This window comes from Nocardia jiangsuensis, assembly GCF_042650385.1.
Classification (GTDB): domain Bacteria; phylum Actinomycetota; class Actinomycetes; order Mycobacteriales; family Mycobacteriaceae; genus Nocardia; species Nocardia jiangsuensis.
On sequence record NZ_JBHSAX010000005.1, the window covers coordinates 163,307 to 218,288 of the forward strand.

Below are 54,982 nucleotides of genomic sequence, written 5' to 3' on the forward strand. Positions count from 1 at the left end.
GATTCTGAATCCGAAGGGCACGATCTACTCGGCGAAGCGCTTCATCGGGCGGCACTTCGACGAGATCTCGGCGGAGGCGAGGGCGGTGAGCTTCGACGTCGTCGAGGGCGAGGGCGGGGTAGCCCGATTCGACGTGCGGGGCAAACTGTATGCGCCCGAGGAGATCAGCGCGCTGGTGCTGCGCAAGCTGGTCGACGACGCGAGCAAGTATCTGGGGGAGCGGGTCAGGGAAGCGGTGATCACCGTGCCCGCCTACTTCAACGACGCGCAGCGCAACGCCACCAAGGACGCGGGCCGGATCGCGGGACTCGAGGTCCTGCGCATCATCAACGAGCCGACCGCAGCCGCGCTGGCGTACGGCTTGGACAAGCAGACCCAGGAGACGGTGCTCGTCTTCGATCTCGGTGGCGGCACCTTCGACGTGAGCCTGCTCGATGTCGGTGACGGCGTGGTCGAGGTCCGTTCCACCGCGGGCGATTCGCACCTGGGCGGCGACGACTTCGACCGGCGCATCGTCGACTATCTGGCCGACGAATTCCAGCGCGCGGAGCACATCGACCTGCGCGCGGATCCGCAAGCGCTGCAACGACTCTTCGAGGCGGCGGAGAAGGCCAAGGTCGAGCTGTCCTCGGTGACACAGACACAGGTGAGCCTCCCCTTCGTCACCGCCGACGCGAACGGGCCCAAGCACCTCACCACCACGCTCATGCGCGCGAAGTTCGAGGACCTGACCGCGGATCTGGTGCAGCGCTGCCTCGGCCCGGTCGAGCAGGCCATGGCCGATGCCACGGTCACCGCCAACGACATCGACGAGGTGATCCTGGTCGGCGGTTCCACCCGCATCCCGGCGATCCAGGCGTTGGTACGCAGGCTGACCGGCGGCAAGGACCCGAATATGAGCGTGAACCCGGACGAGGTGGTCGCGCTCGGCGCGGCGGTTCAGGCGGGCGTGCTCAAGGGCGAGGTCACCGACGTGCTGCTGCTGGATGTCACGCCGCTGTCGCTGGGCGTGGAGACCCAGGGCGGGGTGATGACGAAGATCATCGAACGCAACACCACCATCCCGGCCCGGCGCAGCGAGGTCTTCTCCACCGCCGAGGACAACCAGCCCGCGGTCGACGTGGTCGTGCTCCAGGGAGAACGCGAGCGCGCCGGCGACAACCGGGCGCTCGGCCGATTCCGGCTCGAAGACATCCGGCCCGCGCCACGCGGCCAGGCGCAGGTCGAGGTCACCTTCGACGTCGACGCCAACGGCATCCTCAACGTCACCGCGCGCGACAAGGACACCGGTGGCGAGCAGAGCATCACGATCAGCGAGCAGTCCAATCTCGACCAGTCCGAGGTCGATCGGATGCTCGCCGAGGCCGAGCGGCACCGCCGCGAAGACGAGCAGCTGCGCAAGGCCGTCGACGCCCGCAACGCGCTGGATTCGGCCGCGTACCAGGTGGAACGGCGGCTGGCCGAGCTCGGGGAGAGCGCGCCGCCGCACGAGCGGGCACGCGCCGAGATGCTGATCGCCGACGCCAGACAGGCCGTCAAGGAGGAAGCGCCGCCGGAGCGGGTGCAGTCGCTCACCTCGGAGCTCCAGCAGCTGCTGTACGGGTTGCAGTCGACCGAATCCGGCGGCGGACCGTCCGGCTACGCGGGTGCGGCGGCAGGCGGTGTACACCCTCGCCCAGTATCTCGAATGCGGCGGCAGCTACGACGAATCCGCCGCTGCCCTCCACATCCATCGCAGCACCCTGCGCTATCGCCTCGGCCGCATCCGTGAGCTCACCGGGTTCGACCTCCGCGATATGAACATCCGGTTCAATCTGCAAGCGGCAACGCGCGCCTGGCAATTCCTCTTCGTCGCCCCTGAGCTGTGACCGGGCAACCATCGGTCCGCCGGGCGCGTAGCGGACGCGCGGTGCGGCCCGCGTGCCGGGGCGGCCGGGGGTGACCATGGCGCCCTGCCGCAACATTCTGCGCTCGGCCCGCCCGGCTCGCCGGTGTCGGCCGCGCGGGCCGAGCAACTGGCGGCCGCTGCGGTGCGCGGCCCCGCCGGTTTCCGGATGTAGAGGCCCCGATGGCCGACGGGCCGGGCCCGCCGCGACACCGGAGACGCGCTGCGAGAGTTACGACCGCGGTCGGAGCCCGTCGAGGATGATCGCGGTGACCCGGTCCGCGACGTCGGGGGTGTGGCTCTGCGCCGCCTGGCAAGCGACGATGATCGCCTTGACCTCCCGCGGAGTGAGATCCGCGCGCACCGTCCCGGCCTGCCGCGCGGCGGCCAGCAGTTCGGCGAGCAACTCCATGAACTGTTCCTCGGCCTGCGGCACGACATCGTCCGGAGTGCCGGCACCGGCGATGGCCTGGGCCAGCCCCTGATCGGCCGCGCCCCAGTCCAGGGCCATGGCGTGGATGAAACCGGCCAGGGCGGCGCCCGGTGGTCCGGTGTCGAGCAGGGCCTGCCCGGCGGCGACGACCTGGCCGAGGCGATGGTCGATCACGGCCGCGAAGAGGGCGCTCTTGGTGGGGAAGTGCCGGTAGACGGTGCCGGCTCCCACGCCGGCGCGGCGGGCGATCTCGTCGATCGGCACCGTCAGCCCCTCCTCGGCGAAGGCCCGATAGGCGTTCTCCAGCACGGTCTCCCGGTTCCGGGCGGCATCGGCACGCAGTGGTCTGGCAGTGTCGGCCACTCCGGTCTCACCTCCTGGCGCCTTGAAACGGGGCGCACGTTCCGTATAGTCGTCGGTAAGCGGAGTCAACGCTCCGGTTACCGATTCTACGGAGGAGATCGCATGGCGAAGTGGACCACCGCCGACATTCCCGACCAGACCGGCCGCACCGCGATCGTCACCGGCGCGAACTCCGGGCTCGGCTTCGAGACCGCCGCCGCGCTCGCCACCGAGGGTGCCCGCGTGGTGCTGGCCGTGCGTGACCTCGACCGGGGCAAGGCCGCCGCCGAGCGCATCGTCGCCGCCACCCCGGCCGCGCGGGTCGAGCTGCGGCGATTGGATCTGGGCGCGCTGGCCGACGTCCGGACCGCCGCCGAGGAGATCAAGGCCGCGCACCCGCGCATCGACCTGCTGATCAACAACGCCGGGGTGATGTATCCGCCCAAGCAGCGCACCGCCGACGGCTTCGAGTTGCAGTTCGGCACGAACCACCTGGGCCACTTCGCGCTGACCGGGCTGCTGCTCGAGCACCTGCTGCCGGTCCCGGGCTCGCGCGTGGTCACCGTCAGCAGCGTCGGACACCGGCTCCGCGCCGCCATCCACTTCGACGACCTGAACTTCGATCGGAAGTACACCCGGATGGAAGCCTACGGGCAGTCCAAGCTGGCCAACCTGCTGTTCACCTACGAACTGCAGCGCCGCCTGACCGCCGCGGGGCAGGGCACGGCCGCGCTCGCCGCCCACCCCGGCGGCTCCAATACCGAGCTGGGCAGGCATCTGCCCGCGGTGATCCGGGTGCCGGCGATGCGGTTGCTGTCCCAGTCCGCCGCGATGGGTGCGCTGCCGACGCTGCGCGCCGCCACCGACCCGGCCGCCCGCGGCGGTCAGTACTACGGCCCTGGCGGCCCCGGTGGCCTGCGCGGCTACCCGGTGCTCGCCGAATCGAGCAAGCAGTCCCACGACACCGAGATCGCCCGGCGGCTGTGGGCGGTTTCCGAGGAGCTCACCGGCGTCTCCTACGGCCTGAGCTGACGAGAGACGGGAGCGCGATGCGCATCGTCGTCTTCGGCGCCACCGGGGTGTAGGGCTCGAATTGCCCCGCGCCGAGCACCGATCCGGCTCTAGGCTCGGGTACGTCTCCCGCGCCGCTGCGGCGTGGGGCGCTGAAAAAGGAGTGCTCATGGCCGATTCCGAACCCGTCGTGGTCGTCGCCGATCTCGTCCCGCTGCCCGGAAAGGAGGACGCGGTGGAGGCCGCGCTGCGCCGGGCCGTCGCGGCCACGCACGAGCAGGACGCGGGGTGCGAGCTCTATGCCGCGCACCGCAGCCGGACGGGTTTCGTGGTCATCGAGAAGTGGAGCTCGGCGGAGGACCTGCAGAAACACGGCGGCGGAGCGGCGTTCGCCGCCCTGAGTGCGGAGCTCGACGGTCTGCTGGCGGAGTCCATCGAGGTGAGCCTGCTGCAGCCGCTGCCTGCGGGCGACGGCGAGCTCGGCGCCCTGTAGACCCGCTCGATCGTCGTCACTCCCACTTTTGAATCGCGGGCAACTAGATTGTTCTCAATTGAAATGTGCGCTACGTTGTGGGAGTGGATGTCCTCGCGCTCGACCAGCAGCTCTGCTTCGCGCTGTACAAGGCGTCGCGTGCGCTGACATCCGTCTACCGCCCCGCGCTCGCCGAGCTCGACCTCACCTACCCGCAGTACCTGGTGATGCTGGCGCTGTGGGAGCGGGACGGGCGCGAGGTGCGCGACCTCGGTCGCGAGCTGGAGCTCGACACGGGCACGCTCTCGCCGCTGCTGCGCCGCCTGGAGCGCGGGCGGCTGGTGCGCCGCGAACGGCAGGCCGCCGACGAGCGGCGGGTCGCGGTACACCTCACCGCGGCCGGTGCGGCGCTGCGGGAGCGCGCGATCGCGGTGCCGCTACTGCCGGCCTCGCGCTCCGGGCTCACCGCAGGGGAAACGGCCGAGCTCCGCTCGACCCTCGACCGGCTGACCCGCACCGTGCACCGGGCGGCGTGACACCGCCCCTCGACACATCCGACGACAGGAGAACACATGGAAGCCATCTACACCGCCGAGGCCATCGTGAGTGGCGACGGCCGCAACGGCGCCGGACGCACGTCGGACGGCAAGCTCGATGTGACGCTGGCGATCCCCACCGAGATGGGGGGCTCGGGCCAGGGGACCAACCCCGAGCAGCTCTTCGCCGTCGGCTACGCGGCGTGCTACCACTCCGCGCTGCGGATGGTGGCCAAGCAGGCGGGCGCGAACGTCGACGATTCTTCGGTCGGCGCGCAGGTCGGCATCGGCGCGCTCGACGGCGGCGCCTTCGGGCTCGAGGTCACCCTGGAGGTGACGCTGCCGCATCTGGACCACGCCACGGCGCAGAGCCTGGCCGACAAGGCTCACCAGGTGTGCCCGTACTCGAACGCCACCCGCGGCAATATCGACGTCACGATCACCGTCTCCGACGACTGATCGCCCCCGCCTGTGAGGTCTCCGGCACTTCGGCCCACTCCGGTCGGTGCCGTGGACATGTACCGCGGAGAGGTCATCGGGGAATCGGTGGCATTCCCCGATCACCCGTCGGTTCCGGCGATGCGCGGGTCGAGCCCGTACCGGTGCGGAATGCCGAGGTTCGCGCGCAGGGTCCGGCCCGGGTATTCGGTGGGGTAGATGCCGCGTTCCTGGAGGATGGGCACCACCTCGTCGACGAAGGCGTCGACGCCGTCCTCGTAGATGTCGGGTGTGACCCAGAAGCCGTCGGCGGCGCCCGCTTCGAACCATTCCTGTAGGTGGTCGGCGTGGAGCCGGCCCGGACCCACGACGGTGGGGTGGTAGTCGATCACGCCGTGGGCGAGGATGTCGCGCGGGGACCACCCCTGGCGTGCCACCGCGAGGGCGTTCGACGAGCGCGGGTCCGCCGGTGCGGCGTGCGCGGAGGCCAGTTGGTCCTGCGTGAGTGGTTCGTCGTATCGGTCGGGCTGGATCCGGATTCCGAGCATCGCGCCGAGGTGGGGCAGGCGGGCCTCGATGACGTCGGCCGAGTACGTCAGGCGACGGTCGAGGCCCGCGCGCACGGTCGGCGCGACGGTGGTCATGAGGCCGGCGATGTACTTGATCTCGTCGGGGTCGCGGCCTGCTTCGCGTGCGGCGTTCCGCACGAGCTCGCGCTGGGCGCGCGCCTGTTCGATCGTCCACACCTCGGCGATGAATCCGCTCGCGTAGCGGCCGGCGATCGACAGCAGGTGCGGGCTGGGGCCGCCGGAGGTGAAGACGACGGGCTGACCCTGTTCCGACGGCGGGATCGCCAGGGGGCCTCGCGAAGCGACGTACCGGCCCCGCAGGTTGACGGGCTGCAATTTCGCCGGGTCGATGAAGCGGTTCGCTGCCTGGTCCTTGATCCACGCGTCTTCTCCCCAGCTGCCCCAGAGTGCCTGGACGATCTGAATCGTCTCGTGCGCCCGCTGGTAGCGCTCGGCCCGATCGGCGACGGGCCGTCCGTAGTTCGCGGCGACGGCGGGGTCGCTGGTCGTCACCGCGTTCCAGCCCGCGCGCCCGTGGCTGACGACGTCCAGGGCCTTGAATTGGCGTGCGGTGTTGAACGGTTCCTGGAACGTCGTCGACCCGGTCGCGACGAAGCCGATGTTCGTCGTCTCGCGCGCGACGGCGGTGAGCTGGATGAGCGGGTCCATGAGGTTGCTGATCGTGGAGTGTTCGACGTCGCCGCGTACGGCGGGGAAGTCGGGGGTGAAGAGGAAGGCGAACTTGCCCCGTTCGGCGGCTCGCGCGTGCCGCACGGTGGCGTCGACATCGGCGTAGGTCCCGGGGTCCACGTGCGGGGCACGCCAGGCGCCGTGCAGGCCGCCGTATCCATCGATCAGCCCCATCCCGAGGATCAGCTTCTTCTCCGCGGTCACCGGACCCCCGCTTCGCGAGGCGTTTCGGATTCGACCGTCTCGAGGGCGGTCGTCCCCTCGGTGGCCGCACTCGACGTCCGCCCGACGAGAACGGCGCCCGCCAGCACGAGCAGGCCGATCACCCAGGCGGTGATGAAGGCGGCCTGTCCGGCGGACTCGGCCTGGGCGGTGCTCAGCACGCCGGCGTTCCCGGCACCGGAACCGATGGTGTAGGCCGAGATGAACACCGCACCGAACGCCGCACCGGCGAGCTGCTGGGCGGTGGCGAAGGCCGAGGCGCCGTGCGAGTAGAGCTCTGCCTTCAACGCGCCCATCGCACTCGTCGTGAGCGTCGCCCACATCGCGGCCTGCGCACTGGTGAACACCAGCCACGCGAGGATCAGCGTGACCACGCTCGTGCTCTCGTCGACCCCGCTGAAGAACCACAGGACGGCCAGCCAGACGAGGGCGGCGGGGATCATCAGGGGGCGCGGGCCGAAGCGGTCGTACACCCGGCCGCTCAGGGCCGCCACGATGGAGATCGCCGCGCCCCCGGGGATCAGGAAGAGGCCGAGCTGCAGGGTGCTCAGGCCGGTGACGTTGGTCAGCACCAGCGGAATCACGATCAGCAGGCCGATCCCGGTGCCCGCGACGAAGACCATGGTCACAAGTGCCACGCGGAACGACTTCCGGAGGAAGATCCGCATGTCCAGGAACGCACTGTCACGGCGCTGCAGGGGGATCTGCCGCAGGACGAACGCCACCAGGCCCGCCAGCCCCACCGCGATCGGCAGGTACGGCGAGATCGGGGAGTGCCCGGCCGACGCCTCGCCGATCAGCGAGAGCCCGTAGACCAGGCTGCCGAATCCGACCGCGGAGAGCAACAGCGACGGCACGTCCATGGCCACCGGCTCCGGGGTGGTGGTGTTGCGCAGCTCCCACGCGCCCAGCACCAGGGCGCCGACCGCGATCGGCAGCATCAGGATGAACAGCCAGCGCCAGCTCAGCGCGGCCAGTACGACACCCGACAGCGCCGGGCCGAGAGCGGGCGCCACGGCAGGCACGGCCGTCGTGATCGCCATCATCCGGCCCCGGCGGGCGACCGGGACCAAACGCATCGTCGTGGTCATCAACAGGGGCAGGAAGACGGCGGTGCCGGAGGCCTGAGTGATCCGGCCTGCCACCAGGACGCCGAACGTGGGCGCGACCGCGGCGAGCGTCGTCCCGACGATGAACAGCGACATCGCGGTCAGGAAGATCGTGCGCATGTGGTATCGCCGCATCACGAAACTGCTGGCGGGGATCAGCACGGCCATGGTCAGCAGGAAGCCGGTCGTGACCCACTGGCCGGTGCCCGGGCTGACCCCGAAGTCGGCGATCAGCGTGGGCAGGGCGACGCCGAGGAGCATCTCGTTGAGGAAGACGATGAACGTCGAGGCCATCAGGACCCCGATGACCAGGGCGACACCGGGCGGGAGCCGGTCGCCGGAGGGGGTCGACGGCGCCGCGGCCGCGACGTCGGATGCCGAGGAGGTGGTCATGTGCGTGCTCGCCATCTCGTGAGGTGTGGAAGTCGGTTGCTGCGATGTACCCCGGCCCGTCGGCGCGCAGCATCGAGTCCGGGCCGATGGGTGGGTCGGCACTCGACGGGGCTGCAGTGGGCGTGGCCGATACCACGCGCTACCAGGGCGTCACCCGGTGCTTCGATGCAAGGGGTGATAAACGGAGGTGGTCTCCGTATATGTAGGAACGATACGGAGAAGGTCTCCGCTTGTCAACGGCGCGCCGGCTATGACCCGGGCCACGAAATCCGGGCGGCCGATGCGAATCGTCCGGTCACGGCGTCGAGGAAGAACTTCCGAGTGTGGATGGCACGTGCCATCCCTCCCGTGCGATGGCGCGCAGCGAGTCCGCCGAGCCTTCGTCCGCCAGTTGTGCACCGGCGATCCACGCGGAGGCCAGCACGGTGAGGACGAGGTCCCGATCGCGCACCCACGGACGGGCGACCCCGGCCGCCTGAGCGGCGGCGAGGAACTGCCCCGTGATCTCGACGAGCCATTCGCAGGTGATCGCCAGCGGCGACGTGGTCTCGCTGAGCGCCTCTCGGAGAGGGCCGGGGAGGCCGTCGAAGACCGTCACATAGTCACCCAGCGCGGTCAGCCACAGCTCCAGCGCGGCTCGGGGGTCGTCCTCCTCGGCTTCGATCTCGGCCCGCCGGGCGTCCAGCTCCTCCCAGCGGGCCTGCAGCAGTGCCGCGAGGAGGGACTCGCGGGTCGGGAAGTGGCGGTAGAGGGTGCCCGGCCCGATCGCGGCTCGCTTGGCGATGTCCTGCATGGCGCCGCTGACGCCGTGCTCGGCGAAGAACTCCTCCGCGACGTCGAGGATGTGCAGCCGGTTGCGCTCCGCATCGGCGCGTGACTTCCGCGGCGTCGCCTCCTGGTGGACTGCCATCCGACCTCCTCGGTGAAAACGGAGAATACCTCCACATTACCGCGAGGGGCGAGCGCCGCAGCGAAACGGAATTAATCTAGCGTGCTACTGTCTAGTGCGCTATGGAGTTGCTGGACGGCACTCCGCAGACCGAGGGTGCCCTCGGCGCGCGTCTGGACATGGACACGGGCATCATCACGCCCCTGGTCCAACGCCCCGAGGCCGCTGGAGGCCGCGATCCGTGGTGTCGGCGACCGGGTCACCTCGGCCTGTCGGCTGACCAGTCGTGGCATGGATGACCTCGGCGCACGCTCGAGGGCCTCGCGCATCACCCGAGCTAATCAACGACACGAAGGAGCACTTCTGCGATGAAGATCGGAATCGTCGGCGCCGGGAACATCGGCAAGACGCTGAGCCGGGAACTGAGTGCGGCCGGCCACGAGGTGAAGATCGCCAACTCGCGCGGCCCGGAAACGATCGATCCCGAGGCGTTGGTCGCCGGTGCGCGCGCCGTCGCGGCGGCCGAGGCGGTCGAGGACGTCGAGGTGGTCATCCTGTCGATGCCGCTGCATCGGATGCCCGGGTTCGCCTCGACGCTGGCCGCGGCACCGGCCGCCGCCGTCGTCATCGATACGTCGAACTACTACCCGCTGCGCGACGACAGGATCGCGGCCATCGAAGACGGTCAGGTCGAGAGTGTGTGGGTTGCCGAGCAGATCGGGCGGCCCATCGTCAAGGCGTGGAACGCGATCGGGGCGGCGTCGCTGGCCGAGAAGGGTGTGCCTACCGGGACCCCGGGCCGCATCGCCATCCCGGTTGCCGCCGATGACGTCGAGGCACGGAGGCTGGGGATGACCCTGGTCGAGGAGACCGGCTTCGACGGTTTCGATGCCGGTCCGCTGGCCGAGTCGTGGCGTCAGCAACCTGGTGCGCCGTGCTACTGCACGGATCTCACCCGCGAGGAGATGGCGCCCGCGCTGGCCTCGGCGGAGAAGGACCGGCTGCCGAAGCGCCGCGACATCTCCATCGCCGCGATCGCGGAGCGGGTCGGCGACGGGACGGTCGATCCCGATCCGGAGTACGCGGTCCGGCTGACACGCGCGATCTTCCTGTGAACCCGGCGGGATCGCCGGGCTGCCCGAGTACCACGACGACCGGAGGTAGCGAATAAGGGGAAACAGGTGTGACAGAGCCGTCGGGGTTGGCTTCGCCGTAGGGCAGACGCACCAGCAACACGGGCGCCGGGCCGCCATCGGGAATCCATACGTCCGTCGCGAGTGCGACGCCGTCGCGCGCACGGTTCGGGAGATCCGGGCAATAGTGCCAGGACCGTTCAGTTCATGGTCGGGATCACGAATTCGGCGCCGTTCTTGACGCCCGACGGCCAGCGCTGGGTGACGGTCTTGACCTTGGTGTAGAACTGGATCGCCGCGGTGCCGTGCTGGTTGAGGTCGCCGAAGCCGGAGCGCTTCCAGCCGCCGAAACTGTGGTAGTCCACCGGAACCGGGATGGGCACGTTGACCCCGACCATGCCGAGGGGGACCTTGGACACGAAGTCGCGGGCGGCGTCGCCGTCGCGGGTGAAGATGGCCACGCCGTTGCCGTACTCGTGCTCGGAGGGCAGCGTCAGGGCCTGCTCGTAGTCGGCGGCGCGCACGATGCACAGGACCGGGCCGAAGATCTCGTCGGTGTAGATCGACATGTCGGTGGTGACGTGGTCGAACAGGGTGGGGCCGATGAAGAAGCCGTTCTCGAGGTCGTTGTCGCCGAAAGTCGTCTCGGTAGCGGCCTGTTCGCGTCCGTCGACGACGAGTTCGGCTCCGGCTTCGACGCCCTGGCCGATGTAGCTCCTGACCCGCTCCAGAGCGGCGCCGGTGACCAGCGGCCCGTAATCGGCCTCGGGGTCGAGGCTGTGCCCGACGCGCAGCCGCGCGATGCGCTCGACGAGTGCGGCGCGCAGCCGGTTCGCGGTCTCCTCGCCGGCCGGGACGGCGACGCTGATCGCCATGCAGCGTTCCCCGGCGCTGCCGTAGCCGGCTCCGATGAGCGCGTCGACGGTCTGGTCGAGGTCGGCGTCGGGCATCACGATCATGTGGTTCTTGGCGCCGCCGAAGCACTGCGCGCGCTTGCCGTTGGCGGCGGCGGTCGAGTAGATGTACTGCGCGATGTCGGACGAACCGACGAAGCCGAGCGCTCGGACCTCTGGGGTGGGCGAGCAGGGCGTCGACGGCCTCCTTGTCGCCGTTGACCACCTGGAAGACCCCGGGCGGCAGCCCGGCCTCGAGGAACAGCTCGGCCAGCCGCAGCGGCACCGACGGGTCGCGCTCGGAGGGCTCGAGGATGAAGGCGTTGCCGCAGGCGAGGGCGGCCCGGCCTTCCACAGCGGGATCATCGCCGGGAAGTTGAACGGGGTGATGCCGGCGACGACGCCGAGCGGCTGGCGCATCGAGTAGACGTCGATGCCGGTACCGGCGCCCTCGGTGAACTCGCCCTTGAGCAGGTGCGGGATGCCGACGGCGAATTCGATGACCTCGATGCCGCGCTGGATATCGCCCCTGGAGTCGGCGACGGTCTTGCCGTGCTCGATCGAGAGGAGCTCGGCCAGTTCGTCGATGTCGCGGTTCACCAGCTCGACGAATTTCATCATCACCCGGCCACGGCGCTGCGGGTTGTAGGCCGCCCACACCTTCTGCGCCTGCGCCGCCGAGGCCACGGCCGTGTCGACGTCGGACGTCGAGGCGAGCAGCACCTGCGCCTGGTCGATGCCGGATCATCGACAGGACGGCCCGGCCTCGAGCCGGTTCTGGCGCGCCTGTCGCTTCCGCGTTCTTCGCCTGAATCGTGGCAGCGCCCCTTGCCGCCGCCGCGTCAAACGCCGTAAACTATGATCTCCATCACAATCTATTGCTCGAGGGTGGGCCGGTAGCGGCACGGGTGGAGGTGGACCGCACCGACGCAACTCGGCGCGACGCCACGAGTACCGAGGAGAACGGTGATGTCCCGTCTGGTACGGAGGAATTTCGATTCACCCGAGGAGACCCGCCCCTTCGAAGCGGGCAAGGGTCGACTCGATCTGGTCAATCTCGACGCCGGCCCGGTGGGCCGGGCCATCTTCCAGCCCGGCTGGCAGTGGTCGGAACACGTCGCGCCGATCGCGGGCACCGACAGTTGCCAGGCGCCCCATATGGGCTACTGCGTCTCGGGGCACCTGGCGGTGGTCATGGACGACGGCGAGAAGCAGGAGTACGGGCCCGGCGATTTCATGGTCGTCCCGCCCGGGCACGATGCCTGGACCGTCGGGGACGAACCCTGCGTCATGATCGACTGGCAAGGTGTCGCCGACTACGCCAAGCGGTGATCCCGGCCGGGTATTCCCGTCACCCCCGACCCGCGTCGACGGTGAGCCGGTCGCGATGTGCGCAAACGGTTTCCGATCGAACGGCTGCCCGTCGCGCACGGTGAGGACATCGATGCGGCGGGTGGGGGAGTCGACGTAGTAGGCGCGTGCCGTCGGGGCCGATGCCGTCGCGCGGGTTCAGCACGTAGCCGCACGGACCGGGTCATCGGCGCGCGTCGTCCTGCGCGCCGACTGGCTCGCGGGGTACCCGGCCGGTGCGGAACAGCGCGGCGATGGCGAGCAGCGCGGTGACCCCGAACGCGACCCGCAGCGCCTCCAGCCGCGCCTCCGCGTTGAGCGCGAGAACGTCATCGGCGACCGTCTCCGGAACCGTCGCGTCGGCCAGCGCCGACGCCAGCTGCGTATCGGAGAGAAACGGGACACCGGCCGCCAGTTCGGTGGTGGCGCGCTCCTGCACCGACGCGGGTACCGCGGGATCGTCGCGCAACCCCGCCATGACCCAGGTGCTCAAGGTGGCGATGAGCACCGACCCGACCAGCGCCGTACCGAGCGAGGCGCCGAGGTTGGTCGCCGTGTTCTGCAGGCCGCCGACCTCGGCGCTGCGCGAATCGGGGACCGCCGAGACCGTGACGGCGCCGAGCTGGGAGGCCAGCGCGCCCAGCCCGAAGCCCATCAGCACCATCGGCACCGCCACCACACCGGCCGCGGCGCCCGGGTCCATCCCGGCCGCGAGCAACAGAATGCCGATGATCATGGAGGTCAGCCCGAATCGCACGACCCGCCGCGGGCTCGCCCGCGGCCGGAGCGCGGGGATCCCGGCCGCGGCCAGCAGCAGCGCCACCGACAGCGGAACGAGCCGGAGCCCGGTCTGCAGCGCGTTCAGCTCGAGCACGACGGACAGGAACAGCGGCACGGTGAAGAAGACCGCCGCCTGCACGGTGAACTGGGCGAAGAACATACTCAGCCCGCCGGTGAGCCGGCGATTGTCCAGAATCCCGGGATCGAGCAGCGGTTCACCGCCCGTCGCGGCCAGGTGGGTTTCCCAGCGCAGGAACCCGAAGAGCGTCAGCAGCCCGCCCACCAGCAGCCACAGCACCGGCGAGAGCCCGAGCAACTCCGGGCCACCGGCCTCGGGTCTGATCCAGCCCCATTCGCCCGAGCGCAGCACGCCGAACACCAGCATGCCCAGGCTCACCACCGACAGCGCCGACCCGACCAGGTCGAGCCGGGTCTTCGCGGCCGGGACATCGCGGATCCGGCCGAGCGCGAGCAGGATCGGGACGACGAGCACCACTTCGCCGACGAAGACGTAGCGCCAGGAGGCGAAGGTGGTCACCGCGCCGCCGATCAGCGGTCCGGCCGCCACCGCCATCGCCCCGGACGCCGCCACCAGACCGTAGGCGGCGGGCCGCCGCTCCGGCGGGAAGTTCGCGGCGACCAGGGCGACGATCGCGGGCATGATCAGCGCGGCGCCCATGCCCTCCAGCAGCGACCAGCCGATCAGCAGCACCGGCAGATTCGGCGCGGTGGCGGTGACGAGCGAGCCCGCGCCGTAGACGACCAGGCCGAGCGCGAACGCCCGCCGCCTGCCCATGATCGTCCCCAGCTTGCCACCGGTGATCATGAGCGTCGCCATGACCAGGGTGTAGAGCGTGATGGCCGTCTGGATGCCGGTGATCGGCGTTCCCAGATCCTCGGCCACCGTCGCCATGGACACGTTCATCACCGAGCTGTCCAGCGTCATCAGGAACTGACTCGCCGCGAGCACGGTCAAGACCAGCCCCGACCCCGCGACCACCGCGGGTTTGCCGTTCGCGTCCATCACACCGCTCCTCCGAGTTCTTCCGCGTCGGACCCCCGGGTGTGCGATCCGGCCGTCGTCGATCGCCCGGCACAGCTCGGCGTGATCGCGTTCGTTCCGGTCGGCGTAGGACTCGCCGAATCGGTGAGCGCCTCGTCGAATCCGGCCTGGAGGAGCAGCGGAAATGGCCTGGTCCTCCGGTCAGGTCACCACCTCGGGTGGGTCCGGCTCCCAGCCTTTGCGGCGGCGTCCGGGCCCACCTCCCCCGAAACGGGTGAGATCGGCTGAATGGTGGCGGAGCGGGACTGCTCGCCGGCCCGGAGCGACCGCATCCGGCGATATCGCCGGGTCGGTGCGGGCCGGCAGTCCGGTCACCGTGGCCGGCGATCCGGGCGAGAGCGCGCGTGCCAGGTCATGGGTTGTGCTCGATGCGGCGCAGGGCGAGTAGTTCGTCGCCGGCCCGGATGCGGGTGCCGGGGTCGCCGACCCGGTGCAGGTGCTGGTCGCGCACGATGCCGAGGACCAGCTCGGGCAGTTCGCGGGCGTCGCGGCCGATGTCATCGGGGCGGGCGGGGCGCTGGGCGAGGGCGAACCCGGATTCGGGGGTGAGCATGTCCTCGATGAGGTCGACCACCCGCGGGGTGGTGCGCGCGACGCCGAGCAGCCGCCCGGTGGTCTGGGAGGTGACCACGACGGTGTCGGCGCCGCAGCGGCGCAGCAGTCCAGCGTTCCCGGCTTCGCGAACGGCTGCGGTGATCCGGGCCCGCGGGGCGTGGTGGCGGGCGGTGAGGGTGGCCAGCACGGCGGTGTCGTCGCGGCCGGTGGCGACAACGACCGCACCCGCGCGGTGGACCGCGGCCAGGCGCAGCACCTGGGACTCGGTGGCCGAGCCGTGCAGGGTGATCAGCCCGCGGGCGGCGGCGGCATCGCATGCGCCGAGGTCGGTGTCGACCACGACGATCCGATCCGGCGGGTAGCCCTCGCCGGCCAGCGCATCGACGGCGGCGCGGCCTTTGGTTCCGTACCCGATGACGACGACATGGTCGCCGGCTCGGCGTCGCCAGCGCTGAATCCGCATGGCTTGCCGGGAGTCCTCGGTGAGCGCGGCCAGGGTCGTGCCGACCAGCACGATCAGGAAGAACACCCGCAGCGGGGTGATCACCGCGATGTTGACCAGGCGCGCTTGCGCGGTGATCGGGGCGATGTCGCCGTAGCCGGTCGTCGACAGCGAGACCGTGGCGTAGTAGACGGCATCGAGCAGCGAAACCGTGCCGTCGTGGGAATCGGTGTAGCCGTCGCGGTCGAGGTAGACCACCAGCACGGCTGTCGCCAGCGCGGCGATCGCGTACCCGATACGGGTGATGATGGCCCGCACCGGGTGCACCGGCAGTTGCGGGATGCGCAGGATTCCGACCTGTCCGAAACCGCGGCGGAGGGCCGGGGAATCGGCGCGCGGCGCCCGCTTCACCCGCGTGGCCGCGAGTGGGCGGTCGTGCGGGGATCACGACGCGCGGTGGCCTGCTCGGTGAGCAGTTCGTGCCCGTAGCCGGGGCAATCGCTGAAAAGCGCTGCCACCACCGTGTCGTTGCCGACCGGCGGCTCGGGGATACGGGCGAGGGCCCAGGCGAGCCAGATACTGTGCGCGCGGAGTGTCCAGAGCGCGCAGTCGCTGTGGTCGAACCGGGCCAGGGCGCAGCGCCGCAGCGGGCGTTCGCCGGTGACCGGTTGCTGGGCCAGGGGAAGCACCGCGTTGTCGCCGCTGATCAGAGCGTTGGTGAGCCCGCTGCACAGCACGCGGCCGGGGATCGGGCTCGCGTGGTCGGCGGTGAGCGCGGTGGCGATGGAGCCGACGTCGCTGAGCCGGCCGGTGCGCCAGGCGTCGTGCACGCGGCCGAGCAGGTGGTCGCGGGTCTCGGGTGCGGCGGGGATCTCGATCCTGTGGCGGCGCAGGGATCGCAGCAGGGTGCGGGCCGGGGCGGGGTCAGTGATCACGGCCGTTGGTGGACATCGGGGATCCCGTCGTGGTCGTCGTCGCGTTCGTGTGCGTCGCGGATGGCGCGGTGGGCGCGGTTGCGGATCGTGAGCAGGATCGCGGCCAGGAGTACGGCGATGGCGGTGGCGAGGAAGACGCCGACCCGCGCGTGGTCGGCGACGAGGGGGTCGTCGTAGGCCAGGCCGGCGATGAGCAGCGAGACGGTGAAACCGATTCCGGCCAGCAAGCCGATGGCGAGGACGTCGATCCAGGCCAGGTCGTCGTCGAGCCGGGAGCGGGTGAACCGGGCCACGAGGTAGGTCGTGAGCGTGATGCCGGCCGCCTTGCCCAGGACCAGGCCGGCGATGATGCCGAGTACGACCGGGTCGGTGAGCGCGGCGGTGAAGGCGGTGACCCCGCCCAGGTGCACGCCGGCGGCGAAGAACGCGAACACCGGTACCGCGATGCCCGCGGAGAGCGGGCGGATGCGGTGTTCGAACCGCTGCGCCGGCCCGTGCTCGCCCCCGGCGCCGGTGGCGTGGCCGGCCAGGACCGGGACCGACAGGCCGAGCAGTACGCCGGCCACCGTGGCGTGGACTCCGGAGGCGTGCACCAGCCCCCAGGTGAGCAGCGCGGCGGGCAGCAACAGCCACACCGTCGGCGCGCGGCGCGCGGCCAGGGTGAACACCGCCAGCGGGATGGCGGCCGCGGCCAGGTAGCCGAGGTGCAGGTCGTCGGTGTAGAAGACGGCGATCACGGTGACGGCGAGCAGGTCGTCGACCACGGCGAGCGTGAGCAGGAAGGTGCGTAGCGCGGCCGGGAGCTGAGATCCGAGTACGGCCAGCACGGCCAGGGCGAAGGCGATATCGGTGGCGGTGGGAATCGCCCACCCGGACAACGCGTCGCTGTTTCGGGCGTTGATCGCGACGAAGATGAGCGCCGGTGCCACCATGCCGCCGACGGCGGCGGCGATGGGCAGCGCCGCACGGGCGGGATCGCGCAGATCGCCCGCGACGAATTCCCGTTTGAGTTCCAGGCCGACGACGAAGAAGAAGATCGCCAGCAGTCCGTCGGCGGCCCACGTACCCAGGCTGAGGTCCAGGTGCAGCGACGCGGGGCCGATCTGCAACTCCCGTAGCCGGTCGTACCCCGCCGACCAGGGCGAGTTCGCCCACAGCAAGCCGATGATCGCGGCGCCGATCAGCAGCAGCCCACCGGCGGTCTCGGTTCGCAGCACCGTCGCCAGGCGCTGGGTCTCGGTCCACGATCCGGGCCGTAGCAGTCGCGGCGGCGCGCTCATCGGCGTCTCGCGCAGCTGGGTAGCCGGGCGGTGCCCGGCGGGGAGGGAGTGGGTGACATGAGCGGTCCTGTCGTCGGCGAACCTGCCCGGTTCCCGGGCCAGGTGCCGACCAGACTTCCCGGCTCTCCGCCGCTTACTCTGCCCGAGTCCCCCGGCACCCGCAAATCGTCGTGCTCACCGGTGCGGGCCGCCGGCACCCGGACCGGGGTCGTCGGAGCGGAAACGGCTGCCGCGATAGCGGGCGACCGCGGCCGTGCCGAGGAATCCGGCCAGCGACAGCGCCACGAGGGCCGGAATGAGCGAGGTGTCGCCGGTGGCGACCACCCGGACCGCGAGCCCGGCCACCACCGTGGCGACCAGGCAGTCCACGGCTACGACCCGATCGAGCACATCGGGCCCGGCCAGCAGCCGGTAGCAGGTCAGCACCGCTGCCGCGCTGAGCAGTACCGCGGCGATCACGACGACGACGGTCATCGGCTGATCCCGGCGGCGCTGGTCTGGATCCCGGTCCCAGCGCGTACGGAACTGCCCGTCGCTACGGGGGTCGCACAGGCCGCGCCGAACGGCCGCGACCGGCTCGGGGAGTCCGGGCTGCGTTCGAACGCCGACCACGCCCCGTTCGGCGGGCGGTGGTGGATCAACCACCGGAACGACGCACGGTCGAGCGGACACGATCGACACACCACAGGACTCCCTGGCTCAGCACGACTACCACTTCGCCGACCAGGCTTCCCGGCACACCGCCGCACACTTTAGCGACCCGGTTCGGGATTCGCGCGGCCGGTGGCTGGTCCGGGGTGTCGATCAGCTCAGGTGGGCGGTGATCGCCGGGACGGCCTCCACCGGGTGCCTGGCCGCGAGCGGCAGTTCGCGCCGGTGGTATTCCCAGGCGGGGTGGCGCCGGTGCAGTATCCCCATCAGCAGGCCGGAGACCGGGCCGGCGGTTGCCAGGTCATAGCGGTTCAGCTCACGATCGGTGGTGCCGTCGAGCAGTCGGCAGAAGGCGTTGTCGATCTCGGGGAAGGTCTGGCCGGTGTAGCAGGTGACCAGCAGGGCGATCGCGTCGACGTGCGCGCCGAGGCGGGTCAGGTCGATGGTGATGACCTCGTTGTCGCCCTTGCCCTCACCGGTGGTGCTGTCGCCGTGGTGGCGCACGGCGCCGTCGCTGGAGGTGAGCTGCTCGTGGTAGACCGCGTCCACCAGTGTCCGATCGGCGTAGAGCAGGGCCGAGGCGTTGAGGTCGACGTCGCGGCTGCGGGATCCGAACCTGGTGCGCCGCACCGGATCCCAGCCCACCGCCAGCTTGACGTACTGCACCGCGCCGGACTGATCCATCAATCGCATCGTCGTCTCCCCTCCAGCAAGCGACCGGTCCGCGAACCGGTCGGCGCCACCGTGCTCCCCGGCCCAGCCTAGCCCGCGACACCCGCCGACCGGAGCACCGCGGCCGGCCCTTCCGCCGGGGCGGTGCGAGGAGTACCTTTCATTGCAGGTGCGCCGGGAAGTCTGGTCGGCAATGTCGTATTCGCCGTCCCGGAAAGGGTTTTCCGATGGTCACCGCCGCCGCGCCGCCCCCGCGCGCCCTCGACACCGATCCCGCTGTCGCGATCCAGAACCTGTCCAAACGCTTCGGTGCCACCCTGGCCGTCGACGACCTCACCCTCGAGGTGCGCCCCGGGGAGGTGTTCGGGTTTCTCGGGCCCAACGGTGCCGGGAAGTCCACCACGATCCGGTGCCTGCTCGGGATGATCCGCCCCGGTATCGGCAGCGTCCGGGTCTTCGGCGACGATGCCGCCGATGTGCGCCGCGCGCACCGCCACCTGGCCTACGTCCCCGCCGACGTGGCGCTGTGGCCGGCGCTGACCGGCGCGGAGATCCTGCACCTGATCGCCGCCACCGGCCCCGGCGCCGACCCGGGCTACCGAGCCGAGCTGATCGAGCGCTTCGCCCTCGACACCGGCAAACCGGCCAAGACCTACTCCACCGGCAACCGGCAGAAGGTCGCGCTGATCGCCGCTTTCGCCTCCCGCGCCCCGCTGCTGGTACTCGACGAACCGACCAGCGGCCTGGACCCACTGATGGAGCACCAATTCCGCGCATGTGTCGAACAGGCCCGCGAACGCGGGCAGACCGTGTTCCTGAGCTCGCACCAGCTCGGTGAGGTCGAAGCCCTCTGCGATCGGGTGGCGATCCTGCGCGCCGGACGGCTCGTGCAGATCGCCACCCTGGCCGAACTGCGCCGGCTGCATCGCAGCGTTGTCGAGATCATCTACGACGACCGGCCACCCGCACTCGCCGGTGTCGAGGGCGTGGAATCGGTCGAGACCCTCGATACACACCGGCTGCGGTTCACCCTGACCGGAACCGCGGCCCCGGCCCTGCGCGTCCTGGCCGACGCCGGCGTCACGAGCCTGTCCTCGCGCGAGCCCAGCCTGGAAGAGATCTTCCTCGGCTACTACGGGCAGGCCGCGCGGTGACCACCACGGCCACCGCACCGCTCGTCCCCTCGATGCCGGGGCGAGCGGTGAGCAGGCTGACCCTGCGCCAGACCCGGCGCGGCGCGCTGATCGTGGCCGCGGCGGCGACCGGGCTCTCGACGATGGTCGCGGTGCAGTACCGCACCACCTTCGCCGACCAGCTCAGCGGCGACAGCATCCGGGCCCTGGCCGAGAATCCCGCCGTGCGCGTGTTGTTCGGGCCCGCGCTGGCGCTCGACGACCCCGGCGGATTCACCGTCTGGCGCACCGGAACCCCGGTGCTGGTGCTGTGCGGGGTGTGGGCCCTGCTGACCGCCACCCGCCTGACCCGCGGCCAGGAAGAGACCGGCCAGGCGGAGCTGCTGCTCGCCGGACGGCTGCGCGCGCTCGATCTGCCCGCCCGCGCCTCGACCGTGCTCGCGGCGATCGCGGCCGGAATCGCCGCTTGCGTCGGTGCCGGGCTGATCGCGGCCGGTACCGACCCCCACGGTGCGGTGCTGTACGCATTGTGTGTGCTGGGCACCACCGTCACCTTCGCCGGGGTGGGGATGCTGGCTGGGCAGCTGGCACCCACGCGGGCCGCGGCGAGCGGGCTGGCGAGCGCGGTGCTCGCGGCGAGCCTGCTGGCCCGGATGATCGCCGACGGAGTGCCGGCCCTGGCCTCGGCGGGGTGGCTGACCCCGTTCGGGCTGGCCGGGCACGTCGCCCCCTACGCCGAGAACCGCCCGGCCCCGCTGCTCGTGCTCGCCGTGCTCGCGGTCGCGCCCGCCGCGGCAGCCCTGGCGGTGGCCGCGCACCGCGACCTCGGCGCCGCACCGATCGCGCGCACCCGCAGCCGCGCACCCCGCACCCGGCTGCTCGGCTCCCCGGCCGGATTCGCGCTGCGCCGCGCGATCGCCCCGACGCTGGGCTGGGCCGCGGGGATCGGCGCCTACTTCCTGCTCGTCGGCGCGATGACCGCCTCGATCCTGGAATTCTTCGACACCGACTCCGCCTTCACCGACCTGGCCGCCACCGCCGGATTCGGCGGGCTGTCCACCGCGACCGGCTTCGCCGCCGCCCTGCTGACCATCCTGGCCATCCCCGCCGGGCTCTACACCGCCGGGCGCGTCGCGGCGATGGCCGCGGAGGAGAAGGCACGCCGCTTCACCGCCCTGCACGCCGGGCCCACCACCCGCCTGCGGCTCGCCGGCGCCGAGATCGCCGTCACCACGGCAGGTCTGGCGGTCGTGCTGCTCGCGGCCGCGGTGAGTATGTGGGTCGGTGCCCGGCTCACCGGCGCACCGCTGACCCTGACCGACACCCTCACCGGCGCCGCGAACATCGCACCCGTGGCCCTGCTCGGCCTCGGCGCGGCCACCCTGGCCCTGGGCTGGTACCCCGACACTGTCGCCGCCATCGGCGCCCTCCCGGTCGCGGGCGGCTTCCTGCTCGACGTCATCGCCCACAGCACCGGCGCCCCCACCTGGATCGCCGAGCTGTCGCCCTTCGCCCACCTCGCCGCCGTCCCCGACACCCCACCCGACTGGATTGCCACCCTCGCCCTCACCGCGATCGCCGCCCTGCTGACCCTGCTCGGGCTGGCGGGCTACCAGCGCCGCGACCTCACCGGATGAAGGTAGCCGGCCGCGCCGAGCGCCGGCGGCAGGATTCCACACCGCGAACCGGGAGGACCCCGGGTTCGGCGGGATGCGGAGCATGCCGAGCATCGATGATGCTCACCCGGAACTGCCCATCGGGGCCCTCCCGCTCAACTCGCGTGCGAGTTCGGCGCGGATCTCGGTGATGTAGGCCTCGGGATCGGAGCGGATACGGGTGATGACTCGCTCCAGTGGCCGGGCCCGCGGCTCGTGCTCCATGCTCCACAACGCCATCTCGAACAGCACCGGCAGCGCGTCCACAGCTCGCTCGGTCGGGACGTAGTGAACCTGGTTGCGTTCGCCGTTGCCTACTCGCGCCACCAGGTCCGAGGCTTCGAGGCGCTTGAGCCGGTCCAGGAGCACGCTGGTGGAGATCCGTTCGGCGGAGTCGAGGAACTCGGCCGGGCGCCGCTTGCCGACCAGCAGCATGTCGCGCAGCACCAGCAATGTCCACGGATCGCCGAACACCTCGAGGAACATGTTCATCGGGCAGGTCGATTTTCCTACCGAGCGCTTCATGCCTCCAGCATAGCGGCAACATTTGCATTATCGAAATGTTAGCGTTAGGGTCGGTCGGCCCGGTCTTCGAACGAGTTTTCGAGCCAGGCGAAGCGACGCTCTCCCCCTAGCACTCGAACCGAGGAATCCGCATGCGCCAGAACGTGATCGACACCGTCTCCGCGATGACCGCCGCGCTCGAACGCGGTGATATCGACACCGTCATGTCCTTCTACGCCGACGACGCGGTCGTGGCGTTCGAACCCGGCGAACCCGTCGGTGGCGAGCAGCAGTTGCGGACCGGGTTCGCGGCCTTCGCCGCGGTGCACCCCGATTTCCGCTACGACCACGGACACGAGGTCATGATCACCGGCGATATCGCCGTGCACATCGCACCGTGGACGATGAACGGCACCGCTCCCGACGGCACCCCGGTCGCCCAGAGCGGATTGTCGGTGGCGACTCTGCGTCGCCAGGTCGACGGCGGCTGGAAGATCGTGCTCGACAACCCCTTCGGCGCTCGCCTCGTACCCTGATCAACCCGGGCGGTCGGCAACGCCGCGCATCGGTGCGGGGAGGATCGAAGCCGAGGTATCGGAGGTCGTCCATCGCCTCCGGGGCCTGGTGTGCGCCCCGGCAGCCGGTGCGAACCTGCGCGTCGCGTACCCGTCAGGTGCGGGTGGCCTGCAACTCGGCCACCAGTTCCCGCACCCGATGCTGGATCTGGTCGCGGATGGGGCGTACGGCGTCGATGCCCTTGCCCGCGGGGTCGTCGAGTTTCCAGTCGCGGTAGGTGGTGCCGGGCAGCACCGGGCAGGCGTCACCGCAGCCCATGGTGATGACGACGTCGGCGGCCTCGACCGCGGCGTAGGTGAGCTTGGCCGGGGTCCGGCCGGTGAGGTCGATGCCGAGTTCGGCCATGGCGTCGACCGCCGCGGGGTTGACCCGGTCGGCGGGGTCGCTTCCGGCGGAGGCGGCGTCGATGGCGTCACCGGCGAGGTGGGTGAGGAAGGCGGCGGCCATCTGGGAGCGTCCGGCATTGTGGATACAGACGAACAGGACGGTGGGCTTGCCGGAAGTCATTGCGGTGAGGTGCCTTTCAGGTGGGCGAATTCGGCGAGCAGTGTCCGGACGCGGGTTGCGATGTCGTCGCGGATCAGGCGCATGCGTTCGATGCCGTCGATGCCGCGGTGGGAGGGTTCGTCGGTGTCCCATACCTCGACGGTGACTCCGGGTGGTGGGTCGAGGTGGGCTTCGCGGCCCAGGACGACGATCCGATCGGCGGTCGCGGCGATGGCGGGGTCGACAGGTTTGGGGTGCTCGCCCTCGACGTCGGCGCCGACCTCTTCGAGGACCTGGACCGAGAGGGGGTTGAGCACCGTGCCGGGGTCGGTGCCCGCGGAGTGCACGCGGACCGGTCCGGGTCCGGCTCGGCGGAGCAAGGCGGCGGCCATCTGGGATTTGCCGCTGTTGCGCACGCAGATGAACAGCACCGTCGGCGTGGTCACGGCCGGGTGGCTCCGGTCGCGGCGCTCTCGCTGCGGAAGCGTTTGCGCAGGGCGAGGGAGACATAGACCAGACCGACCAGGACGGGAACCTCGATGAGTGGCCCGACGACTCCGGCCAGGGCTTGGCCGGAGGCGGCGCCGTAGGTGGCGATGGCGACGGCGATGGCGAGTTCGAAGTTGTTGCCCGCCGCGGTGAAGGCCAGCGTGGTGGTCCGGGCGTAGCCGAGACCCATGGCCGCGCCGAGGGCGTAGCCGCCACCCCACATGAGCGCGAAGTAGACCAGCAGCGGGAGCGCGATCCGCACGACGTCGAGGGGCTGGTCGATGATCCGCTCGCCTTGCAGGGCGAACAGGATGACGATCGTGAACAGCAGCCCGTACAGCGCCCACGGGCCGAGCTTCGGCAGCAGCCGGGTCTCGTACCAGTCGCGGCCCTTGGCGCGTTCACCGAGGCGCCGGGTGAGGTAGCCCGCGGCCAGGGGGATGCCGAGGAAGATCAGTACCGACTTCGCGATCTGCCACGGCGAGGCGTCGATGCCTGCCTGCTCGAGGCCGAGCCAGCCGGGCAGGACCGCGAGGTAGAACCAGCCGAGCACGGCGAACATGATCACCTGGAACACCGAGTTCAAGGCGACCAGCACGGCGGCGGCTTCGCGGTCACCGCAGGCGAGGTCGTTCCAGATGATGACCATGGCGATGCAGCGGGCGAGCCCGACGATGATCAGCCCGGTCCGGTATTCGGGCAGGTCGGGCAGGAAGATCCAGGCCAGGGCGAACATCAGCGCGGGGCCGAGCAGCCAGTTCAGTACCAGTGAGCCGGCCAGCAGGCGGCGGTCGCCGGTGACGGTGTCGAGCCGGTCGTAGCGGACCTTGGCCAGTACCGGGTACATCATGATCAGCAGCCCGATCGCGATGGGCAGGGAGATGCCGTCGATCTCGATCGCGCTCAGAGCGTCGCCGAGGCCGGGGATCAGGCGGCCGAGTAGCAGCCCGGCGGCCATGGCCACACCGATCCAGACCGGCAGGAAGCGGTCCAGGGTCGAGAGTTTGCCGACGACCGCGGTCTCCCCGGCCGGTGTCGTGGTGGTCATGCCGGTACCGCCGCATCCGTGCCGGTGGTGTGGGCGTCGAGGATGCGCGAGATCCTGGCCATGGCCTCGGGCACGATCCGGTAGTACACCCAGGAGGCGCGGCGTTCGGATTCGAGCAGTCCGGCCTCGCGCAGCACCCTGAGGTGGTGGGAGATGGTCGGCTGGGAGACCTCGACCCCGGCGGAGATGTCGCACACGCACGCCTCCTGCCCGGCGCGCGAGGCGATCGAGCTGAGCAGTTGCAGCCGCACCGGGTCCGACAGGGCCCGGAACACGCTCGCCAGCTCGACCGCGGCGGCCGGGGTGAGGGGCTCGCGCACCAGCGGGGCGGCGGTGCACGCCTGGATCGGCGTGATCGGCAACGACTGTTTCGACATGTATCGATATTGACTACCATCGATGTCGAGGGCAAGCGAACACCCGGTGAACATCGGCCGGGCGGGGTCGGGTCCTGCCCACCCCGCGCCCGCGCCGATCGTCGGCGACGCACGTGCTGGAACTCCGAGGTCGGTGCCGCCGAGATGCTGCTCGGCCCTAGGATCGACGGGCCCGGCGAGTACGCGGACCGTACATCGGCGCGCGGTTCCACCGAACTCACCTGATCGGAAGTCCCATGAGTCACGGCGCACGCACCGCCCACGACATCGTGGCCGCCCAGCGCCGCATCCTCACCGTGCTGGTCGGTTCGCAGATCCTCAGTGGCGCGGGGCTCGCCGCCGGAATCACCGTCGGCGCGCTGCTGGCTCAGGACATGCTCGGCTCCACCGGCCTGGCCGGGCTGCCCACCGCCCTGTTCACTGCCGGGTCCGCGCTCGCCGCGATCGCGGTCGGGCGGCTCTCACACGCCCGCGGCCGCCGCATCGGCCTCGCCGCGGGCTACCTCACCGGGGCGATCGGCAGCGCCGCGGTGATCGCGGCCGCGGTCGCCGGCAATCCGGTGGCGCTCTTCGCGGCGTTGTTCGTCTACGGCGCGGGCAATGCGACCAACCTGCAGGCCCGCTACGCCGGAGCCGATCTGGCCGACCCCGCCCACCGCGGCCGCGCGGTCTCCACGGTGCTGGTCGCCACCACCGTCGGTGGTGTCCTCGGCCCCAATCTCGCCGCGCCCACCGGCAGCGTGGCCGAGCAGTTGTCGATCCCGTACCTGGCCGGTCCGTTCCTGCTGGCCGGGCTCGTCTACGCCGCCGCGGCAGCGGTGCTGGCCCTGTGGCTGCACCCGGACCCGCTGCTGACCGCCCGCGCGCTGGCCGCCGAGCCCGCGCCGGTCGCCGCGCCGATCCCTGCCACCGGCGCCGTCACCGGCCGCGGCGGAGTCGCGCTCGGCACGCTGGTGATGATCGTGACCCAGTCGGTCATGGTGGCGATCATGACCATGACCCCGGTCCACATGCACGACCACGGCCACGGCACCGCCGCGGCCGGATTCGTCATCGCCGTGCACGTGGGCGCGATGTACCTGCCGTCGCCGCTCTCGGGGCTGGCGGTGGACCGGCTGGGGCGCCTGGCCGTGGCCGCCGCCTCCGCGCTCACTCTGCTCGCCGCCGGTGTGCTCGCCGCGATCGCCCCGCCCGATTCGATCGCGCTGCTCGCTGTGGCGCTGGGGCTGCTGGGCTTGGGCTGGAACTTCGGCCTGGTCGCCGGTACCGCGATCATCGCCGACACCGTCCCGCTCGCCACCCGTGCCAAGACCCAGGGCCTGGTCGACGTCTGCATCGCCGTCGCCGGCGCCAGCGGCGGACTGGCCTCCGGCGCGGTCGCCGCCACCGCCGGCTACCCGGCCCTCACCCTGACCGGCGGCGTCCTCGCGCTGCTGATCCTGCCCGCCGTCCTCGCCAGCACCCGGCCCCACTGAACCGGTCTCGCGCGAAGCGGGATTCAGCGACGCCGAGGACGCGGGAGGCTACCGTGGCTGTCGCACCCGGCTCGACTCGGCGGATACTGCGCGCCACCGGAGCCGTCCAGCAGTGCGGTGCGCGAATCGTCGAATGGCTCTGGTGGACGCCGGGCCCAGGAGAACCGCTCAGCGGGCGGCGGGGGCGAGCGAGGCGATGGCCGCCCGCAGCTTGGCACCCGCCTCGGTGGCGACCGGCTCCAGCCCCGGCTCGGCGGTCACCTCCACCATGATCCGCGGGTCGAGCGCCTCGACGATCACCGCGTCGGCGTCGGCGGGGTCGCGGCGGACGACGACGTTGCAGGGCAGCAGCAGCCCGATCTGGCGGTCGACATCGAGGGCCCGCTGGGCCAGCGGCGGGTTGCAGGCGCCGAGGATCAGGTAGTCCTCCAGCTCGGCGCCGAGTTTGGCTCGCAGGGTCGCGCGCACGTCGATCTCGGTGAGGACGCCGAAACCCTGCTGCGCCAGCGCTTCCCGGGTGCGGGCGACGGCGTCGCCGAAATCGGTGTGGATCGTGGTGGACAGTCCCAGGTTCATCGGGTTTCCTTCCGGTCGGGGCGCGGGCCCCCTCAGGCCAGCGCGAGGAACAGCTTCTCCAGTTCGTCGACGGTCAGTGCCTCGGCGCCGTCACGGTCGTCGCCGTTCAGACATTCGCGCAGCCCGGTGGCCACGATCTTGAATCCGGCGCGGTCGAGTGCGCGGGAGACCGCGGCGAGCTGGGTGACGACGTCCTTGCAGTCGCGCCCGTCCTCGATCATGGCGATGACGCCGCCGAGCTGGCCGTGGGCCCGGCGCAGCCGCTTGCGCACGTCATCGATGGCGGTCTGGTCGCCGACCATGGTGATCTCCTCGTCTCGCGTGTTCGCTATACCCCCTGGAGTATATCCCAGCGCGGACGCGGGGCGGGTTGACATACCCCGGGGGGTATAGGCACTGTGGAGAGCAGCAGGCGGGCGACGGGCCCGCCGGTGGAGGACGAAGCCATGATTCTCGAGCAGTACTACATCGAATGCCTCTCGCACGCTTCCTATCTGATCGGTGACACGACCACCGGCCGCGCGATCGTGGTCGACCCGCGCCGGGACATCACCGAATACCTGGCCGCTGCCGAACGCCTCGGCCTGACCATCGAAGGAGTGGTCAACACCCACTTCCACGCCGACTTCGTCTCCGGGCACCTGGAGTTCCGGGCGGCCACCGGGGCCTGGATCGGTTTCGGCGCGGCCGCCGAGACCGGATATCCGATCCGCGGATTCGCCCACGGTGACCGGATCGAGCTCGGCGAGGTGGAGATCGAGGTGCTGGCGACTCCCGGCCATACCTGGGAGTCGATCAGCCTGCTGGTGCGCGAGCGCGCAGGCACCGAGCCGACGGCTGTGCTCACCGGCGATTCGCTGTTCATCGGCGATGTGGGCAGGCCCGATCTGGTGAACCTCGGCCCCGGTAGCAGCACCGACCTGGCGCGGGCGATGTACCGCTCGATCCACGACGTGCTGCTCGCGCTGCCGGATCCGGTGCGCGTCCTGCCCGCGCACGGCGCCGGTTCGTCGTGCGGCAGGAATCTCTCCGCGCAGCTGTCCTCGACCATCGGCGAGCAGCGCCGCACCAATGCCTCGGTGCAGCCCATGGCCGAGGACGAGTTCATCGCGCTGGTCACGACCGACCAGCCGGCCGCGCCCCGGTACTTCCACACCGATGCCGCACTGAACAAGTCCTGGCATCCGGTGCTCGACCCGCACCGGCGCGTTCCGGAGCTGTCGCCGCAGCGGCTGCGGACCGAGCTCACCGCAGGCACCAGGGTGATCGACGCCCGCGATCCCGAGGATTTCGCCGCGGGCCATCTGCTCGGATCGGTCAATGTGGGCTTCGACGGCCGTTTCGCCGAGACCGGCGGCATCGTCGCCGATGTCGGTGAGCGCCTGGTCGTGCTCACCCGCCCCGGTGACGAACAGGTCGCCGCGCTGCGGCTGGCGCGGATCGGCTCGGACGCGGTGATCGGCTACCTCACGGCAGGCGCCGACGGCCGCCTGCCCGCCGAGTTGGCGGATCTGGTGCGGCCGGCGCCGCGCGTGGACGCCGCGGAGCTCGACCGCCTGCTCACCGCGGACGCCGTCACCCTGCTCGACATCCGCAACCCGGCCGAGCGCGAGGACGGCGTCATCGGCGGTGCGATCCCGATCCCGCTCGCGCAGCTGCGGTCCCGGCTGGACGAACTGCCCGCCGATCGCCCCGTCGTGGTCTACTGCGCGGGCGGGTGGCGCTCCAGCGTCGCCGCGTCGCTGCTGCGCGCGAGCGGTTTCGAGGACGTGAGCGATCTGCGCGGCGGCTACGCGGCCTGGGCCGGGCGGCGGGCCTCGGCGTGATCGCCGCGCTGGCGATCGGCGCCGTGATCGGAGTCCTGCTCGGCCTGCTCGGCGGGGGTGGATCACTGCTGGCGGTCCCGGCGCTGGTGTACGGGCTGCGGATCCCGCTCGCGCAGGCCGTGCCGATGTCGCTGCTCGTCGTCGGCGTCGCGGCGTTGGCGGGCAGCGTCGGCAGAATCCGGGACGGCCGGGTGAATTGGCGAGTGGCGGCGATGTTCGCGCTCACCGGGCTGCCCGCGGCTTTCGCCGGCAGCGCGGTGAACCGGCTGCTGCCCGCGGCGCTCACGCTCGGCGGCTTCGCCGTGCTGATGGTGGTGGCCGGGGTGCGGATGCTGATCCGCTCCCAGCGCACGGGTACCGCCTGCCGTACCGGCGCGACCGTTGACTGGCGCCGATGCGCCTCGCGGGCGGTGCCGGCCGGGCTGGCGGTCGGGTTCCTGACGGGGCTGTTCGGGGTCGGCGGTGGGTTCCTGATCATTCCCGCGCTGGTACTGCTGCTCGGCCTGGACATGGCGACGGCGATCGGCACCTCCCTGGTCATCGTGGTCGCGAACTCCGGCTCCGGGGTGCTCGCCTATCTCGGCGCCCTCGCCCCGGACTGGCGGATCACCGCGGCCTTCGCCGGGGCGGCGATCGCAGGCGCGCTGCTCGCGGGCCGCTTCGGTGCGACCGTGGACACCGAGCGGCTGCGCACCGGCTTCGCCTACCTGATCTTCGCGGTCGCCGCGTTCGTGCTCACCGAAGTGCTGTTCCTGCCCTGAAACACCGGAGAAAGGACAATCCCATGTGCCAACGAGTCGCCTGCCGCCGCTGCGGCAAGCCCACCTATGAGGGCTGCGGAGCCCACGTCGAGCGGGTGCTCGCCGATGTCCCCGCCGCACAACGCTGTTCGTGCGCAGCGGCACCACGGCCGACGGACCGGTGGCGCCGATTCCGCGGCCGCTGACGGTCATCCCCCCGGCCGGGCGGGGGCAGTGTCGAGGAGCCGGCGGCCGGTGATCCGGTCGCCGCGCACGCGAATGAAGTGGTTGCGCTGCCCCTCGGCCCACGGTTGCACGAAGGTGCCTGCGACGGCGACGAGTTCGTCGATATCGCGGATCAACCGGGCGTGGCCGACCACGGTCACGCTCCAGCCGGAGCGCAGGTCGGGGTCGAGTTCGTCGGCCTGGAAGGCGACCACCTCGTTCGCCAGCGCGGCGCGCAACTTCGTGCCGTCGGCGACCCGGATGATCACCCGGTCCTCGTGCAGCCGGAAGTTCACCGGGTGCACGGTGGGCGCGGAGTCCTCCAGGAAGACCAGGCGGCCGACCCGGACGGTCCGCAGCAGCTCCAGGCACTGCGCGCTGTCGAGTACGTCGAGATGTTTCGTGTTCGCCATGTCCGCTCCCGGAGAGTGCTTTCGGCCCCGTTCCGAGCCTGCGCCCCGGCGGGTGCGCCCGCGCAGGGCCGGAAGTCCCCGGCCCGGGGGACCGGCGGCCCCGCAGGTGCCGCCGGCGGCCGGACTTCGCGGCCCGCGGGTATCGCGTGCGCGGCCGCTGTCATCGCCGCTCGGCCGCAGCGACCGGCGCGGCGGCCCCCAGCGTGAAGTAGTTCTCCTCCTCCTGCAGGAAGTGCAGCCGCAGCAGGGTGTGCAGCCCGTACAGGCAGGCCAGCAGGTCGTCGGTCTGGTCTCCGGCGAGCGTGCCCTCGGCGTGCGCGCGGTCCAGGTGCGCGCCGATGCGCGCGCTCAGGCGCTGGATCTCGGCGTGCGCGCGGCTCATGGTGGCGGTGGCCTCCGGGCCGCCGAGCGGGGCGGCGAGCGCGGGGTAGAGGAGCTGCTCCTCGGCCCGCTCGTGCGGCAGCAGGTCGCCGACGAGGAAGGTGTGGGCCCGCTCGATCGCGGCCAGGGCGGCGGGGTCATCGGCGGCGAGCCGGTCGGCGGCGGTGCGCAGCAGCGCGAGCAGCTCGCGCAGGCTGTCGTGCTCGGCTCGGAAGCGATCGAGCAGCCGCCGGGTGGTATCGGCCATCGGATGCCGCCCGGCGGGGTCGCCGCGCAGTGCGCGCAGCGCGTTGAGGATCACCGCGACGTCGATGCCCTCCTGGAGCAGGGCGCCGGGTGCGGGCGGCAGCAGCCCGGCGGCGGCGGCGATCATGGCCAGCAGCGACAGCGCCATTCCCGCCACCGCGCTCTGAACCGCGATGCGGCGCGCCCAGCGGGCGGTATCCATGGCGTCGGCGAGCCGGTCGAGGCGGTCGGTGGTCAGCACGATGTCGGCGGCCTCGGAGGACGCGCTGGAGCCGCGCGCCCCCATGGCGACCCCCACGGTGGCCGCGGCCAGCGCCGGGGCGTCGTTCACCCCGTCGCCGACCATGACCGTGACCGCGCGCTCGCGTTCGGCGCGGACCGCGGTGACCTTGTCCGCCGGGCTCTGCTCGGCCCGCACCTCGTCGAGCCCGAGCACCGCGGCGACCTCGCGGGCGGGTTCCCAGCGGTCACCGGTGAGCATGACCAGCCGGTCGATACCCGCGTCGCGCAGCCGGCGCATGGTGCGCGGCGCCTGCCTGCGCAGCGGATCGTGCAGCAGCACCGCGCCGGCCGGCTCGTCGTCGATCACGATCCAGGCGATCGCCGCCGTGTCGAGCCTGGCCCGTGCCTCCACCGCGCGCGCCCAGGCCGGAACCGATTGTGTGACCGGACGTTTGCCGACCTGGACCCGGTGACTGCCGACCTCACCGGATACCCCCGACCCGGGGCTCTCGGTGATTCCGGTCGGCAGTACGAGCGGCAGGCCGCGGGCGAGTGCCTCGGTGACGATCGCGGCGGCGAGCACGTGCGGGGAGAGCTTCTCGACCGAGGCCGCCAGCCGCAGCACATCGGCGGTATCGCGCCCGGGCGCCGCCACCACATCGACCACCGCGGGCGCGCCCGCGGTGAGGGTTCCGGTCTTGTCCATCATCAGTGTTCGTGCCCGGCCGAGGTTCTCCAGGGCGCCGCCGCCGCGGATCACCACGCCGAGCCGGGAGGCGCGCGAGAGTCCCGACACGATCGCCACCGGGGCGGCCAGCAGCAGCGGGCACGGGGTGGCGACCACGAGCACCGCCACCGCTCGGGTGAACGAGCCGGCGGCCAGCCCCGCCACGGTGGCCACGATCAGGGTCACCGGCAGGAACCAGGCCGCGTAGCGGTCGGCCAGCCGCACCACCGGGGCGTTCTCCGCCCCGGCCTCGCGGGCCAGGCGCACGATCCCGGCGTAGGTGCTCGCGGCCGCGGTCGCGCCGGCCCGGATCAGGAACGAGCCGCCCGCGTTGACCACTCCGCTGCGCACCGGTTCACCCGCCGCCCGCTCGACCTGCAGCGGTTCGCCGGTCAGCGCCGATTCGTCCAGGACGGCGCCGGTATCGAGGAGCCGCCCGTCGACCGGCACCGTCTCGCCGGGGGCGACCACCAGCACGTCGTCGGGCACGACCTCGTCCACCGGGACGACGACGACCCCGTCGCCCGCGCGGCGGCGCGCGGTGCGCGGTGCCCGCTCGAGCAGGGCCCGCAGGTCCCTGGTGGCACGCCGCCGCGCGGCGGCGTCCAGCGCGCGGCCACCGGTCAGCATCACCGCGATCAGCGCGCCCGCCAGATACTCGTGCACCAGCGCGGTGCCGGCGAGCGCGAGCACCGCGATCAGGTCGACCCCGGCCTGCCCGCGCCGCAGGGCGGCGACCATCCACCACACCGCGGGCACGAGCGCGATCACGGTGACCGCCAGCCAGCAGCCGGTCGCCGCCGCGCGCAGCCCGAGCGGCCACAGCGCCAGCCCGAGCAGCAACCCCGCCGCGGTGAGCGCCAGCAGCATCGGTTCCGCCCGCCACCACCGCGCTGTCGGGTGTGTCTCGGCCATGCCGTGCTCCCTCCGGTAACGGATCTACCGCCAGCACAGCGCATCCGCCGGGCGCGGCACAGGGCCACAGTCCTCCCGGCCGAGGGCCTTCGGCCCCTGCTCAGCCGTCGTGACCGCTCGCGCGGGGCAGGTAGCGGGTCCAGTCGACGCGGGCGAGCAGGACCACCGCGGCGAGCAGCGCCACCTGGATCGCGATGCCGGAAGGTTCGTCCCCGAAGTCCAGCAGCCGGGCGCGCGGCGCCGCCAGGGAACTAGGTCACCGCCCGGGATGTCCCGCGCCTCCGGCCTACCCGGCGGGATCGACCGCGGCGGCGCGCCGGCACCAGCGGTGGCGGCGATCGCCGGGCTCTGCACGGCGTCTGCGCCGCCCGGCTGGACCGGCTCGGACTGCCCGCGGTGTTCGTCGACCGCCCGGCCGGTTCGCGCACCCGGGGCCGGTTCCGACCTGCACGACTCCTGGCACTACCCGGCCCGCGCTCTCGGGGTGTGCGGCGACGGGATCCGGTCGCGAACGACAGCGGGGCCGGCCAGGCGCGCGACTTCCGCGTCGGGGGCCGGGGAGCTCGTCACGGGACCCGGCTTCGCCGTCTCGGCGGACCGACGGCAGAGCCGTCCGGCCTCGATCGGCAAGGACCAATGGACGGGCTCTCCGGGCAGACCCGCGGGCGGCGTCAGGGGTGCGGAGTGGAAGAAGGTGGCGGCGGCGGGCGGCGGGAATTCAGCTCGCGCATCGTGCGCCGGTAGTGCAGGGTCAGCGCGATGCGCTCGGCCGCGGCGACGGCGAGGGCCTCGTCACCGCCGTCGAACGGGCGGTCGACGCTGTAGCGCACGATCGAGAGCCCGCCCAGCACGAGTTCGTCCCAGAGCAGCGGAACGCCGAGGATCGCCCTGATCGGATTGTGTGCGAGGAACGTCGCCTGCTGCGGTGACGCCTCGGCCGGGGCGTCACCGGGCCGCATCCACCAGCGCACCGGGCGCCGCTGCTCGATCACCGGCCCCCACAGTCCGCGATCGGCCTTGTCGACGGTGGCCTGCATCATGGTGGCCATCGCCCGCCCGCGTTCGGGGTCGACGTGATGTGCGGCGAGCGGAGTCAGCAGCAGGCCGTCCGCGGAGAGCTCGCGCACGGTCACCGCCTCCCCGACGGCGACGGCCAGATCTTCCGTCATGGTCCGCAGCAGCATGTCGATGGCCGTGGTGCACCGCCGATCGGCGCGGTGGGACAGCCACTGCCGGACCATCACCTCGTCGTGCATCGCATCCCCCTCGTGTGGTGTGGTGACCGGAGCCGGTGGGTCGAGGCGCGCGGCCGGGCTTCGGTGATGGTCAGGGCGCACCCGCGAACGCGCGCCGGGCAAGGGTCAGCGAGGCCTGGATCGGCCCCGCGGTGTCGACCGGCACCGCATCCGGCCACGGTGTCTCGTCCGCGGCCAGCGCGGCCGCGATGGCGGGGGTGGCTTCGGAGAATCCCCCGGTCCTGGCGCGGATGCGCTGATCGGCCAGCTCGCGCGGGCAGGTGCAGCGCAGCGTCACGAGGTCGCTGTGGGTGGCGGCGGCGAGCGCGGCGGCGCGCTCGCGCTGGTTCCGATCGGTCCAGGCGGCATCGAGGATCACCGGCTCGCCGCGTTCGAGCCGTTCGCGGGCGGCCGCGAGCAGCGCGGTGTACACGGCCTCCTTCGCGGCGGGGGAGTAGGCGCCCGCCCCGTAGCTCCCGGCCGCTCCGGTGATGGCCCCGGCGGCCCGCAGCCGCGCGCGGGTGTGGTCGCTGGAGAACACCGCCGCACCGGTCTCCCGCGCGAGAGATGCTGCCAGCGTCGACTTTCCGGTTCCCGGCAACCCGCCGACCAGGATCAGCCGGACCGTCGCGCGGTCGAGGTGGTCCAGGGCGAGCCCGAGGTGGCGGCGGGCGCGGGCCGCGGCGGTGTCGTCGCCCTGGTCGTGCCGGATGAGGTCGGTCTTGGCGCGCACGGTGGCCCGGTAGGCGATGTAGTGGTGGCGCAGCGAGGGCGGCGCGGGATCGCCGGCGGCGTGGGCGTAGTCGTCGAGGAACGCGGCGGCCAGGCCGGGATGGCCGCGGAACTCCAGGTCCATGGCCAGGAAGGCGACATCGTCCAGGGCGTCGACGAAGCGCAGCCGGTCGTCGAAGTCGAGGCAGTCCAGGATTCGGATCCCGTCCGGCAGCACGAAGATGTCCTGGGCCAGCAGGTCGCCGTGCCCGTCGACGACGCGCCCGGCCGCGATCCGCTCGGTGAACAGCGGGGCGCGGCCGTCCAGGAACCGCATCGCGGCGGCATCGAGCCGCGCGACGGCGGCGGGATCGAGCACCGCGTCCGAGCGGGCCGCCAGCGGGTCGAGCAGCGCGCGCCATCGGGCACGCAGCCGCTCCGGGGTCCCGGCGCGGTCGATCTCCGCCCTGCGCCGGGCGGTCGCGTGGAAGCGGGCCAGCATGCCCGCCAGCGCGGGCAGCGGGCTGGGCGGCCGGGCGGGGTCGTCGAGCACGGCCGAGAGCCGCAGGCGCTCGGGCATCCGCCGCATGACCACCAGCGTTTCGTCCGGGCCCCCGTCCGGGTCGGTCAGTGTCGCCGTCCCGAGGTAGACGTCCGGGGCGAGGCGCCGGTTCAGCTCCAGTTCGCGCAGGCACGCCGCGCGGCGCCGCTCCGCGGTGCCGAAGTCGAGGAAATCGGTGACGACGGGCTTCTTGGCCTTGTAGGCGCGGGCACCGCAGAGCACGACCACCCCGGTGTGGGTCTCGTGGACGGCCGAGAACGGCTCTCCGGCAGGGGCTTCGGCCGGCGCGGAGCGCAGGGCGGTGAGATCGGGCACCGGGTTCTCCTCTCGCGGGCGGGCTGGGCGCGGCTCCGCACCAGAGTCTGGCGCGCGCCGCGCGGCGGCCCCAGAGCCGAACGGCCCGAACGCGGCGGCGTTCGGCCAGGGCCGGTCCCCGGCGGCGAGAGCCGATCGGCCTCCGGATCGGATGCCTTCGGCCACTGCCGGGCGGCACCGGCGCGGGCGATCGTGCTGACATGCCCGAAACCACGCGACTCTCTTCCTCGGAGCGGCGACGGATCGCCCGCTACGCCATGGACTCCGCAGGCCCCGACGCCGCCCGCCTGCTCGAGGTGCGGTGTCCCCGCAACCACCGGGTGGCCGCGGTGCTGCACACCCCCTTCGGGGCTGTGATCCGCTCGGTGCTCACCGGGCGCGCGCACGGCCGCCACGACGCCGTCGCTCCGGAACCCGAGACGGAGTACCTCGACCTGCTCGGCATCGAGACAGCGGGTGAGGATCCGGTCCCGGCCGGCTGTGGCTGCGGGGCCGCGATGCTGTCCAGGGCCTGCCTGCGGCACGCGATCGCCGAGGGGCGGCCCGCGCTCGGGTTGGCCGGTGCACAGTCGGGGGCCGTGCCCGCCGCGGCGCCGCCCGAGCACGCCGGGGACGAGGAGCCCGTCCCGGTCCGGGTGTCTACCGGCAGGTACGTCTCGGCAGCGGGCGCGGACTACGCGCGCACCCGGATCGGGCACGTGCTGCGGCGGGCTCCCGGCCCGGTGCGCGGGGCCAGGGTGCGCCTGACCGGCCACGGTGACCGGGCTGTGGCGGAGCGGGTCCTCGCCCAGGCCAATGCCGACATCGGCGATCGGCCGGTGCGGGTCCAGGCCGGGGCGGCGACCACCGCGGAGGCCGTCGATCTGCTCGCGGCGCGGCTGAAGGCGCGGCTGGCCCGGCTCGCGCGGCGCGCACCGGCCGGGCGCGGCGCGGTGACCGAGCACGAATGGCGGCACGGTGATCCGCCGCGGCCGTGGCTGCCGTACTTCCCCCGCCCCGTGCACGAGCGAGAGGTGATGCGGCACAAGGCGTTCACGCCGGCCACGCAGAGTTGCGCGGAGGCCGCCTTCGACCTGGAGGCGATGGACTACGAGTTCGAGCTGTTCGTCGAGGCGGGCAGCGGCGTGGACAGCGTCCTGTACCGCACCGGCGACGGCGGCCACCGGCTCGCGCAGGTCGATCCGCGGCCCGGCGCGGTGCTCGCTGACCTGCCCGGCTGTTCGATCGCCCCGGAGCCCGCCCCGGTGCTGAGCGTGGCCGAGGCGGCGCTGCGGCTGGAGCCGGCCGATCGGCCGTTCGTGTTCTTCCGCGACCGCACCCTGGGGCGGGGCTGCGTGCTCTACCACCGCTACGACGGCCACTACGGGCTGATCACGCCCGCCGCATAGCCGACCCGACCCGAGGAGCACCCCATGCGACATCTGCGAGTCGCCGATGTGACGACCAGGACGGTGGTCGCCGTCGAGGAGGGCGCCGCGGTGCCGGAAGGTGGTCCGGAGGTGTCGGTCGCGGCGGCGCCCCGGTGTGCGGTCGCGGCCGGGCGGGACTCCGGCGCTCAGCCGAGTTCGCGGCGCGGCGCCTGGGTGGTCGCGGGCGCCGAGGCCGGGGTGACGCGGGTGACCCGCCACCATTCCCGGTCCGCGGTGCCGGTGCCGATGCGCTCGAACAGCGCGTTGCGCGTGGTGTCCGGTATGACGTGGTAGCCGATCGTGCCCGGCTCGCTGACCAGGGCGAGCACCCACCACAGGGCGCGCGCGTAGTCCTGGGCCCGCTGCGGGTCGTCCCATTCGTAGAGCCCGCGGTAGACGCCGTTGCCGTCGTGGGCGAGCCACAGCTTGGTCACCAGGCCGGGGAATCCGGCGAACAGGATGGTGTTGAGCAGGCTTTCGCGACGGAACAGGGCGTGCCCGCGGCCGTGCACCGCCCGCAGCCGGAACCGCACCACCAGCACGCACGGTGGCCGCGGCGGGGCGGCGAGCTCGATCCGGGTCTCCCGGAAGACCCACGTGCGCGTGCCGTCGGCGAAGCTCAGCTCCATCCCGACGTGCTCGCGGGGTAGTCGGATGCGGTTGTGGGCCAGCAGGTTCAAAACGCGTGCGGCGCAGCGCGCCAGGGCGGCCAGCGCGGTGCCGGGTGGCATGGGGCCCTGCGGGTGCAGCCGGGTGGGGGCGGAATCTCGATCCATGGCCTTCAGCCTGAGTCCGGGCGGCCCGGCGGTGAAGGGCACGACGGCCGGGTCGGTGGTCCCCATCCTGCGCGGGTACGGGGGCCGATGGCCTCTCGCCACCGCGCCCCCCGACCTCGACGCTGATCGGGAAGGCCGCGCTCGCGGCCGTCGAAGTGAGGAGAACCGACATGAAGGCCGAGGAAATCCTGGCGAACACGCAGGACGCGATCACGGTGCGGCGGGTGTTCGCCGAACCGGTGGAGCGCGACGGGACCACGGTGATCTCCGCCGCCGCGGTGGGCGGTGGCGGCGGCGCCGGAGGCAGCACCGGCGAGGAAGGAGAGGGCTCCGGCAGCGGCTTCGGCATCGGCGGGAAACCGGTGGGCGCCCTGGTGATCCGGGATGGCAAGGTGCACTGGCAGCCCGCGGTCGACGTGAACCGGCTGATGGTGGTGGTCGGCGCGGTGGCGATCGCCGCGCTGCTGGCCGGGGTGCGGATGGCCGGGCGCGGCTGCGCGCACGCCGGGTGATCACCGGGGTCCTCGCGGCGCGGGCCGTTCGGCCCCTGCGCCGCGCGGACCGCCGGTGCGACAGTCGCCGCATACCGTCCGACCAGGAGCAGAACCATGAACAGCACCGAGAAGACCCCCTACCCCGTCCGTCTGCGCGGTGAGCTGGACGAGCCGCTGTCGCGCTGGCTGTGGCTGGTGAAATGGCTCCTGGCCATCCCGCACTACGTGGTGCTGTTCTTCCTCTGGATCGCCTTCGTGGTGCTGACCGTGGTGGCCGGATTCGCGATCCTGTTCACCGGGCGCTACCCGCGTGCGCTGTTCGACTTCGATGTCGGGGTCATCCGCTGGAACTGGCGGGTGCAGTTCTACACCTACGCGGTGCTCGGCACCGACCGCTATCCGCCGTTCACCCTGGCGCGCACCGACTATCCGGCCGATTTCGACGTCGACTACCCCGAGCGGCCGCGCGGGCTGTTCGACTTCCTGCTCGGCATCGCCCGCTGGATGTACCGGGTGCTGGCCTACGTGGCGCTGATGCGCGACGAGTACCCGCCGTTCCGGCTCGAACAGGGGCCGCGGGAGAAGACCGCACGGGCGCCGGAGGCGGCCCCGGTCACGGAGCCGGCGTCGTGAGCACGCTGACGCCGCTGGACTCGGTCTTCCTGCTGCTCGAGGATGTCGACCAGCGCGTCGGCACCGGGATCGGCGTGGTCGCCACCATCGAGGGCGCACCGCCGTCGCGGGCCGAGTTCGCCGATCAGGTCGCCGCCCGGATCCGCGCGCACCCGCGGCTGCGCCAGCGGTTGCACCGCACGCTCGCGGATCTGGTTGCTCCGCAATGGGTTCCGGACGAGCAGTTCGACCTCGACCACCACCTGCGCCGGCACGCGCTGCCCGCGCCCGGCGACCGGGCGAGCCTCGAGGAGCTGGTCGCCGCCGTCGCCGCCGAGCGGATCGACCGCGACCACCCGCTGTGGCGCTGCCACGTGGTGGAATGCCCGGGCAGCGCGCAGTGGGTGTTGATCCTGCTGGCCCATCACAGCATGGTCGACGGGCTCTCCGGGGTCGAGCTGCTGCGTTCGTTCTGCGACGACCCGCCCGCCGTCGAGCACCGCCCGGTGCAAGCGGCCGGGATCGCCCCGTTCCGGCTGCTGCGTGACGCGCTGCGGCTCCCGCGCACCGCGGTGGGCGCGGTGGCGCACGCGCTGCCGGTGCTGCTCCCGGTGCTCGGCCCCGGCTCGGGCACCTCGCTGAACGGGCGGATCGGGCGGCAGCGCCGCTACCGCGCGGTCCGGGTGCCGCTGGCCGATGTCCGCGATATCGGCGCGGCCTTCGACGCGACGGTCAACGATGTCGCGCTGGCCGCGGTCGCCGCGGGGCTCGGCGCGCTGCTGGACGAGCGCGGTGAGCGTGCCGACCGGGTTCGGATCCTGGCGCCGGTGTCGGTGCGCGGCACCGGCGAGGACCTGGGCAATCGGGTCTCGGTGATGCTGCCCCGCCTGCCGGTCGGCACCGCGCCCGCGGTCGAGCAGCTGGCGTGGATCCGCGGCGAGACCAGGGCGCACAAGGCCAGCGGCGAGGTCGGCGGCGTCGGCAGCCTCATCCGCTGGACCGAGCGGCTGCCGTTCGCCGCGGTCGCACCGGCCGCCCGGCTGCTGTGCCGGTACCCGCAGCGCGGCGTCGCGGGGCTGGTGACCGATGTGTTCGGCCCGGCCGGGACGTTGCGGTTCGCCGGGCGGACGGTGCTCGACATCGTGGCCGTCCCGCCCATCGCCATGCGGCTGCGGGTCGGGGTGGCGGTACTCAGCTACGGCGGGACGCTGAGTTTCGGGGTGCTGGCCGACCATGACAGCGTGCCCGACCTGGACGTGCTCGCCGACAACATCGAGGCCGCGATCGGTCATCTGCGCAGTGCGGCCGCCTGGGCGCCGCGCCGGATGGAGCAGCCGGTGCCGCTGCCCGCCACCGAGCCCGCGCGAGCCGACGCCGGAGCGCGGCCGTGAGCGCGGGGGCCGGGACGTGGCCGATCGTGGTCGGGGTCGACGGTTCGGCGCACGCCCTGCGCGCGGTCGCCTGGGCCGCCGCCGAGGCGGCGCTGCGCAGGCTGCCGCTGCACCTGGTGACCGCCTCGCTCGCCTACGGCACCGACCCGGCGGCGCTGGACGCCGAACTCCTGGTCGAGGAGGCGCGGCGCGGCCTCGACCAGGCCGCGGCCACCGCCCGGTCGACGGTGCCCGAGGACGATCTCGTGGTGCGCACCGAGGCGGCCGCGGAGATGCCGGCGGACCGGCTGCGAGCCCTCGGTCACCGGGGCAGCGACAGCGCGACCGCTGCCTGCGCGGCCAGCGTGTCCAGGGCGGCCCTGGCACCGGAATCCGCGAGCCGGTGCTCACCGGGGGCGATGACGGCCAGCACGCCGACGGCGGGCCCGGCTGCCGGCACCGGGAGCAGCAGGGCGCGCCCGGAGCCGTCCACCGGAAGAGTCCTGGCCCCGCGGAATCCGGGGAGGCGGAGCCTGCGGCCGCGCACGGCACGTCCGGTGCGCCCCGCCGTGGTGAGCACGGTCAGGTCGGTGCGGTGCTGCCCGGATGCCCCGTCGCTGCGGCCGATCCAGGCACCGCGGGCCGCGGTGAGCTCGCGCGCACGCCCGGCCACGAGCTCGAGCAGGGTGGCCGGGTCGACGCGCGCGGCGAGGTCGAGGCCGAACTCGGCTTCGGCGGCCAGACGCCGGGCGCGGTGACCCGCGACCTCGCCGAGATGCACGCGCTGCACCGCCACCGCCGCGGTGGCCGCGAATGCCCTGGTGATGAGCACGTCATCGCGGGTGAAGCGGGAGTGCGCGGCCGGCTCGCCGAGAGACAGGCAGCCGAGTGTGTGGCCCCCGGCCCGGAGCCGGACGGTGAGGATCGCGGACTGCGGATCCGGGTCGTCGACGGCATCGCTGTCCGGGTCGGCGCGCAACAGGGCGCCGAGTGCGGCGTGGCCCGCCCGCGCGGCCCGCCGTGAGGTGACGGGCCCGCCGTCGCGGCTCTCGTAGAGGGTGATCCCGGGCTCGCCGGTCGCGGGAGAACGGAGCCGGGGGATGCCGAGCAGTCCGTAGCGCGCTTCGGCGAGGTCGACCGCGAGCCGCAGCACGGTCCGGTGTGTGTCCACCGGCTCGATCGGCGCGCCGACCAGGGTCTTGGCATCGACCAGCCGGGCGAGCCGCTCCTGCTCGACGGCCAGCTGGGCGACGCGGGCATCGAGGTCGCCCAGCAGGCGGCCGAGGCCGAGCCGGGAGAGCGCGTCACCGAGGTCTCGCATGCGCACCGCCCTCGCTCGGTCCGATTCGCACAGGAATCCGCTCCCTCCGTCGCCGGAAGACCAGTATCGGAAACGGATCTTCGGCAGCGCTTCCACGCGCCTTGCGCGGGCTGTGCACCGACGTGGTGCACAGCGGAATCCGCGACGCGATGGCCGTGGCGGCCGAGCGGATGGGGCAACGATATCGGCGCGTCGCCGTCTGCGACGGCTCCCCGGTCGGGATCGTGACCGGCTGCGACATCGTCGTGGAATGCGAGCACGAGCTCCCCGCCGTGTCCGCGGTGGGCCGGGAGCGGCGGCCACGGGCGGAACGCCCCTGCCGGAGGGGCGTTGGTCCCCGGTCAGGACCCGCCGGCCAGCGGGACCTCCCAGCTCCGGCCGGGCCCGAGCACGCGCTCGGCGTCCTCGACGCACACCCGGATCGGCGCGGCCCGGCTCGGGTGCAGCCGCACCAGGACCCGGGTGTGGCCGAGGGTGACGGTGATCGGCTGGCCCCGGTAGGTGAGGGTGAACGACGCCTCGCGCAGCTCGGCCGGGAGCACCGGGTGCAGCCGCAGCAGATCGAGGCGGGTCTCGACCCCGGCGTAGCAGCGCAGCACCATGTCCGCGGTGCCTGCCATGGCGCCGAGGTGGACCCCCTCGCGGGTGGTGCCGCCCTGGGTGTCGTCGAGGTCGGCGGCGAGTGCCCGGGTGAACAGCTGCCACGAGGCGGCCCGGTCGGTGCGGGCGAGTACCCAGGCGTGGGTGAGCCTGCTCAGAGTGGAGCCGTGGCTGGTGCGCGCCAGGTAATAGGCGACGGTGCGGGGGATGAGTTCGCCGGGCAGATCGTAGCCGAGCCGTTCGAAGACCTCGCGCAGCTCCTCGGCGGAGAACAGGTAGAACAGCATGAGCACGTCGGCCTGCTTGGAGAGCTTGTAGCGGTTGGTGCTGTCGCCCTCGGCGTTCAGGATCAGGTCCAGCCGCTCGATGTTGCCGTAGCGTAATCGGTAGGCGTCCCAGTCGAATTCGTCGAGCTCCTCGTAGCCGTCGAACTGGGAGATGACGCCGTCGGCGTGGAAGGGCACCCGGAGCCTGCGGCCGATGTGATCCCAGTGCGTCGGCTCGTCCGGGTCCAGGCGCAGCCGCCGCCGCAGCGGCTCGCAGTCGGCGCCGTCGAGCAGCTCGGCCACCTCGACGGCGCGGGTGAGCACCCAGGAGGCCAGGACGTTGGTGTAGCTGTTGTTGCGGACGCCGCGTCCGGGCGCGTCCGGGTAGCCGTCGTGGTACTCGTCGGGCCCCATCACGCCGTGGATGTCGAAGCGGCCGCTCTCCGGGTCCGGGGTGGCCATGGCGGCGAACAGCCGCGCCACCTCGATCACGATCTCGGCGCCGCGGTCGATCAGGAAACCGGTGTCGCCGGTGGCCCGGTAGTACTGCCACACGCTGTAGGCCAGCGCCAGCCCGACGTGACGCTGCCGGAAGGAGTTGTCGGCCATCCACTGCCCGGTCCGCGGATTGAACAGCTCGGTCGGCGTCTCCTCGCGGCCGTCGCTGCCGCTCTGCCACGGGAACAGCGCGCCGCGTAGCCCGGCGGTGCGGGCAGCGGCGCGCGCCCGGTCCAGGCGCCGGTACCGGTAGGTGAGCAGTGCGCGGGTCAGCTCGGGGCTGCGCAGGGTGAGCATCGGGTAGACGAAGAGCTCGTCCCAGAAGATGTGGCCGCGGTAGGCCTCGCCGTGCAGGCCGCGGGCAGGCACGCCGGCGTCGCTGTCCGGCCCGGCCCCCGCGACCGACTGCAGGACGTGGAAGACGTGCAGGTTCAGCGCCAGCTGATCAGTGCTGCCATCGACCAGCCGGATGCCGAAACGATCCCACAGCCGCGCCCAGGCGTCGGTGTGGTCGGCGACCAGGTCCGCGAAGTCCGGTGCCCGGCCGATTCTTTCGGCGACGTCGAGCGCCGGGGTGGAGATCGCCCTGTCCCGGCCGGTGGCGACGGCGGCGATCCGCCGCACCGTCACCGGCTGCCCGGGGGCGACCGGCACGGTGTAGTCGTGGCCGGGGCCGGTCGCGCCGGGCGTGAACCGGTGCCCGCGCACCGGGCCGAGCACCCGGGTCCCGACCGCGAGCGCGAGCGCGATCCCGGACTGCGCGGTCGCGGTCTCGACCAGGACGGTGTGCGCGTCGAGTTCGCGAAAGGTGCCGGGCAGTAGATGATCCGGGCGCAGCGCGCGATCGTCGGCGACATTGCGGTTGCCGACCGCGGTGGTCACCGCCGCCCGGATCTCCAGCGTGCCGAGCCAGTTCTCCGCCTCGACGGTGACTTCCATGGCGGCCAGGTGGAGGTCGGTCATCGAGTGCAACCTGCGGGTGATCACCCGCGTCTCGCGGCCGGCGTCGTCGCGGTAGCGGTCGACCGTGGTGAGGATGCCGGCGCGCAGGTCCAGGTCGCGGTGGTGGGATCGGCACGCCGGGGTGCCCGGCCGCAGCACGGGTCCGCCGGCCGGGCGCACGGTCAGCATCGTCCAGTCCGGCGTGTTGACCAGGTGCTCGGTCTGCACCACGCGATCACCCAGATCCGAGGTGCACCGGTTGTAGACCCCGGCGAGGTAGGTGCCGGGGTAGTGCACGGCGTCGCACACCGTGCCCGGGATCGAGCCGCGGCTGGCCCAGTAGCCGTTTCCGGTGGTGCACAGAGCTTCCCTGGTGCCCTCGGCGGCGGGCACGAAGTCGTCGTAGACCAGGTTCCAGCCGCCGGGGCGCGCCAAGGCGGCACCGGCGCCCCAGCGCGGTACACGCGGCCGCTCACCGGCCGGGCCGGTGAGGCCGAGCGCGCCGAGGTCGGTCACCACGACACCGGCGCCCGCGGCGGCGAGCGCGGCGTCGCCGCCACGGCGGTCGACCCCGGCCACCAGCCCGAATTCGCCAGCGACCGCGGCACGGACGCCCGCGGCGGCGTCCTCGATCACGACGATGTCGACCGGCGGAAGCCGCAGCCGCCGCGCCGCCTCGAGGAACAGCGCGGGATCGGGTTTACCCGGCAGCCCGGCGCGCAGGGCGTCGGTGCCGTCGACCCGCACGGTGAACAGGTCCTCGAGCCCGGCGGTGCGCAGCACCGCGACGCTGTTGCGGCTCGCCGTCACCAGCGCGGCCGGGACCCCGGCGGCGCGCAGCCGGGTGAGCAGCTCGGCGGCGTCGGGAAAGACCCGGACCCCGACCCGCGCGAGCTCCTCGGCGAACAGCTCCTGCTTGCGCCGGGACAGTCCGGCGACGGTGCGCTGCCGCGGGCCGTCGCCGGGGCTGCCCTCGGGCAGGGTGATCCCGCGCGAGCGCAGGAACTCCCGAACCCCGTCCTCGCGGCTGCGGCCGTCGACCGTGGCGCGGTAGTCCCGGTCGGGGTCGAACCCGGGCCCGGTGTCGCCGAGCGCGGGCAGGACCTCGTCGAAGAGCGCCTTCCATGCCGCGGCGTGCACCGCCGCGGTGTCGGTGACCACGCCGTCCAGGTCGAAGATCACCGCACCGTGGTCGTCGGCGGTGCGCCCGGCCGGGCCGGGCAGGTTGCGCAGCCGCATCCGGATCCCGCTCAGCTGGTCGGCAGCGCGAGCACCTGGCCCGCGGTCGCGCCGCCGTCGAGGACGAACTCCGAACCGGTGGAGAAGCTCGCCTCGGTGACCAGGAACCGGACCATGGCGGCCACCTCCTCCGGCTCGCCGAAGCGGGGCAGCGGCTGGGCGGCCGCCACCGAGGCATCCATCCCCGCGGTCATCGGGGTGTGGATGGGGCCGGGATGCACCGAGCAGACCCGGATTCCGGCCGCGCCGAGTTCGAGCGCTGCGGTCTTGGTGAGCCCGCGCAGCCCCCACTTGCTCGCGACGTAGGCGCCGATGCCGGCGTAGCCGGTCAGCCCCGCCGTGGAGGAGATGTTGACGATCACGCCGCCGCCCGCAGCGCGCAGCACCGGCGCCGCGGTGTGCATGCCGAGCCAGGCCCCGACCAGGTCGACCTCGAGCACATGCCGGAACATCGCGGGCGGCTCGGACTCGATGGCGCCGTAGTCGAGGATGCCCGCATTGTTGACCAGGACGGCGAGCGGGCCGAAGCTGTCCTCGGCGATCCCGATCACCTCCCGCCACTCGGTCTCCCGGGTGACGTCGAGGTGGGCGTAGCGTCCGTTGCGGCCGATGGCATCCGCGGTCTCCTTGCCGTCGTGGTCGAGGATGTCGGCGACCACGACGCCCGCGCCGGCGTCGGCGAGCGATCGGGCGATCGCGGCGCCGATGCCGCGCGCCCCTCCGGTGACGACGGCGCTTCGGCCGTGTAGATCGAACATGGTTGCGCTCCTTCCGGATTCGGATCCGCGCTCACTCCGCGGAGCTGATCGCGATGGTCTTCTCGGCCGGTGGGGTCTCCGCGGAGACCGGGACGGTGACGGTCAGGATGCCCTTGTCGTAGGCCGCGGTGATGTCGTCCTCGCGGGCACCGGCGGGCAGCGCGAGGGCACGCAGGAACGAGCCGTAGCTGAACTCGGAGCGGCCCTGGGATTCGGTGGATTCGCTGCGCTCGGCGCGGATGTGCAGCACGCCGTCGCGGACGGTCACCGAGACGTCCTTGTCCGGGTCGACGCCGGGCAGCTCGGCGCGCACCACCACGCCGGTGTCGTCGCGGGTGACCTCGACCTTGATCAGGTGGTTGTCGAACAGCGGGCGCACGGTACCGAGGGCGGGAAGGTTCGACAGCCACTCGACCAGGCTCGGCAGCTGGGTGTGGGCGCGGTGCTGGGTGGCGATGGTGTTCACGGCATCTCCTGTAGTCGGCTTCGGTGGGACACCGCCGATTCGACCAGCCGCCCGTGGTGGGCACGAGGGACCGCGGTCCCCTTCCGGCGGGCCGTTCGGCTCCGTCCCCGCACCGCCGGGTCCCGCGGCACCACGGACGGGGACCTTCGTCCCTGCCGGGCGGGCGCGCGGAGGGCGAAGCTCGGATTCGACGATGCGCCACGCACCGCCCGACCCCGCGTCCGAGGAGGATTCCGATGTCCGCGCCACCCGTCGGCCCCGCCCCTCCGCCCGGCCACCACACCCGGCAGTGGTGGCTGCGCCCCCTGAGCGCCAGCCCGCTGCTCCGCGGCGCCGACCGCGTCGAGGCGCTGGTCCGGCTGCTGGCGTATCTGGCGGTGGTGGCGGCCGTGCCGTTCGCCTGCGCCGCGGGCACGCTGGTGTACGTCGACGACGCGGCCCGGATCGTGGCCGAGCACGCCACCCGGGTTCCGGTCTCCGCGCAGCTCATCTCGGAGCCGGGGACGGTCGAGCCCTACCACTACGAGGCGCAGGTGCGGTGGCAGGACGAGCGCGGCGAGCACGAGGCCACCGCACGGGTGCCGCGGACCGCGGGGCGCGGCGACACCGTGCTGCTCTGGGTGGATCAGCGCGGTGCGTTCGTCCCCAGCCCGCGAGCACCGGAGGCCGCCGCCATCGGCGGCATCGGCGCCGCCGTGCTGGTGCTGCTCGCCGTCGCCGCCGCGAGCGCCGGGGTGGTGGGCGCCGTGCGCTGGACGCTCGACCGGAAGCGGATCGCAGGCTGGGAGGCCGAATGGCGGGAGTTCGCGCACTAGCACATCGATTGCACGCCCAACGTCCGCTGATCCGATGACATACGACTCTGCGGCCGGGTGCCCGGGGGTGGTGAACTGACCAGGAGATGACCATGAGGCAAGAAGGCAGGACGGAAGTGGACGAACCCGACGTCGGAGCCCCGATCGCAGGGTTCGACCGCACGACCGTCGAGTTGTCCCGCGAGGAGGGGATGCGGTTGCTGGCCGGTGTGCCGTTCGGGCGAATCGTGTTCACTCGCAACGCGTTACCGGCAGTGCGGCCGGTCCGGCACCTGATCGACGGCGAGCTGCTGATCGTGCGCGCCGACGTCGGCTCCGGCTTCTCGCAGTCGGTCCGCAACGATCGATCGGTCGTGATCGCCTACGAGGCCGACGACATCGACGTCGACCGGCGGCTCGGCTGGTCGGTCGTGGTGACCGGGCTGGCCCACCCGGTGACCGCACCGGCGCTGGTGCACAGGTACAGCGCCCGGCTCGGATCGTGGATCGGCGCGGACGACCAGCTGATCGCCGTCGAGCCGACGCTGATCACCGCCATCGCGCTGGCCGAGGTCACCGCGGCCTGAACCGCGGCGGGCTCACGGCAACGGCACCGACCAGCGGATCACGGTCCCGCCCTCCGGGCCGGGGCCCGCACTGAATTCGCCGCCGCCGTGCTTCGCCCTGGCGGCCATGTTCCCCAGCCCGCTGGTGCGGGCGCGCTTCTCGGGCAGCCCCTTCCCGTCGTCGGCGACGACGAGCGTGACATCGTCGCCGATATTCAGGCGGACCGAGATCGCACTTGCGCCGGAGTGGCGGACGGCGTTGCTCAGCGCCTCGCGCAGCACCGCCTCCACGTCGTCGAAGATCTCCGGCGGCAGCACCGAGACCGGCCCGGCCAGCCGCACCGTGGTGCGCAGCTCGGCTTCCGCGGTCATCTCGGTGACCACCGCGTGCAGCCGCTTGCGCATGGCGGGCGCCTCGGCGGCGGTATCGGAGTGCAGGTCGAAGATCGAGTGCCGGATGTCCTGCACGATGGTCTGCACGTCGTCGATGGTGTCGCGCAGCCGCTCGCGGATCTCGGGCACGCGCGCGCGACTCGCGGTGCCCTGCAGCGACATGCCCACCGCGAACAGCCGCTGGATGACGTGGTCGTGCAGGTCGCGGGCGATGCGATCGCGCTCGGAGATCACATCGAGCTGGCGCATCCGCTGCTGGCTGCGGGCCAGCTGCAGCGCTACCGCCGCCTGGTCGGCGAAGCCGCTCATCATCGACTGCCCGGCCTCGTCGATGGGCTGCTGACCGGGAGCGCGAAGGATGGTGAGGACCCCGATGGTGGTCTGCCCGGCGCGCAGCGGGAGTGCCAGCAGCGGGCCCCACCCGGGGACGGGCTCGGCGATCGGCGCCATGGACGACGCGGCCGCGAGCACCCGGCTCTCCCGGAAGGCGGTGCCGGAGTGTGAGGCCCCCAGCGGCAGCCGGGTGCCGAACAGTGCCCGGGCGCCGGTCCCGGCGGCCGCCGCGACGATCAGCTCGGTCAGCTCCGCGGCCGGGATGTCGGGATCCTCGGGCAGGGCGAGGAAGGCGCACGCCGAGCCGGTGAGCGAGCGGGCGCGATCGGCGATGAGGGTGAGGACCTTGTCGGGATCGTCGCCTGCCAGCAGCTCGGTGGCGACCTCCCTGGTTGCCTCGAGCCACTGCTGGCGGATCCGCGATTCCTCGTAGAGGCGGGCATTGGCGATCGCGATGCCGGCGGCCGCGGCCAGCGCCAGCACAACGCCCTCGTCATCGTCGGTGAACTCCTGCCCACCGGCTTTCTCGGTGAGGTACAGATTGCCGAACACCTCACCGCCGACCTGCACCGGCACGCCGAGGAAGGTGCGCATGGGCGGATGGTTGGCCGGGAACCCGACCGAGGCGGGGTGCGCGGACATGTCGGCGAGCCGGATCGGGCGCGGATCATCGATCAGCACCCCGAGCACCCCGTGCCCGCGCGGCAGATCCCCGATCAGCACCCGGGTCCGGTCGTCGATGCCCTCGTAGACGAACTCGGCGAGCTCCTTGGCGCGATGGTCGCTGTGCAGCACGCCGAGTGCGCCGTAGCCCGCCTCCACCAGTTCGATGGCGGTGTGCACGATCGAGCGCAGCGTATTGTCCAGATCCAGCCCCGCGGTCACCGCCAGCATCGCCTCGATCAGCCGGTCCAGCTGATCGCGCACGCCGACGATCTCGGCGATCCGGTCCTGGACCTCACCGAGCAGTTCGCGCAGCCGGGACTGGGCCATCGAGCTCACCGGTACCGGATCGGTGGCTTCGTTCTCCGGCTGCTGCCCGCCCATGCGCCCATCCTCGCATCCGGGTACACCCCGCGCCAGCAGACCGGTCGGCACGGTGCGGGGCGGGGTAGGGTGCGCCGGTGGACTCGGAGGAAGCGACCCGTGCCCGGCTCGAAACCGCCGCCGCGCACGCGTGCCGGAATGTCCCGGTCGCCGCACCGGAGGACACCGCGCGCGCCGTCGTGGCACGGATGCGCGGGCAACGCTACGACACCGCCGCGGTCGTGGCGGTGTGCGCGGAGAACCGGCTGCGCGGCCTGGTGACCATCGAGAAGCTCTTCGCCGCAGCGGATTCCGTGCGGCTCGCCGAGATCATGGATTCGGACCCGCCCGCCGTGGCCGGGCACAACGACCAGGAGCACGCGCTGTGGAAGGCGCTGCGGCACAGCGAGCCCGGGCTCGCCGTGACCGGTCCGCGCGGCGAATTCCTCGGCCTGATCCCGCCGCACCGGCTGCTGACCGTGCTGCTCGAGGAGCACGACGAGGATGTCGCGCGGCTCTCCGGGTACCTGAAGTCCGCGGCGGGCGCCCGCTCGGCGAGCACCGAGACCGTGCGCCGCAGGCTGTGGCACCGGCTGCCGTGGCTGCTGGTCGGACTGGTCGGCGCGATGCTGGCGGCCGGGCTGGTGGACGCGTTCCAGGCCCAGCTGGAGCGGCAGGTGCTGGTGGCGTTCTTCATCCCCGGCATCGTGTACCTGGCCGACGCGGTCGGTACCCAGACCGAGGCGGTGGTGATCCGCGGGCTCTCGGTCGGGGTCGGGGTCGAGCGCATCGTGCGCCGCGAGATCGTCACCGGGCTGCTGATCGGGGCGCTGATCGCGCTCGCCGCCTACCCGCTGACGCTGCTGCTGTGGCACGCGGCGCCGGTCTCGGCGGCGGTGTCGCTGTCGCTGTTCGCGGCGTGCTCGGTGGCCTCCGCGGTCGCGATGGTGCTGCCGTGGATCTTCGCGAAACTCGGCATCGACCCGGCCTTCGGCTCGGGGCCGCTGGCCACGGTGATCCAGGATCTGCTCTCGATCCTGGTCTACCTGGTGGTCGCGACCGCGGTGGTCGGCTGATCGACGGCCGGCGTGCGCTCGGCGCGGGCCTTGATGCCGAGCAGCATCTTCCGCTCCATCAGCAGGCTGCCCGGCTCCATCACCAGGGTGGTCAGCAGCCTGCCGGGCGCGCTGGTGGCGGCGGCGATGCGATTGCGGCTGACCAGCCGGGTGCCCGAGCCGAACGGGGACAGGCCGAAGGCCCAGATCCAGGAGCGGTCATCGGCGGCGAACACCAGATGGCGCTCCGGCTCGACGACCATCGCGCGCATGGTGGGCCCGCTGCCGAGCGCGATGGTGTCACCGGCCGCGAGCTCCTGGAACTGCGGGAGCACGGTGTCGGCGCTGTGCATGTCGAGGCCGAACAGGTTCTCGATCCAGTCGTAGGTGTAGGCGCCGCCCCGGCCCGGCCCCAGCTGCACCAGCCACGGCCAGATCGCCGCGGGCGGGGCGTCGACGGTGACGGCGCGGGTGGCCACGATGCCGGCATCGGGCAGCAACTCGTCGCCCGGCATCGCGGCGGCCACCTCCTCGTCGGTGGCGCCCCAGGTCAGGCAGGGGCGGCGCAGCACGGTCAGATACAGCGCGGCCAGCGCGGCGGTGCCCGCGGCGACGCCGGTCAGCCCAGGCGCGAGACGTTCGATCGTCGAGTTCATGTCCCCAGCCTGGCGCGGGTACCGCCGATCCGGGCAGGGCGGATGGGCCCGTGTGCCGGGGACCGTCCGCAGCCCGGCGGGTGACCTTCGGCTCTGCGCCGCGCTGGCCGGGGCGGGGCAGCATCGGAAGGGCGCGCACCTACTCCAACGGCAACCGGCAGAAGGTCGCGGTGGCCTCCGAGGCCGAGCTGTACCTCCGGTGGCCGGGGGAAGCACGGTGCTGCTGTCCAGCCACGTCCTGGCCGAAGGTCTCGGCCGCCATACCGACAGGAGTGCTCATGACCGACTCCGTTCCCGACGAGCCGACGCTCCGCGGCGTGCTGGAGCGCGCCGGTCGAGCCCCCTCGCTGCACAACAGCCAGCCCTGGCAGTGGCGCTGGAACGGCGCCCGGCTCGCGCTGTACACCGACCCGGAGCGGCTGCTGCCCGGCACCGACGCCTTCAACCGGCAGGGCATGCTCGGCTGCGGCGCCGTGCTGCACCACGCGATGGTCGCGTTCGCGGCGGCGGGGTGGCCGGTGCGGGCGGCACTGTTCCCCGACCCCGTGCACCGCGCCCACCTGGCCTCGCTGACCTTCGCCGGCCCGCACCCGCCCGCCGAGGGGGAGCTGGCGCTCGGCGCGGCCATCGAGGCCCGCTACACCGACCGGGCCCCGATGGCCGCGGTACCGAACTGGTCCGATCTCGTGCAGGTGCTGGCGGCGGTCTGCGAGCGGCACGACGTGCTGCCGCAGCCGGTCGCCCCCGAGCTGCGCGCGGAGCTGGAACGGATCTCCTGGACCGCCGGTGCGCTGCGCCGGCGCGACCCGCGCTATCAGGACGAGGCCCGCTGGTGGCTGGGCGGCGCGGCGCCCGGCTCCGGTGTTCCGGCGGCGGTGCTGCCGAATCGTGACGATGCGTTACGGGTCCCGGTGCGTCGCGAGTTCCCGGCGGGTAGCGCCGATCCGGGGCCGACCGAGCACGACGACGCGCACCTGCTGCTGCTCGCCACCGCCGACGACAGCCCGGAGTCGCTGCTTTCCTGCGGTGCGGTGCTCTCGGCGGTGCTGCTCGAGTGCGCCGACCACGCGGTGTCGACCTGCGTGCTCACCCATCTCACCGAGCTGCCCGCCATCCGCTCCCGGGTCGTCGAGCTGACCGGCGCCGGCCACCCGCAGGCATTCGTCCGGGCCGGGCTCGCCACCGCGCCCCGCCCGCCCCGCACCCCGCGCCGCCCGATCGGCACCGTGCTCACCCCGGGGTGAGCACGGTGCCGGGAGCCGAGCAGGTTCAGCGCGGGTCGACCCGGAAGACGGGGTAGCGACGCAGGATCGGTGCCCGGTCGTGCACCGCTACCTCGATGAGCCGGACCGCTTCGCGGCCGCGCCGCAGCAGGGCGGCGCGGCCGTTCGCCGCTGTCACATCGCGGACCCAGCCCGCTTCGGGGCCGAGCATCGACACGAGATACCGCTGCCCCGCGTGGTCGGCGACCACGATCGGAAGCCGCACCGGCTGCCCGCTGCGCCTGCCCGCCACCTCCGGAGTGACCGCGCGGGACGGGGACAGCACACCTGCGGAGAACATCCACTCCGAGATCCGGTTCAGTACCTGTGCGGTCGGGCCGGGGCGGTGGCCCCGGTAGAGGCGACGGCGTGCCGCGGACAGCGGACTCCGCACCTCAGCCCCGGTTCGCGCCGGTGAGCCCCTCGGCGAGCAGCATGCGGTAGGCGTGCTGGGCCGCGGTGGCCGGGTCGGTGCCGTCGGCGGGCGAGCCCGCCATGCCGCGCGCCAGCACGGTGACCGCCTCGGTGAGCGTCGTGACCCGGCTCTCCAGGGTCTCGTCCGGCTCGGTCCCGATCGACATGACCGGCAGCACGGCCGCGAGCGGGCCGGTGTAGTCGGAGCCGAGCAGCACCCGCCGCAGCTCCACCGGCAGCACCGCGAGTACGTGGTCGAGCTGGCCAGGGGAGAAGAGCTGCGCGAGCGCGTCGGTGACGGCCCCGGTCAGGGCGGACGCCTCGTCGGGGCTCACCCCGGCCGCGCGGGCGAACTGGCGCACGAACGACTCGACGTCGTGCGCGACCGGCACCCGGGCCGGCGTCCAGCCCTCGAAGTAGACGCCGCGCAGCAGCTCCGGCAACTGGGCGCTGAACCGGGCGGCGGCGTGCACGCCGAGCCGGTCGCGCACGCAGTGCAGCCACGCCCGGGTGACCCGGTGCACGAAGAACCGGTCGTCGGTGCCGAGGCTCTCGGCGACCGCACGCAGCCAGGTGTGGGCGGTGTGCATCGCGGGGGCGAGGGGGTCGTGGCGTTCGGACATATCGGGCTCCTGACGGGAGAGGGGGCTTTCAGGACTGCGCGGCCAGCGCGTGGTCGAGCAGCAGCCGCCGTTCGGCGGCGGCGATGGCGCGGCGGGTGGCGGGCACGGCGTCGGGGGTGACCGAGACCGAGGTGATGCCCATGCGCACCAGGTGCTCGGCGAAGTCGGGCCGATTGGACGGGGCCTGCCCGCACAGCGAGGAGGTGATGCCCAGCCGGCGCGCGGTCGACACGATGCGGCCGATGGCGTCGAGGACCGCGGCGTCGGCTTCGTCGAACAGCTCCCCGCACTGCTCGGAATCGCGGTCGACACCCAGCATGAGCTGGGTCAGGTCGTTGCTGCCGATGGAGACTCCGTCGATGCCGAGCCCCACGTATTCGGGCAGCCGGAACACCACCGACGGCACCTCGGCCATGACCCAGCGGTGCAGCCCGTGCTGGCGCCCGAGCGGGCTCGCGTCGATCAACTCCAGGCACGCTTCGAGCTCCCAGCGGGTACGCACGAACGGAATCATCAGGTGCAGGTTGGGGTTTCGCTCGCGTACCCGGGCCAGGGCGGTGAGCTCGAGCCGGAAGAGGTCGGGTTCGCGGACGTAGCGGTAGGCGCCGCGGTAGCCGATCATCGGGTTGTGCTCGACCGGCTCGTAGGGCTCGCCGCCGGCCAGGGCACGGAACTCGTTGCTGCGGAAGTCGGTGGTGCGGTAGATCACCGGGCGCGGGGCGAAGGCGGCGGCGATGGTGTGCAGCGCCGCGCCCATCCGGTGCAGGAACAGCTCCTGCTCGCCGCGGGCGAGCAGCTCGCGCGGATGGCGGGCGTCCAGTGCCCGGACCAGCAGGGTCTCGGCCCGCAGCAGTCCGACCCCGTCGACCGGCCCCGCCGCCACCCGCGTGGCGGCCTCGGGCAGCGCGAGGTTGACGTAGAGCCGGGTCGCGGTCGGCTCGGCGAGCTCGGCCGGACCGGCCGCACGCGGCCCGGCCGTGATGGTGGAGACGGGCGCGGTACCGGCGCGCACCTCACCGGCCGATCCGTCCACGGTGACGGTCTGGCCGTCGTGCAGGGTGCGGGTGGCGGTGCGGGTGCCGACCACGCACGGCACGCCGAGCTCGCGGGCGACGATGGCGGCGTGGCAGGTGGTGCCGCCGCTGTCGGTGACCACCGCGGCGGCCCGGGTCAGGGTGGGCAGCCAGTCCGGGTTGGTCATCGGGGCGACCAGGATCTCCCCGTCGCGCAGTTCGCCGCCCTGGTCGGGGTCGGCGAGCACGCGCACCGTCCCGGTGGCGCGCCCCGGTGCGGCGGGCAGCCCGCGCACCAGCGGATCGTCCCGCTCGGCGGCGGCAGGCGCCGCGGCGTCGGAGGGCTCCGGCAGCACGGTGATCGGGCGGGCCTGCACCAGCCAGAGGGTCTCGGTGTCGAAGGCCCACTCGACGTCCTGGGGGATGCCGTGGTGGTGCCGCTGCACCGCGCCGGCGAGCCCGGCCACCTCGAGGATCTGCCGGTCGGTCAGCACCGGCGTGCCGATCTCGTGCTCC

53 protein-coding genes and 4 pseudogenes (2 of these 57 cut by a window edge) are annotated in these 54,982 nt (G+C 72.6%); 23 read left to right on the forward strand and 34 right to left on the reverse strand.

Translation table 11 applies throughout. From position 1 onward, the window contains the following. Positions 1-1,771 carry the 3' portion of a molecular chaperone DnaK gene (dnaK, locus tag ACFO0B_RS05930; RefSeq protein ID WP_378611275.1) on the forward strand. Its footprint begins 173 nt before the window's first position, so the window shows 1,771 of its 1,944 coding nt (coding positions 174-1,944); the start codon falls outside the window, past its left edge; its stop codon occupies positions 1,769-1,771. Continuing rightward, positions 1,728-1,868, forward strand: a complete 141-nt coding sequence (locus tag ACFO0B_RS05935; RefSeq protein WP_378611382.1) for a helix-turn-helix domain-containing protein — start codon at positions 1,728-1,730, stop codon at positions 1,866-1,868. Before dnaK ends, ACFO0B_RS05935 begins: the two co-directional genes overlap by 44 nt. Positions 1,869-2,117: 249 nt before the next feature. Here the strand turns inward: ACFO0B_RS05935 and ACFO0B_RS05940 are convergent, their stop codons facing one another. Then, a complete protein-coding gene (locus tag ACFO0B_RS05940) occupies positions 2,118-2,681 on the reverse strand; it encodes a TetR/AcrR family transcriptional regulator (RefSeq protein WP_378611276.1) in 564 nt (187 codons plus the stop codon). A gap of 102 nt (positions 2,682-2,783) precedes the next feature. On the opposite strand from ACFO0B_RS05940, the gene ACFO0B_RS05945 reads away from it, so the two are divergent. The 4 genes from ACFO0B_RS05945 (at position 2,784) to ACFO0B_RS05960 (ending at position 5,138) form a co-directional block, all read left to right on the forward strand. Beyond that, positions 2,784-3,692: an oxidoreductase gene (locus ACFO0B_RS05945; protein WP_378611277.1), complete on the forward strand. Its 909-nt coding sequence runs from the start codon at positions 2,784-2,786 to the stop codon at positions 3,690-3,692. 148 nt (positions 3,693-3,840) lie between these two features. Further along, on the forward strand, positions 3,841-4,164 hold the full coding sequence (locus tag ACFO0B_RS05950) for a putative quinol monooxygenase (RefSeq protein WP_378611278.1): 324 nt from the start codon (positions 3,841-3,843) through the stop codon (positions 4,162-4,164). An 83-nt stretch (positions 4,165-4,247) separates the two neighbouring features. Next, positions 4,248-4,679 (forward strand): MarR family winged helix-turn-helix transcriptional regulator, encoded by a 432-nt coding sequence (locus tag ACFO0B_RS05955; protein WP_378611279.1) that lies wholly within the window; start codon positions 4,248-4,250, stop codon positions 4,677-4,679. 36 nt (positions 4,680-4,715) lie between these two features. Continuing rightward, positions 4,716-5,138: an organic hydroperoxide resistance protein gene (locus ACFO0B_RS05960; RefSeq protein ID WP_378611280.1), complete on the forward strand. Its 423-nt coding sequence runs from the start codon at positions 4,716-4,718 to the stop codon at positions 5,136-5,138. A gap of 101 nt (positions 5,139-5,239) precedes the next feature. Here ACFO0B_RS05960 and ACFO0B_RS05965 read toward each other — a convergent pair whose 3' ends face one another. The 3 genes from ACFO0B_RS05965 to ACFO0B_RS05975 form a co-directional block, all read right to left on the reverse strand. After that, a complete protein-coding gene (locus tag ACFO0B_RS05965) occupies positions 5,240-6,580 on the reverse strand; it encodes an NtaA/DmoA family FMN-dependent monooxygenase (RefSeq protein ID WP_378611281.1) in 1,341 nt (446 codons plus the stop codon). Continuing rightward, the gene (locus ACFO0B_RS05970) at positions 6,577-8,115 is read right to left on the reverse strand and encodes an MFS transporter (protein ID WP_378611282.1); all 1,539 of its coding nucleotides are present in this window, start codon (positions 8,113-8,115) and stop codon (positions 6,577-6,579) included. Before ACFO0B_RS05970 ends, ACFO0B_RS05965 begins: the two co-directional genes overlap by 4 nt. A 280-nt stretch (positions 8,116-8,395) precedes the next feature. Further along, positions 8,396-9,010, reverse strand: a complete 615-nt coding sequence (locus ACFO0B_RS05975; RefSeq protein ID WP_378611283.1) for a TetR/AcrR family transcriptional regulator — start codon at positions 9,008-9,010, stop codon at positions 8,396-8,398. Positions 9,011-9,354: 344 nt separating this feature from the next. On the opposite strand from ACFO0B_RS05975, the pseudogene ACFO0B_RS05980 reads away from it, so the two are divergent. Continuing rightward, positions 9,355-10,104, forward strand: a pseudogene (locus tag ACFO0B_RS05980) (NADPH-dependent F420 reductase); the annotation flags it as partial. 97 nt (positions 10,105-10,201) lie between these two features. Here the strand turns inward: ACFO0B_RS05980 and ACFO0B_RS05985 are convergent. Continuing rightward, positions 10,202-10,267: pseudogene (locus ACFO0B_RS05985) on the reverse strand (hypothetical protein); the annotation flags it as partial. A 55-nt stretch (positions 10,268-10,322) separates the two neighbouring features. Then, positions 10,323-11,759: pseudogene (locus ACFO0B_RS05990) on the reverse strand (CoA-acylating methylmalonate-semialdehyde dehydrogenase); the annotation flags it as partial. Between the two features lie 225 nt (positions 11,760-11,984). Here ACFO0B_RS05990 and ACFO0B_RS05995 point away from each other — a divergent pair. Continuing rightward, positions 11,985-12,347 (forward strand): cupin domain-containing protein, encoded by a 363-nt coding sequence (locus ACFO0B_RS05995; protein ID WP_378611284.1) that lies wholly within the window; start codon positions 11,985-11,987, stop codon positions 12,345-12,347. 202 nt (positions 12,348-12,549) lie between these two features. Here the strand turns inward: ACFO0B_RS05995 and ACFO0B_RS06000 are convergent, their stop codons facing one another. The 6 genes from ACFO0B_RS06000 to ACFO0B_RS06025 form a co-directional block, all read right to left on the reverse strand. Then, the gene (locus ACFO0B_RS06000) at positions 12,550-14,169 is read right to left on the reverse strand and encodes an MFS transporter (protein ID WP_378611285.1); all 1,620 of its coding nucleotides are present in this window, start codon (positions 14,167-14,169) and stop codon (positions 12,550-12,552) included. 391 nt (positions 14,170-14,560) lie between these two features. After that, the gene (locus tag ACFO0B_RS06005) at positions 14,561-15,616 is read right to left on the reverse strand and encodes a potassium channel family protein (protein ID WP_378611286.1); all 1,056 of its coding nucleotides are present in this window, start codon (positions 15,614-15,616) and stop codon (positions 14,561-14,563) included. Further along, entirely contained in the window at positions 15,613-16,140 is a 528-nt protein-coding gene (locus tag ACFO0B_RS06010) for a hypothetical protein (RefSeq protein ID WP_378611287.1), read from the reverse strand. Before ACFO0B_RS06010 ends, ACFO0B_RS06005 begins: the two co-directional genes overlap by 4 nt. Then, a complete protein-coding gene (gene nhaA, locus ACFO0B_RS06015) occupies positions 16,137-17,420 on the reverse strand; it encodes a Na+/H+ antiporter NhaA (RefSeq protein WP_378611288.1) in 1,284 nt (427 codons plus the stop codon). Before nhaA ends, ACFO0B_RS06010 begins: the two co-directional genes overlap by 4 nt. A 174-nt stretch (positions 17,421-17,594) precedes the next feature. Further along, positions 17,595-17,894, reverse strand: a complete 300-nt coding sequence (locus tag ACFO0B_RS06020) for a monovalent cation/H+ antiporter complex subunit F (RefSeq protein WP_378611289.1) — start codon at positions 17,892-17,894, stop codon at positions 17,595-17,597. 330 nt (positions 17,895-18,224) lie between these two features. Further along, positions 18,225-18,764, reverse strand: a complete 540-nt coding sequence (locus ACFO0B_RS06025; RefSeq protein ID WP_378611290.1) for a TerD family protein — start codon at positions 18,762-18,764, stop codon at positions 18,225-18,227. A 206-nt stretch (positions 18,765-18,970) separates the two neighbouring features. On the opposite strand from ACFO0B_RS06025, the gene ACFO0B_RS06030 reads away from it, so the two are divergent. Together ACFO0B_RS06030 and ACFO0B_RS06035 are read left to right on the forward strand one after the other, a co-directional pair. Next, positions 18,971-19,897 (forward strand): ABC transporter ATP-binding protein, encoded by a 927-nt coding sequence (locus ACFO0B_RS06030; RefSeq protein WP_378611291.1) that lies wholly within the window; start codon positions 18,971-18,973, stop codon positions 19,895-19,897. Further along, on the forward strand, positions 19,894-21,513 hold the full coding sequence (locus ACFO0B_RS06035) for a polyketide antibiotic transporter (protein ID WP_378611292.1): 1,620 nt from the start codon (positions 19,894-19,896) through the stop codon (positions 21,511-21,513). The genes ACFO0B_RS06030 and ACFO0B_RS06035 overlap by 4 nt, the downstream gene beginning before the upstream one ends. Positions 21,514-21,615: 102 nt before the next feature. Here ACFO0B_RS06035 and ACFO0B_RS06040 read toward each other — a convergent pair whose 3' ends face one another. After that, positions 21,616-22,017 (reverse strand): winged helix-turn-helix transcriptional regulator, encoded by a 402-nt coding sequence (locus tag ACFO0B_RS06040; protein ID WP_378611293.1) that lies wholly within the window; start codon positions 22,015-22,017, stop codon positions 21,616-21,618. A 170-nt stretch (positions 22,018-22,187) separates the two neighbouring features. On the opposite strand from ACFO0B_RS06040, the gene ACFO0B_RS06045 reads away from it, so the two are divergent. Further along, entirely contained in the window at positions 22,188-22,571 is a 384-nt protein-coding gene (locus tag ACFO0B_RS06045; RefSeq protein ID WP_378611294.1) for a YybH family protein, read from the forward strand. Positions 22,572-22,704: 133 nt separating this feature from the next. Here ACFO0B_RS06045 and ACFO0B_RS06050 read toward each other — a convergent pair whose 3' ends face one another. From ACFO0B_RS06050 to ACFO0B_RS06065, 4 genes are read right to left on the reverse strand one after another with little or no spacing between them, the layout of a single operon-like run. Continuing rightward, positions 22,705-23,118 (reverse strand): arsenate reductase ArsC, encoded by a 414-nt coding sequence (locus ACFO0B_RS06050; protein WP_378611295.1) that lies wholly within the window; start codon positions 23,116-23,118, stop codon positions 22,705-22,707. Next, positions 23,115-23,543: an arsenate-mycothiol transferase ArsC gene (locus ACFO0B_RS06055; protein WP_378611296.1), complete on the reverse strand. Its 429-nt coding sequence runs from the start codon at positions 23,541-23,543 to the stop codon at positions 23,115-23,117. The genes ACFO0B_RS06050 and ACFO0B_RS06055 overlap by 4 nt, the downstream gene beginning before the upstream one ends. Next, complete coding sequence (gene arsB / locus ACFO0B_RS06060) at positions 23,540-24,634, reverse strand: ACR3 family arsenite efflux transporter (protein WP_378611297.1); 1,095 nt, start codon at positions 24,632-24,634, stop codon at positions 23,540-23,542. The genes ACFO0B_RS06055 and arsB overlap by 4 nt, the downstream gene beginning before the upstream one ends. Further along, positions 24,631-25,011, reverse strand: a complete 381-nt coding sequence (locus ACFO0B_RS06065) for an ArsR/SmtB family transcription factor (RefSeq protein ID WP_378611298.1) — start codon at positions 25,009-25,011, stop codon at positions 24,631-24,633. The genes arsB and ACFO0B_RS06065 overlap by 4 nt, the downstream gene beginning before the upstream one ends. Positions 25,012-25,247: 236 nt before the next feature. Between ACFO0B_RS06065 and ACFO0B_RS06070 the strand changes: the two genes are divergently transcribed. Further along, positions 25,248-26,486 carry an MFS transporter gene (locus ACFO0B_RS06070; protein ID WP_378611299.1) on the forward strand — a complete coding sequence of 413 codons (1,239 nt, stop codon included), beginning with the start codon at positions 25,248-25,250 and terminating at the stop codon, positions 26,484-26,486. 168 nt (positions 26,487-26,654) lie between these two features. On the opposite strand, the gene ACFO0B_RS06075 is transcribed toward ACFO0B_RS06070, so the two are convergent. Continuing rightward, positions 26,655-27,062: a DUF302 domain-containing protein gene (locus ACFO0B_RS06075; protein WP_378611300.1), complete on the reverse strand. Its 408-nt coding sequence runs from the start codon at positions 27,060-27,062 to the stop codon at positions 26,655-26,657. A gap of 32 nt (positions 27,063-27,094) precedes the next feature. Then, positions 27,095-27,364 carry a metal-sensitive transcriptional regulator gene (locus tag ACFO0B_RS06080; protein WP_378611301.1) on the reverse strand — a complete coding sequence of 90 codons (270 nt, stop codon included), beginning with the start codon at positions 27,362-27,364 and terminating at the stop codon, positions 27,095-27,097. Positions 27,365-27,508: 144 nt separating this feature from the next. On the opposite strand from ACFO0B_RS06080, the gene ACFO0B_RS06085 reads away from it, so the two are divergent. Further along, on the forward strand, positions 27,509-28,888 hold the full coding sequence (locus tag ACFO0B_RS06085) for an MBL fold metallo-hydrolase (RefSeq protein WP_378611302.1): 1,380 nt from the start codon (positions 27,509-27,511) through the stop codon (positions 28,886-28,888). Further along, positions 28,885-29,649 carry a sulfite exporter TauE/SafE family protein gene (locus tag ACFO0B_RS06090; RefSeq protein ID WP_378611303.1) on the forward strand — a complete coding sequence of 255 codons (765 nt, stop codon included), beginning with the start codon at positions 28,885-28,887 and terminating at the stop codon, positions 29,647-29,649. Before ACFO0B_RS06085 ends, ACFO0B_RS06090 begins: the two co-directional genes overlap by 4 nt. Before the next feature lie 188 nt (positions 29,650-29,837). Here ACFO0B_RS06090 and ACFO0B_RS06095 read toward each other — a convergent pair whose 3' ends face one another. The 4 genes from ACFO0B_RS06095 to ACFO0B_RS06110 all read right to left on the reverse strand — a co-directional run bounded on the left by ACFO0B_RS06095 (position 29,838) and on the right by ACFO0B_RS06110 (position 35,580). Beyond that, the gene (locus ACFO0B_RS06095; RefSeq protein WP_378611304.1) at positions 29,838-30,266 is read right to left on the reverse strand and encodes a pyridoxamine 5'-phosphate oxidase family protein; all 429 of its coding nucleotides are present in this window, start codon (positions 30,264-30,266) and stop codon (positions 29,838-29,840) included. A 160-nt stretch (positions 30,267-30,426) separates the two neighbouring features. Beyond that, positions 30,427-32,757 carry a heavy metal translocating P-type ATPase gene (locus ACFO0B_RS06100; protein WP_378611305.1) on the reverse strand — a complete coding sequence of 777 codons (2,331 nt, stop codon included), beginning with the start codon at positions 32,755-32,757 and terminating at the stop codon, positions 30,427-30,429. A gap of 671 nt (positions 32,758-33,428) precedes the next feature. After that, positions 33,429-34,013 carry a GAF domain-containing protein gene (locus ACFO0B_RS06105; protein WP_378611306.1) on the reverse strand — a complete coding sequence of 195 codons (585 nt, stop codon included), beginning with the start codon at positions 34,011-34,013 and terminating at the stop codon, positions 33,429-33,431. A gap of 70 nt (positions 34,014-34,083) precedes the next feature. Then, positions 34,084-35,580, reverse strand: coding sequence for a bifunctional aminoglycoside phosphotransferase/ATP-binding protein (locus ACFO0B_RS06110; RefSeq protein ID WP_378611307.1), 1,497 nt, complete (start codon positions 35,578-35,580; stop codon positions 34,084-34,086). 200 nt (positions 35,581-35,780) lie between these two features. Between ACFO0B_RS06110 and ACFO0B_RS06115 the strand changes: the two genes are divergently transcribed. Then, the gene (locus ACFO0B_RS06115) at positions 35,781-36,968 is read left to right on the forward strand and encodes a sigma 54 modulation/S30EA ribosomal C-terminal domain-containing protein (protein ID WP_378611308.1); all 1,188 of its coding nucleotides are present in this window, start codon (positions 35,781-35,783) and stop codon (positions 36,966-36,968) included. 167 nt (positions 36,969-37,135) lie between these two features. Here the strand turns inward: ACFO0B_RS06115 and ACFO0B_RS06120 are convergent, their stop codons facing one another. After that, positions 37,136-37,831 (reverse strand): hypothetical protein, encoded by a 696-nt coding sequence (locus tag ACFO0B_RS06120; RefSeq protein WP_378611309.1) that lies wholly within the window; start codon positions 37,829-37,831, stop codon positions 37,136-37,138. A gap of 104 nt (positions 37,832-37,935) precedes the next feature. Between ACFO0B_RS06120 and ACFO0B_RS06125 the strand changes: the two genes are divergently transcribed. The 4 genes and pseudogenes from ACFO0B_RS06125 to ACFO0B_RS06140 all read left to right on the forward strand — a co-directional run. Next, positions 37,936-38,277: a spore germination protein GerW family protein gene (locus ACFO0B_RS06125; RefSeq protein WP_378611310.1), complete on the forward strand. Its 342-nt coding sequence runs from the start codon at positions 37,936-37,938 to the stop codon at positions 38,275-38,277. Positions 38,278-38,373: 96 nt separating this feature from the next. Further along, positions 38,374-38,892: a DUF4389 domain-containing protein gene (locus ACFO0B_RS06130; protein ID WP_378611311.1), complete on the forward strand. Its 519-nt coding sequence runs from the start codon at positions 38,374-38,376 to the stop codon at positions 38,890-38,892. Further along, entirely contained in the window at positions 38,889-40,262 is a 1,374-nt protein-coding gene (locus tag ACFO0B_RS06135) for a wax ester/triacylglycerol synthase family O-acyltransferase (RefSeq protein ID WP_378611312.1), read from the forward strand. Before ACFO0B_RS06130 ends, ACFO0B_RS06135 begins: the two co-directional genes overlap by 4 nt. Before the next feature lie 26 nt (positions 40,263-40,288). After that, positions 40,289-40,528 (forward strand): annotated as a pseudogene (locus tag ACFO0B_RS06140) (universal stress protein); the annotation flags it as partial. Between the two features lie 35 nt (positions 40,529-40,563). On the opposite strand, the gene ACFO0B_RS06145 reads toward ACFO0B_RS06140, so the two are convergent. The 4 genes from ACFO0B_RS06145 to ACFO0B_RS06160 all read right to left on the reverse strand — a co-directional run bounded on the left by ACFO0B_RS06145 (position 40,564) and on the right by ACFO0B_RS06160 (position 46,331). Further along, a complete protein-coding gene (locus ACFO0B_RS06145) occupies positions 40,564-41,562 on the reverse strand; it encodes a GAF domain-containing protein (protein ID WP_378611388.1) in 999 nt (332 codons plus the stop codon). 341 nt (positions 41,563-41,903) lie between these two features. Further along, complete coding sequence (locus ACFO0B_RS06150; RefSeq protein WP_378611313.1) at positions 41,904-45,107, reverse strand: beta-phosphoglucomutase family hydrolase; 3,204 nt, start codon at positions 45,105-45,107, stop codon at positions 41,904-41,906. Between the two features lie 11 nt (positions 45,108-45,118). Beyond that, on the reverse strand, positions 45,119-45,865 hold the full coding sequence (locus ACFO0B_RS06155) for an SDR family NAD(P)-dependent oxidoreductase (RefSeq protein WP_378611314.1): 747 nt from the start codon (positions 45,863-45,865) through the stop codon (positions 45,119-45,121). Positions 45,866-45,896: 31 nt separating this feature from the next. Next, positions 45,897-46,331 (reverse strand): Hsp20/alpha crystallin family protein, encoded by a 435-nt coding sequence (locus ACFO0B_RS06160; RefSeq protein WP_378611315.1) that lies wholly within the window; start codon positions 46,329-46,331, stop codon positions 45,897-45,899. Positions 46,332-46,567: 236 nt separating this feature from the next. Here ACFO0B_RS06160 and ACFO0B_RS06165 point away from each other — a divergent pair, with 236 nt between their 5' ends. Both ACFO0B_RS06165 and ACFO0B_RS06170 read left to right on the forward strand, forming a co-directional pair. Then, positions 46,568-47,146 carry an Rv1733c family protein gene (locus ACFO0B_RS06165; protein WP_378611316.1) on the forward strand — a complete coding sequence of 193 codons (579 nt, stop codon included), beginning with the start codon at positions 46,568-46,570 and terminating at the stop codon, positions 47,144-47,146. Positions 47,147-47,238: 92 nt separating this feature from the next. Further along, positions 47,239-47,712: a pyridoxamine 5'-phosphate oxidase family protein gene (locus ACFO0B_RS06170; RefSeq protein WP_378611317.1), complete on the forward strand. Its 474-nt coding sequence runs from the start codon at positions 47,239-47,241 to the stop codon at positions 47,710-47,712. Positions 47,713-47,724: 12 nt separating this feature from the next. Here ACFO0B_RS06170 and ACFO0B_RS06175 read toward each other — a convergent pair whose 3' ends face one another. Then, positions 47,725-49,464 (reverse strand): sensor histidine kinase, encoded by a 1,740-nt coding sequence (locus ACFO0B_RS06175; RefSeq protein WP_378611318.1) that lies wholly within the window; start codon positions 49,462-49,464, stop codon positions 47,725-47,727. Between the two features lie 77 nt (positions 49,465-49,541). Between ACFO0B_RS06175 and ACFO0B_RS06180 the strand changes: the two genes are divergently transcribed. Beyond that, the gene (locus ACFO0B_RS06180; protein ID WP_378611319.1) at positions 49,542-50,519 is read left to right on the forward strand and encodes a magnesium transporter; all 978 of its coding nucleotides are present in this window, start codon (positions 49,542-49,544) and stop codon (positions 50,517-50,519) included. Here ACFO0B_RS06180 and ACFO0B_RS06185 read toward each other — a convergent pair. Then, entirely contained in the window at positions 50,486-51,154 is a 669-nt protein-coding gene (locus ACFO0B_RS06185) for an SRPBCC family protein (protein ID WP_378611320.1), read from the reverse strand. The genes ACFO0B_RS06180 and ACFO0B_RS06185 overlap by 34 nt on opposite strands. A 139-nt stretch (positions 51,155-51,293) precedes the next feature. Then, on the reverse strand, positions 51,294-51,434 hold the full coding sequence (locus tag ACFO0B_RS06190; RefSeq protein ID WP_378611321.1) for a hypothetical protein: 141 nt from the start codon (positions 51,432-51,434) through the stop codon (positions 51,294-51,296). On the opposite strand from ACFO0B_RS06190, the gene ACFO0B_RS06195 reads away from it, so the two are divergent. Next, positions 51,433-52,398: an Acg family FMN-binding oxidoreductase gene (locus tag ACFO0B_RS06195; protein ID WP_378611322.1), complete on the forward strand. Its 966-nt coding sequence runs from the start codon at positions 51,433-51,435 to the stop codon at positions 52,396-52,398. The two genes, ACFO0B_RS06190 and ACFO0B_RS06195, sit on opposite strands and share 2 nt — an antisense overlap. Positions 52,399-52,423: 25 nt before the next feature. Here the strand turns inward: ACFO0B_RS06195 and ACFO0B_RS06200 are convergent, their stop codons facing one another. The 3 genes from ACFO0B_RS06200 to ppsA form a co-directional block, all read right to left on the reverse strand. Beyond that, a complete protein-coding gene (locus ACFO0B_RS06200) occupies positions 52,424-52,717 on the reverse strand; it encodes a hypothetical protein (RefSeq protein ID WP_378611323.1) in 294 nt (97 codons plus the stop codon). Between the two features lie 94 nt (positions 52,718-52,811). Continuing rightward, positions 52,812-53,453, reverse strand: coding sequence for a DUF2267 domain-containing protein (locus ACFO0B_RS06205; protein WP_378611324.1), 642 nt, complete (start codon positions 53,451-53,453; stop codon positions 52,812-52,814). A 28-nt stretch (positions 53,454-53,481) separates the two neighbouring features. Beyond that, positions 53,482-54,982, reverse strand: the 3' portion of a protein-coding gene (gene ppsA / locus ACFO0B_RS06210) for a phosphoenolpyruvate synthase (RefSeq protein ID WP_378611325.1). 785 nt of this gene lie beyond the right edge of the window; only the last 1,501 of its 2,286 coding nucleotides appear in the window; the start codon falls outside the window, past its right edge — the gene reads right to left on this strand; the stop codon is at positions 53,482-53,484.

Coding starts and splice junctions, on each gene's coding strand:
- ACFO0B_RS05945 (WP_378611277.1), top strand. CDS start 2,784: ATGGCGAAGTGGACCACCGCCGACATTCCCGACCAGACCGGCCGCACC.
- ACFO0B_RS05950 (WP_378611278.1), top strand. CDS start 3,841: ATGGCCGATTCCGAACCCGTCGTGGTCGTCGCCGATCTCGTCCCGCTG.
- ACFO0B_RS05960 (WP_378611280.1), top strand. CDS start 4,716: ATGGAAGCCATCTACACCGCCGAGGCCATCGTGAGTGGCGACGGCCGC.
- ACFO0B_RS05970 (WP_378611282.1), bottom strand. CDS start 8,115: ATGGCGAGCACGCACATGACCACCTCCTCGGCATCCGACGTCGCGGCC.
- ACFO0B_RS05975 (WP_378611283.1), bottom strand. CDS start 9,010: ATGGCAGTCCACCAGGAGGCGACGCCGCGGAAGTCACGCGCCGATGCG.
- ACFO0B_RS05995 (WP_378611284.1), top strand. CDS start 11,985: ATGTCCCGTCTGGTACGGAGGAATTTCGATTCACCCGAGGAGACCCGC.
- ACFO0B_RS06000 (WP_378611285.1), bottom strand. CDS start 14,169: ATGGACGCGAACGGCAAACCCGCGGTGGTCGCGGGGTCGGGGCTGGTC.
- nhaA (WP_378611288.1), bottom strand. CDS start 17,420: ATGAGCGCGCCGCCGCGACTGCTACGGCCCGGATCGTGGACCGAGACC.
- ACFO0B_RS06020 (WP_378611289.1), bottom strand. CDS start 17,894: ATGACCGTCGTCGTCGTGATCGCCGCGGTACTGCTCAGCGCGGCAGCG.
- ACFO0B_RS06025 (WP_378611290.1), bottom strand. CDS start 18,764: ATGCGATTGATGGATCAGTCCGGCGCGGTGCAGTACGTCAAGCTGGCG.
- ACFO0B_RS06030 (WP_378611291.1), top strand. CDS start 18,971: ATGGTCACCGCCGCCGCGCCGCCCCCGCGCGCCCTCGACACCGATCCC.
- ACFO0B_RS06040 (WP_378611293.1), bottom strand. CDS start 22,017: ATGTTCCTCGAGGTGTTCGGCGATCCGTGGACATTGCTGGTGCTGCGC.
- ACFO0B_RS06045 (WP_378611294.1), top strand. CDS start 22,188: ATGCGCCAGAACGTGATCGACACCGTCTCCGCGATGACCGCCGCGCTC.
- ACFO0B_RS06050 (WP_378611295.1), bottom strand. CDS start 23,118: ATGACTTCCGGCAAGCCCACCGTCCTGTTCGTCTGTATCCACAATGCC.
- arsB (WP_378611297.1), bottom strand. CDS start 24,634: ATGACCACCACGACACCGGCCGGGGAGACCGCGGTCGTCGGCAAACTC.
- ACFO0B_RS06065 (WP_378611298.1), bottom strand. CDS start 25,011: ATGTCGAAACAGTCGTTGCCGATCACGCCGATCCAGGCGTGCACCGCC.
- ACFO0B_RS06070 (WP_378611299.1), top strand. CDS start 25,248: ATGAGTCACGGCGCACGCACCGCCCACGACATCGTGGCCGCCCAGCGC.
- ACFO0B_RS06075 (WP_378611300.1), bottom strand. CDS start 27,062: ATGAACCTGGGACTGTCCACCACGATCCACACCGATTTCGGCGACGCC.
- ACFO0B_RS06080 (WP_378611301.1), bottom strand. CDS start 27,364: ATGGTCGGCGACCAGACCGCCATCGATGACGTGCGCAAGCGGCTGCGC.
- ACFO0B_RS06085 (WP_378611302.1), top strand. CDS start 27,509: ATGATTCTCGAGCAGTACTACATCGAATGCCTCTCGCACGCTTCCTAT.
- ACFO0B_RS06095 (WP_378611304.1), bottom strand. CDS start 30,266: ATGGCGAACACGAAACATCTCGACGTACTCGACAGCGCGCAGTGCCTG.
- ACFO0B_RS06100 (WP_378611305.1), bottom strand. CDS start 32,757: ATGGCCGAGACACACCCGACAGCGCGGTGGTGGCGGGCGGAACCGATG.
- ACFO0B_RS06105 (WP_378611306.1), bottom strand. CDS start 34,013: ATGCACGACGAGGTGATGGTCCGGCAGTGGCTGTCCCACCGCGCCGAT.
- ACFO0B_RS06115 (WP_378611308.1), top strand. CDS start 35,781: ATGCCCGAAACCACGCGACTCTCTTCCTCGGAGCGGCGACGGATCGCC.
- ACFO0B_RS06120 (WP_378611309.1), bottom strand. CDS start 37,831: ATGGGGACCACCGACCCGGCCGTCGTGCCCTTCACCGCCGGGCCGCCC.
- ACFO0B_RS06125 (WP_378611310.1), top strand. CDS start 37,936: ATGAAGGCCGAGGAAATCCTGGCGAACACGCAGGACGCGATCACGGTG.
- ACFO0B_RS06130 (WP_378611311.1), top strand. CDS start 38,374: ATGAACAGCACCGAGAAGACCCCCTACCCCGTCCGTCTGCGCGGTGAG.
- ACFO0B_RS06145 (WP_378611388.1), bottom strand. CDS start 41,562: ATGCGAGACCTCGGTGACGCGCTCTCCCGGCTCGGCCTCGGCCGCCTG.
- ACFO0B_RS06150 (WP_378611313.1), bottom strand. CDS start 45,107: ATGCGGCTGCGCAACCTGCCCGGCCCGGCCGGGCGCACCGCCGACGAC.
- ACFO0B_RS06155 (WP_378611314.1), bottom strand. CDS start 45,865: ATGTTCGATCTACACGGCCGAAGCGCCGTCGTCACCGGAGGGGCGCGC.
- ACFO0B_RS06165 (WP_378611316.1), top strand. CDS start 46,568: ATGTCCGCGCCACCCGTCGGCCCCGCCCCTCCGCCCGGCCACCACACC.
- ACFO0B_RS06170 (WP_378611317.1), top strand. CDS start 47,239: ATGAGGCAAGAAGGCAGGACGGAAGTGGACGAACCCGACGTCGGAGCC.
- ACFO0B_RS06175 (WP_378611318.1), bottom strand. CDS start 49,464: ATGGGCGGGCAGCAGCCGGAGAACGAAGCCACCGATCCGGTACCGGTG.
- ACFO0B_RS06185 (WP_378611320.1), bottom strand. CDS start 51,154: ATGAACTCGACGATCGAACGTCTCGCGCCTGGGCTGACCGGCGTCGCC.
- ACFO0B_RS06195 (WP_378611322.1), top strand. CDS start 51,433: ATGACCGACTCCGTTCCCGACGAGCCGACGCTCCGCGGCGTGCTGGAG.
- ACFO0B_RS06190 (WP_378611321.1), bottom strand. CDS start 51,434: ATGAGCACTCCTGTCGGTATGGCGGCCGAGACCTTCGGCCAGGACGTG.
- ACFO0B_RS06200 (WP_378611323.1), bottom strand. CDS start 52,717: ATGTTCTCCGCAGGTGTGCTGTCCCCGTCCCGCGCGGTCACTCCGGAG.
- ACFO0B_RS06205 (WP_378611324.1), bottom strand. CDS start 53,453: ATGTCCGAACGCCACGACCCCCTCGCCCCCGCGATGCACACCGCCCAC.